53 protein-coding genes (2 of these 53 only partly in view) are annotated in these 56,540 nt (G+C 62.6%); 9 read left to right on the plus strand and 44 right to left on the minus strand.

Translation table 11 applies throughout. The annotated features are described in order from the left end of the window. Positions 1–380, plus strand: the 3' end of a protein-coding gene (locus tag AC1DWQ_RS13330; RefSeq protein ID WP_477670066.1) for an ABC transporter substrate-binding protein. 733 nt of this gene lie to the left of the window's left edge; only the last 380 of its 1,113 coding nucleotides appear in the window; its start codon lies off the left edge, out of view; it ends in the stop codon at positions 378–380. A gap of 347 nt (positions 381–727) precedes the next feature. Here the strand turns inward: AC1DWQ_RS13330 and AC1DWQ_RS13335 are convergent, their stop codons facing one another. The 13 genes from AC1DWQ_RS13335 to AC1DWQ_RS13395 all read right to left on the minus strand — a co-directional run bounded on the left by AC1DWQ_RS13335 (position 728) and on the right by AC1DWQ_RS13395 (position 14,025). Further along, positions 728–1,192: a hypothetical protein gene (locus AC1DWQ_RS13335; protein WP_477648213.1), complete on the minus strand. Its 465-nt coding sequence runs from the start codon at positions 1,190–1,192 to the stop codon at positions 728–730. Positions 1,193–1,384: 192 nt separating this feature from the next. Beyond that, positions 1,385–1,603 (minus strand): hypothetical protein, encoded by a 219-nt coding sequence (locus AC1DWQ_RS13340; protein ID WP_477670067.1) that lies wholly within the window; start codon positions 1,601–1,603, stop codon positions 1,385–1,387. 61 nt (positions 1,604–1,664) lie between these two features. Next, a complete protein-coding gene (locus AC1DWQ_RS13345; RefSeq protein WP_477670068.1) occupies positions 1,665–3,323 on the minus strand; it encodes an MFS transporter in 1,659 nt (552 codons plus the stop codon). A 192-nt stretch (positions 3,324–3,515) separates the two neighbouring features. Then, positions 3,516–4,166: a 2-hydroxychromene-2-carboxylate isomerase gene (locus tag AC1DWQ_RS13350; RefSeq protein WP_477670215.1), complete on the minus strand. Its 651-nt coding sequence runs from the start codon at positions 4,164–4,166 to the stop codon at positions 3,516–3,518. 47 nt (positions 4,167–4,213) lie between these two features. After that, positions 4,214–4,966 (minus strand): YbaK/EbsC family protein, encoded by a 753-nt coding sequence (locus tag AC1DWQ_RS13355; protein WP_477670069.1) that lies wholly within the window; start codon positions 4,964–4,966, stop codon positions 4,214–4,216. Position 4,967: 1 nt separating this feature from the next. Next, a complete protein-coding gene (locus AC1DWQ_RS13360) occupies positions 4,968–5,888 on the minus strand; it encodes a hydroxymethylglutaryl-CoA lyase (RefSeq protein WP_477670070.1) in 921 nt (306 codons plus the stop codon). 26 nt (positions 5,889–5,914) lie between these two features. Next, positions 5,915–6,373 carry a DUF3592 domain-containing protein gene (locus AC1DWQ_RS13365; protein ID WP_477670071.1) on the minus strand — a complete coding sequence of 153 codons (459 nt, stop codon included), beginning with the start codon at positions 6,371–6,373 and terminating at the stop codon, positions 5,915–5,917. Positions 6,374–6,418: 45 nt separating this feature from the next. After that, positions 6,419–7,348, minus strand: a complete 930-nt coding sequence (locus tag AC1DWQ_RS13370; RefSeq protein ID WP_477670072.1) for a 2-hydroxyacid dehydrogenase — start codon at positions 7,346–7,348, stop codon at positions 6,419–6,421. A 36-nt stretch (positions 7,349–7,384) separates the two neighbouring features. Continuing rightward, a complete protein-coding gene (locus tag AC1DWQ_RS13375; RefSeq protein WP_477670073.1) occupies positions 7,385–9,376 on the minus strand; it encodes an acetyl/propionyl/methylcrotonyl-CoA carboxylase subunit alpha in 1,992 nt (663 codons plus the stop codon). After that, positions 9,369–10,037, minus strand: a complete 669-nt coding sequence (locus AC1DWQ_RS13380; RefSeq protein ID WP_477670074.1) for a DUF4126 domain-containing protein — start codon at positions 10,035–10,037, stop codon at positions 9,369–9,371. The genes AC1DWQ_RS13375 and AC1DWQ_RS13380 overlap by 8 nt, the downstream gene beginning before the upstream one ends. Continuing rightward, positions 10,037–10,816, minus strand: coding sequence for an enoyl-CoA hydratase/isomerase family protein (locus tag AC1DWQ_RS13385; protein WP_477670075.1), 780 nt, complete (start codon positions 10,814–10,816; stop codon positions 10,037–10,039). Before AC1DWQ_RS13385 ends, AC1DWQ_RS13380 begins: the two co-directional genes overlap by 1 nt. After that, positions 10,813–12,285, minus strand: coding sequence for a M48 family metalloprotease (locus AC1DWQ_RS13390; protein WP_477670076.1), 1,473 nt, complete (start codon positions 12,283–12,285; stop codon positions 10,813–10,815). The genes AC1DWQ_RS13385 and AC1DWQ_RS13390 overlap by 4 nt, the downstream gene beginning before the upstream one ends. Positions 12,286–12,402: 117 nt before the next feature. Further along, positions 12,403–14,025 carry a carboxyl transferase domain-containing protein gene (locus AC1DWQ_RS13395; protein ID WP_477670077.1) on the minus strand — a complete coding sequence of 541 codons (1,623 nt, stop codon included), beginning with the start codon at positions 14,023–14,025 and terminating at the stop codon, positions 12,403–12,405. A gap of 190 nt (positions 14,026–14,215) precedes the next feature. Here AC1DWQ_RS13395 and AC1DWQ_RS13400 point away from each other — a divergent pair, with 190 nt between their 5' ends. Continuing rightward, a complete protein-coding gene (locus AC1DWQ_RS13400) occupies positions 14,216–15,253 on the plus strand; it encodes an AraC family transcriptional regulator (RefSeq protein ID WP_477670078.1) in 1,038 nt (345 codons plus the stop codon). A gap of 1,401 nt (positions 15,254–16,654) precedes the next feature. Further along, positions 16,655–17,632, plus strand: a complete 978-nt coding sequence (locus tag AC1DWQ_RS13405; RefSeq protein ID WP_477670079.1) for a Bug family tripartite tricarboxylate transporter substrate binding protein — start codon at positions 16,655–16,657, stop codon at positions 17,630–17,632. A 57-nt stretch (positions 17,633–17,689) separates the two neighbouring features. On the opposite strand, the gene AC1DWQ_RS13410 is transcribed toward AC1DWQ_RS13405, so the two are convergent. Genes AC1DWQ_RS13410 through AC1DWQ_RS13420 form a run of 3 tightly spaced genes read right to left on the minus strand, consistent with a single transcriptional unit; the run spans position 17,690 to position 20,305 of the window. Continuing rightward, complete coding sequence (locus tag AC1DWQ_RS13410) at positions 17,690–18,637, minus strand: hydroxyacid dehydrogenase (RefSeq protein ID WP_477670216.1); 948 nt, start codon at positions 18,635–18,637, stop codon at positions 17,690–17,692. Between the two features lie 17 nt (positions 18,638–18,654). After that, entirely contained in the window at positions 18,655–19,335 is a 681-nt protein-coding gene (locus AC1DWQ_RS13415; RefSeq protein ID WP_477670080.1) for an RraA family protein, read from the minus strand. Position 19,336: 1 nt separating this feature from the next. Next, positions 19,337–20,305, minus strand: a complete 969-nt coding sequence (locus AC1DWQ_RS13420; protein WP_477670081.1) for a Bug family tripartite tricarboxylate transporter substrate binding protein — start codon at positions 20,303–20,305, stop codon at positions 19,337–19,339. 108 nt (positions 20,306–20,413) lie between these two features. Between AC1DWQ_RS13420 and AC1DWQ_RS13425 the strand changes: the two genes are divergently transcribed. Together AC1DWQ_RS13425 and AC1DWQ_RS13430 are read left to right on the plus strand one after the other, a co-directional pair. Beyond that, complete coding sequence (locus AC1DWQ_RS13425) at positions 20,414–21,169, plus strand: IclR family transcriptional regulator (protein ID WP_477670082.1); 756 nt, start codon at positions 20,414–20,416, stop codon at positions 21,167–21,169. A gap of 68 nt (positions 21,170–21,237) precedes the next feature. Beyond that, a complete protein-coding gene (locus tag AC1DWQ_RS13430) occupies positions 21,238–21,588 on the plus strand; it encodes a hypothetical protein (RefSeq protein ID WP_477670083.1) in 351 nt (116 codons plus the stop codon). 170 nt (positions 21,589–21,758) lie between these two features. On the opposite strand, the gene AC1DWQ_RS13435 is transcribed toward AC1DWQ_RS13430, so the two are convergent. The 3 genes from AC1DWQ_RS13435 to AC1DWQ_RS13445 all read right to left on the minus strand — a co-directional run bounded on the left by AC1DWQ_RS13435 (position 21,759) and on the right by AC1DWQ_RS13445 (position 24,522). Then, on the minus strand, positions 21,759–22,058 hold the full coding sequence (locus AC1DWQ_RS13435; protein ID WP_477670084.1) for a hypothetical protein: 300 nt from the start codon (positions 22,056–22,058) through the stop codon (positions 21,759–21,761). Between the two features lie 48 nt (positions 22,059–22,106). After that, positions 22,107–23,264 carry a formyltransferase family protein gene (locus AC1DWQ_RS13440; RefSeq protein ID WP_477670085.1) on the minus strand — a complete coding sequence of 386 codons (1,158 nt, stop codon included), beginning with the start codon at positions 23,262–23,264 and terminating at the stop codon, positions 22,107–22,109. 97 nt (positions 23,265–23,361) lie between these two features. Then, on the minus strand, positions 23,362–24,522 hold the full coding sequence (locus AC1DWQ_RS13445; RefSeq protein WP_477670086.1) for an aminotransferase class V-fold PLP-dependent enzyme: 1,161 nt from the start codon (positions 24,520–24,522) through the stop codon (positions 23,362–23,364). Positions 24,523–24,843: 321 nt separating this feature from the next. Here AC1DWQ_RS13445 and AC1DWQ_RS13450 point away from each other — a divergent pair, with 321 nt between their 5' ends. From AC1DWQ_RS13450 to AC1DWQ_RS13460, 3 genes are all read left to right on the plus strand, one after another. After that, the gene (locus AC1DWQ_RS13450) at positions 24,844–26,358 is read left to right on the plus strand and encodes a sensor histidine kinase (protein ID WP_477670087.1); all 1,515 of its coding nucleotides are present in this window, start codon (positions 24,844–24,846) and stop codon (positions 26,356–26,358) included. Next, positions 26,355–27,041: a response regulator gene (locus tag AC1DWQ_RS13455; RefSeq protein WP_457282848.1), complete on the plus strand. Its 687-nt coding sequence runs from the start codon at positions 26,355–26,357 to the stop codon at positions 27,039–27,041. Before AC1DWQ_RS13450 ends, AC1DWQ_RS13455 begins: the two co-directional genes overlap by 4 nt. Positions 27,042–27,135: 94 nt before the next feature. Further along, entirely contained in the window at positions 27,136–29,079 is a 1,944-nt protein-coding gene (locus AC1DWQ_RS13460) for a potassium transporter Kup (RefSeq protein WP_477670088.1), read from the plus strand. Positions 29,080–29,376: 297 nt separating this feature from the next. On the opposite strand, the gene AC1DWQ_RS13465 is transcribed toward AC1DWQ_RS13460, so the two are convergent. The 18 genes from AC1DWQ_RS13465 to AC1DWQ_RS13550 all read right to left on the minus strand — a co-directional run bounded on the left by AC1DWQ_RS13465 (position 29,377) and on the right by AC1DWQ_RS13550 (position 45,891). Continuing rightward, positions 29,377–29,754, minus strand: a complete 378-nt coding sequence (locus tag AC1DWQ_RS13465; RefSeq protein ID WP_457282846.1) for a YciI family protein — start codon at positions 29,752–29,754, stop codon at positions 29,377–29,379. 101 nt (positions 29,755–29,855) lie between these two features. Beyond that, positions 29,856–30,518: an HAD family hydrolase gene (locus tag AC1DWQ_RS13470; RefSeq protein WP_477670089.1), complete on the minus strand. Its 663-nt coding sequence runs from the start codon at positions 30,516–30,518 to the stop codon at positions 29,856–29,858. Then, positions 30,515–31,369, minus strand: a complete 855-nt coding sequence (locus AC1DWQ_RS13475; protein WP_477670090.1) for a metallophosphoesterase — start codon at positions 31,367–31,369, stop codon at positions 30,515–30,517. Before AC1DWQ_RS13475 ends, AC1DWQ_RS13470 begins: the two co-directional genes overlap by 4 nt. Positions 31,370–31,418: 49 nt before the next feature. Next, positions 31,419–31,715, minus strand: a complete 297-nt coding sequence (locus AC1DWQ_RS13480; protein ID WP_477670091.1) for a hypothetical protein — start codon at positions 31,713–31,715, stop codon at positions 31,419–31,421. Positions 31,716–31,801: 86 nt separating this feature from the next. Then, positions 31,802–33,583, minus strand: a complete 1,782-nt coding sequence (locus AC1DWQ_RS13485; RefSeq protein WP_477670092.1) for a 7TM diverse intracellular signaling domain-containing protein — start codon at positions 33,581–33,583, stop codon at positions 31,802–31,804. Between the two features lie 86 nt (positions 33,584–33,669). Continuing rightward, positions 33,670–34,086, minus strand: a complete 417-nt coding sequence (locus AC1DWQ_RS13490) for a YchJ family protein (RefSeq protein WP_477670093.1) — start codon at positions 34,084–34,086, stop codon at positions 33,670–33,672. Positions 34,087–34,096: 10 nt separating this feature from the next. Then, entirely contained in the window at positions 34,097–34,525 is a 429-nt protein-coding gene (locus tag AC1DWQ_RS13495) for a rhodanese-like domain-containing protein (protein WP_477670094.1), read from the minus strand. A gap of 166 nt (positions 34,526–34,691) precedes the next feature. Beyond that, positions 34,692–35,819: an acyl-CoA dehydrogenase family protein gene (locus AC1DWQ_RS13500; protein WP_477670095.1), complete on the minus strand. Its 1,128-nt coding sequence runs from the start codon at positions 35,817–35,819 to the stop codon at positions 34,692–34,694. Positions 35,820–35,845: 26 nt separating this feature from the next. Then, positions 35,846–36,529, minus strand: coding sequence for an SDR family oxidoreductase (locus AC1DWQ_RS13505; protein WP_477670096.1), 684 nt, complete (start codon positions 36,527–36,529; stop codon positions 35,846–35,848). A gap of 3 nt (positions 36,530–36,532) precedes the next feature. Then, positions 36,533–37,606 carry a DUF695 domain-containing protein gene (locus AC1DWQ_RS13510; protein ID WP_477670097.1) on the minus strand — a complete coding sequence of 358 codons (1,074 nt, stop codon included), beginning with the start codon at positions 37,604–37,606 and terminating at the stop codon, positions 36,533–36,535. Then, positions 37,603–38,784 (minus strand): acetyl-CoA C-acyltransferase, encoded by a 1,182-nt coding sequence (locus AC1DWQ_RS13515; protein WP_477670098.1) that lies wholly within the window; start codon positions 38,782–38,784, stop codon positions 37,603–37,605. The genes AC1DWQ_RS13510 and AC1DWQ_RS13515 overlap by 4 nt, the downstream gene beginning before the upstream one ends. 300 nt (positions 38,785–39,084) lie before the next feature. Beyond that, entirely contained in the window at positions 39,085–40,962 is a 1,878-nt protein-coding gene (gene aceK / locus AC1DWQ_RS13520; protein ID WP_477670099.1) for a bifunctional isocitrate dehydrogenase kinase/phosphatase, read from the minus strand. Positions 40,963–40,979: 17 nt separating this feature from the next. Next, entirely contained in the window at positions 40,980–41,672 is a 693-nt protein-coding gene (gene can, locus AC1DWQ_RS13525; protein WP_477666831.1) for a carbonate dehydratase, read from the minus strand. A 51-nt stretch (positions 41,673–41,723) separates the two neighbouring features. After that, complete coding sequence (locus AC1DWQ_RS13530) at positions 41,724–42,500, minus strand: hypothetical protein (RefSeq protein WP_477670100.1); 777 nt, start codon at positions 42,498–42,500, stop codon at positions 41,724–41,726. Positions 42,501–42,547: 47 nt separating this feature from the next. Then, positions 42,548–43,729, minus strand: a complete 1,182-nt coding sequence (locus AC1DWQ_RS13535) for an isovaleryl-CoA dehydrogenase (RefSeq protein ID WP_477670101.1) — start codon at positions 43,727–43,729, stop codon at positions 42,548–42,550. Between the two features lie 34 nt (positions 43,730–43,763). Then, complete coding sequence (locus AC1DWQ_RS13540) at positions 43,764–44,207, minus strand: PaaI family thioesterase (protein ID WP_477670102.1); 444 nt, start codon at positions 44,205–44,207, stop codon at positions 43,764–43,766. 59 nt (positions 44,208–44,266) lie between these two features. Continuing rightward, positions 44,267–45,460, minus strand: a complete 1,194-nt coding sequence (locus tag AC1DWQ_RS13545) for a serine hydrolase domain-containing protein (protein WP_477670103.1) — start codon at positions 45,458–45,460, stop codon at positions 44,267–44,269. 26 nt (positions 45,461–45,486) lie between these two features. After that, complete coding sequence (locus tag AC1DWQ_RS13550; RefSeq protein ID WP_457282826.1) at positions 45,487–45,891, minus strand: MerR family transcriptional regulator; 405 nt, start codon at positions 45,889–45,891, stop codon at positions 45,487–45,489. A gap of 104 nt (positions 45,892–45,995) precedes the next feature. Between AC1DWQ_RS13550 and AC1DWQ_RS13555 the strand changes: the two genes are divergently transcribed. Continuing rightward, on the plus strand, positions 45,996–47,093 hold the full coding sequence (locus AC1DWQ_RS13555) for an MBL fold metallo-hydrolase (RefSeq protein ID WP_477670104.1): 1,098 nt from the start codon (positions 45,996–45,998) through the stop codon (positions 47,091–47,093). A 218-nt stretch (positions 47,094–47,311) separates the two neighbouring features. On the opposite strand, the gene AC1DWQ_RS13560 is transcribed toward AC1DWQ_RS13555, so the two are convergent. From AC1DWQ_RS13560 to glyS, 7 genes are all read right to left on the minus strand, one after another. Next, positions 47,312–47,956, minus strand: a complete 645-nt coding sequence (locus tag AC1DWQ_RS13560; RefSeq protein WP_477649333.1) for a response regulator — start codon at positions 47,954–47,956, stop codon at positions 47,312–47,314. Positions 47,957–48,071: 115 nt separating this feature from the next. After that, positions 48,072–52,376: a PAS domain S-box protein gene (locus AC1DWQ_RS13565; protein WP_477670105.1), complete on the minus strand. Its 4,305-nt coding sequence runs from the start codon at positions 52,374–52,376 to the stop codon at positions 48,072–48,074. A gap of 61 nt (positions 52,377–52,437) precedes the next feature. Then, positions 52,438–52,878, minus strand: coding sequence for a response regulator (locus tag AC1DWQ_RS13570; RefSeq protein WP_348049366.1), 441 nt, complete (start codon positions 52,876–52,878; stop codon positions 52,438–52,440). Positions 52,879–53,028: 150 nt separating this feature from the next. Next, positions 53,029–54,057 carry a M48 family metallopeptidase gene (locus AC1DWQ_RS13575; RefSeq protein ID WP_477670106.1) on the minus strand — a complete coding sequence of 343 codons (1,029 nt, stop codon included), beginning with the start codon at positions 54,055–54,057 and terminating at the stop codon, positions 53,029–53,031. Between the two features lie 36 nt (positions 54,058–54,093). Next, positions 54,094–54,873, minus strand: a complete 780-nt coding sequence (locus tag AC1DWQ_RS13580) for a lysophospholipid acyltransferase family protein (RefSeq protein WP_477670107.1) — start codon at positions 54,871–54,873, stop codon at positions 54,094–54,096. A gap of 118 nt (positions 54,874–54,991) precedes the next feature. Further along, on the minus strand, positions 54,992–55,564 hold the full coding sequence (gene gmhB / locus AC1DWQ_RS13585; RefSeq protein ID WP_457282820.1) for a D-glycero-beta-D-manno-heptose 1,7-bisphosphate 7-phosphatase: 573 nt from the start codon (positions 55,562–55,564) through the stop codon (positions 54,992–54,994). A gap of 21 nt (positions 55,565–55,585) precedes the next feature. Beyond that, positions 55,586–56,540, minus strand: the final stretch of a protein-coding gene (gene glyS, locus AC1DWQ_RS13590; RefSeq protein ID WP_477670108.1) for a glycine--tRNA ligase subunit beta. 1,151 nt of this gene lie beyond the right edge of the window; 955 of the gene's 2,106 nt are visible here — the last part of the coding sequence; its start codon lies off the right edge, out of view; it ends in the stop codon at positions 55,586–55,588.

A 56,540-nucleotide genomic window follows, 5' to 3' on the forward strand; every position in this document is an offset into this window, starting at 1 on the left:
CGCTTTCGAATAATGCCTCGGGCGGCTTTGTGAAAAGCCTGGGCGACAACGCCCGTGGCGTGATCGTCACGCAGGTGTTTCCGTATGAGCGGTCCATCGCCTTCCCCATGGTGAAGGAAGCACAGGAGCTGGCCAAGGCCAAGGGGCAAGCCGACGTGAGCCCCGCGATGCTGGAAGGTTTTGCCGCTGCAAAGGTGTTGGTAGAGGGCTTGCGCCGGGCAGGCGCCAAACCCACGCGCGAGAAACTCCAGGCGGCCCTGGAGGGCATGCGCAAGATTGATATCGGCGGGCTGGAAGTGAGTTACAGCCCCGAAGACCATACCGGGCTGGATTTTGCCGATCTGTCCATCATCGGCACCGACGGAAAATTCAAGAGATAAATAGCACCCCCCTGCCGACGCTCACTTCGTGTAGCGTCACCTCCCCCCAGGGGGGACAGGCGCCTTGCGCCCGGCATAGCCGGATCGCGGCCCCTGCTTGAAAAGAGAATCCCCCCTGCCGACGCTCACTTCGTGTAGCGTCACCTCCCCCCAAGGGGACAGGCGCCTTGCGCCCGGCGTAGCCGGATCGCGGCCCCTGCTTGAAAAGAGAATCCCCCCTGCCGACGCTCACTTCGTGTAGCGTCACCTCCCCCCAGGGGGGACAGGCGCCTTGCGCCCGGCGTAGCCGGATCGCGGCCCCTGCTTGCGAATTCGCACGCCTGCGGCGCCAAGCCGTACGGGTTTGCTCAGCCGTAAAGCGCGCTTTCGAGTTCCTTGAACTTCTCGGGGCCTACAGCTTCCTTGATCTTGGGTGCCAGCTCCTTGAGCTTGTCGATGTCGCCTGCGGCTTCCACCGCCAGGTTCAGGCGGAAACCCCGAAGGCCCAGGGCAGCCGTCAGCCGCGTGGCGATGGGGTAAGCCCTTGAATAATGCTCCTGCGCATTCAGGGTAGGACTGCCATCCGCGTTTTGGGCCGACACCTCCGGAACCGGCTCATCAGGCGGCTGCACCGCCAGCGGCGCCAGCAGGCCCAGCGAAATCAGGTGGTTGATGTCTTCTGCGGTGACGCCGAACCCCGAGGTGGCCTTGACCACATCCTCCAGGCTGCGTTTGCCGTCAAACATGATGAAGGCAGAGCGCTGCCGGGGGGTCAATGCGACGGTTCGGTTCTGCACGGCGGTCTGGCCGGCTTCCGTCTTGGTGTAAATCATCGGCTGATCTCCAAATAAATGCGCGAGGGTGCCACCATGAGGTGCTTGATTTTCAGAGACGCTGTGATCGTTGTTTTTGTCTCTGTTAATTCAATTTAACTCATTTTCACCGGCAACGCACCTTTTCTGGGCATGATCGCGGCGACGTCCTGCACGCAAAAGCGCCACTCGCTGTCAGCCTGACCCCTTCACTCAACCATTCGTACGCGCTTCCAGAGCAGTGATAACAACAGGTGCAGCCAGCCGCGAAGCACCATGTTTTTCACCGCCCAGATCAATATCGCCGCCCTTGTTCAACAGAAATAATGCCAGCCCGGCAATCACGATAAAACCCACAACAATTTTCCACATCTTTCTTTCTCCCAAAAAAAAGCCCCCGGCAAATGGATGACGAGGGCCCGTAAAAAACATAAGGCTTTTCAGCCTGAAAAGGCCGGTGCGGGCTCCTGGCCCGCACCGGCGCAAATACCCATCAGTCGTTGGCGTAAATATCCACGTCCTTGGTTTCCTTGATGAACAAGGTGCCCACCACCAGCGTCATGCCGGCGATGATGATCGGGTACCAGAGGCCGTTGTACATATTGCCGGTCTGCGCCACGATGGCAAAAGCCGTGGTGGGCAGCAGGCCGCCGAACCAGCCGTTACCGATGTGGTACGGCAGGCTCATGGAGGTATAACGGATGCGGGTCGGGAACAACTCCACCAGCATGGCTGCGATCGGGCCGTACACCATGGTGACCAGAACCACCAGATAGAACAGGATGGCCGTGACCATGACCTTGTCGACCTTGGCTGGATCAGCCTTGCTCGGGTAGCCGGCAGCCTTCAGGTCGTCCGCGACCGCTTTCTTGAACTCGGCATCCTTCTTCTTGGCGTCGTCGGCGCTGAGGCCCTTGGCGGTGTAGCTGGAGATGGCGGTTTCGCCGATCTTGATGGTGGCCACGGTGCCGGCGGGTGCGACAACGTTGTCATAGCTCACCGAAGCGCCTGCCAGCACCTGCTTGGCGATGTCGCAGGAACTGGTGAATTTGACGGTGCCGGTCGGGTTGAACTGGAACGAGCACTCTTTCGGGTCGGCGGTCACAACCACCTTGTTCTTGGCTTGTGCCGCGGCCAGGTCAGGATTGGCGGCTTTGGTCAGCGCGGTGAACACCGGGAAGTAGGTGACCACAGCCAGCAGGCAGCCGGCCATGATGATGGGCTTGCGGCCGATCTTGTCGGACAGCGTCCCGAAAATCACGAAGAAAGGCGTACCCAGGATCAGCGAATAAGCCACCAGGATGTTGGCCGTGGGGCCGTCGACCTTGAGCGCCTGCGTCAGGAAGAACAGCGCGTAGAACTGGCCGGAATACCACACCACAGCCTGGCCGGCGGTCAGGCCGATCAGCGCCAGGATCACGATCTTCAGGTTTTTCCACTGGCCGAAAGATTCGGACAACGGTGCCTTGGAGGTTTTGCCCTCAGCCTTCATTTTCTGGAAGGCAGGGGATTCGTTCATCGACAACCGGATGTAGACCGACACGGCCAGCAGCAGGATGGACACGATGAACGGAATGCGCCAGCCCCAGTCGGCGAATGCGACTTCGCCCATGGCGGTACGCACACCCAGGATGACCAGCAGGCTCAGGAACAGGCCCAGCGTGGCTGTGGTCTGGATCCAGGAGGTGTAGGCGCCGCGCTTGCCCTGTGGCGAGTGCTCGGCCACATAGACAGCTGCACCGCCGTATTCACCGCCGAGCGCCAGGCCTTGCAGCATGCGCAGGGCAATCAGGATCACCGGAGCGGCGACACCGATGGATGCATAGTTGGGCAAGAGGCCGACGATGAAGGTCGACAAGCCCATGATCACGATGGTGACCAGGAAGGTGTACTTGCGGCCGATCATGTCGCCCAGGCGGCCGAACACCAGCGCGCCGAAGGGGCGCACGATGAAGCCGGCTGCAAAAGCGAGCAGCGCAAAGATGAAGGCAGAGCCTGCATCCAGTCCGCTGAAGAACTGCTTGGCAATGATGGCTGCCAATGAACCGTAGAGGTAGAAGTCGTACCACTCAAATACGGTGCCGAGCGAGGAGGCGAAAATCACCTTCTTCTGCTCGGCTGTCATCGGCCTGTTGTCGACGGCTGTTGCCATGATGTTGTCTCCAAAATAATGAGACTTCCGGTATGGAAGCTACCTTCATTATTTTGGTTGTGGCTGACCTAGCTCTGACGTGAAACTAACAGGAGCTTTCACGAAACTTATGCGTGGCTGACAAGTCAAGGGGAAACCCTTGAAGAACTTTTCAGCATGCGAAGCACCTCAGGGAAAACGCTTAAAACCTTCTTAGGTACCGCGTTTGATGCCCGTCGCAACCTTACACGCGGCATTCCAGCCATCACCCTCAAACCAGGGGCTGCCGAGCAGGTACTCGCGCAGCATCGGCAACGCATCCAGGCCCCAGAAAATTTTGCCGTCGACCTCAAACGCCGGCACACCAAAAACGCCTTTGGCAATCGCCGTTTCCGTATTGCTTTTAAGCTGCGCCTTCACGCCCTCGCCCTGCACATCGCGCGCCGGCGCAAGCTGCTTGAGCAGCGCTTCGTAACGGGCCGCATCGCCGGCTTCACCGCCTTCGCCCCAGACATGGCGAAAGATGGTTTCGCACGCATAGCGGTTAGGTGCACCGCCCTGCCCCTCGGGGCCGCAGGCCACAGCCAGGCGCAGCAAAGGCAAGGGGTTGAAGGGATGGCTGGCCGGCATCTTCATCGCGATACCCAGGCTGTGCGCCAGCCACAGCACCTGCCGGTAGGTCCAGTCGCGTTTGGGGACGATCTCCGCAGGGCCCAGCTGGCCATAGTGCTTGAGCATGCCCGCGAACAGCACCGGCGTGTACGCCACGCTGTAGCTCACACCCTTCAGCGCTTCTGGAAGGCGCTCAAAAGCCAAAAAGGCATAGGGCGAAATGACGTCGAAGTAGCATGTGATGTGCTTGATCGCGGGCGCATCACCGGCTGCCGGCTTCATCGTTGTGTTCTCGCCGGTCATGGCTGCACCGCAGCCATGCGCTGCCCTATGGATGTCCAGATATGGCGCTTTGCGGTGTCGTCGGCCCCGCTCCACTGCGCGATTTCATCGCGCGTGCGAAAGCAGCCTTCGCACAGGCCCGACGCCGCGTTCATGCGGCACACGGAAATGCAGGGCGACGGAACGTCCGGCTCATTATCGAGTGTGGCCGCGCGCAGAGAGACCAGTTCGATCGCGTGCTTCCTCGCCAGTTTGTCTTCGTCCACATTCACCGCAAAGTCTGCCACCGGCGCGCCCGTCAGCAGCTCAAGCTCCTGCGGCGACAGCTGGAACACCGCATGCGGATGGCCCGCGGCCGCCCACACGGTTTCAAAGCGGAACAGCGAGCGGTCAATCAGCGTCACGGAGGGCGTGGCATGCGCCAGCGGCGACACGCCGCCTATGGAGAACCCCGTGCGCGCCTTCACAAACTCCGCATCGGCCCGTGCCAGGCGCTTGCCATCGATACACACCATGGCCTCGACCTTTTTTTCATCAACCCGTTGGTCGCCGGACGTCACCACCAGCACGGCGGCATCGTCAGACTTTCGGCGAAAAATAATGCTCTTGGCAATCTGGCCCACCTGCACACCCAGTGCATCGGCTGCCTGCTGCGCGGTGCGCGCGGCATCGTCGAGCATGACGGGTGCATGCAGGTGGCCGCTGTCCAGCAGTACAGCGGCAACCCGCTGCACGCCCTCCGGTAACGCTTTCAGTTCAGCACCACACATGTCAATTCATTCGTTTGTTAAGAAGCGCGGTTGCCGCGCGGGAGTTCGGCTTGCGCCCGAGAAAATCGCTGATGAATTTTCCCGCATCAATGAGCTTGTCCAGGTCAATGCCCGTCTCAATGCCCATGCCATGCAGCATGTACACGACATCTTCGGTCGCCACATTGCCGGTAGCGCCCTTGGCAAACGGGCAGCCGCCCAGGCCGGCCGATGAGGTGTCGTATTGCCATACGCCCATCTGCAATGCCATGAGCGTATTGCCCAGCGCCTGGCCGTAGGTATCGTGAAAATGCCCGGAGACATCGTTGATGTCGAAATGTTTGAGCGTCGCCTCCATGGCACGCTGCACCTTGAGCGGCGTGCCCACACCAATCGTGTCAGCCACCCCCACATGCTGCACGCCTATGCCCTTCATCAGGCCGGCGAGCATGCTCACACGTTCAGGCGCAATTTCACCTTCATAGGGGCAGCCAACGGTGCAAGACATCGCGCCCCGCACATAAATTCCTTTTTCACGCGCAGCTTCCACCACGGGGCGAAAGCGCTCAATGCTTTCGGCGATCGAGCAGTTGATGTTCTTCTGGCTAAAGGCTTCGCTGGCCGCGCCGAACACCACGATCTCGTCGGGCCACAGTTCGCGCGGCGGCGCAATCGCGGCTTCAAAGCCTTTCATATTGGGCGTCAGCACCGAATAGCGCACACCCGGCTTGCGCTTGATGCCGGCCATCACCTCGGCGTTGTCGGCCATTTGCGGCACCCACTTGGGCGACACATAACTCGTGACTTCGATTTCAGTGAGGCCAGCGTCCTGCAGGCGGTGCACCAGCTCGATCTTTACGGCAGCAGGCACCTGGGCTTTTTCGTTCTGCAAGCCGTCGCGCGGGCCGACATCGACAATTTTGACTTTGGAGGGCAAGGACATGGTTTTTTCCGTATTCGATTTCAGGATCAGGCGGCCGCAAGTGCCGCGCCACGCGGGCGCAACCACAAAAGCAGCCAGCCGGCCAGCACACCCAGCGCACTGAACAACAAAAGAACCCCACCGATAAAGCCCTGCACCAGCACCGACTCCACAATCTGGGCCTGCACCGGATCTGCCACCGGATAACGCACCTTCACGGCCTCACCCACTTTATGGACGGCACCGCCCTGGCGCACCAAGGGGTCGGCCACACGCAGGGTACGGCCATCGTGTGCGGAAAATTCAACAATGCTTTTCTGGCCCGTGCTGAGCTTCAGGCGGGACGCTTCATGTCCCACCACCCGCCCGGCTACCGTACGGGTGTCGCTGCCAAGACCCAGGCTTGAGGCCAGCAGCCAGGCCGCTGCCAGGGCCGTCAGCCCGCTGGGCACCAGCAACAACCAGCCCAAAACACTGAGCAGGCGGTGGGGCGTGGACGATGGCATCACTGAAACTCCGGGGTCTGCGCTTCAACAGCTACTTCAACAACTTCAATAGCCACGCAGTGGATCAACAATACCAGCAACCCGCTCCCCGCGCTCGACGGCACGCACCTTGCCCGCAATCTGGGCAATGCTTTCCTCACGCAGCGTGCGGGCCGAGGTGTGCGGGGTTACCGTGACTTTCGGGTGTTTCCAGAAAGGGTGATCTCCCGGTAACGGTTCGGTATGAAACACATCCAGCGTGGCGCCCGCCAGGTGGCCGTTGTCGAGCAGCGTGATCAGGTCGCCATCGACCAGGTGGCTGCCGCGCGCCACGTTGATGACATAGCCGCCGGGCCGCAACTGCGACAGGGTGTCCAGGTTCATGATGCCCCGCGTTTCAGACGTCAGCGGCAGCAGGCACACCAGGATGCGGCTGGCCGCGAGAAAATCCTGAAAACCCTGCCCACCCGCATCGCCTGAAAAACACCGCACACCCTCAATCGTCTTGGGCGACCGGCTCCAGCCATTGACCGGAAAATCAAACTGCGCCAATGCACGTCCGACGCGCTCGCCCAGCACGCCCAGGCCCATCACGCCAATGGGGAAATCGGTGCGCAGGCGCGGCTTGCGGTACGACCACTTGCCTTCGGCAATATCGGCCTCATAGCCATCGAGCTCGCGAAAATGGCGAATGACCGCATGGCACACAAACTCGGCCATCTGCACGGACATGCCGGCATCGTCCAGCCGCACCACCGGTACGCCGGCGGGCAGCCGCAGCTTCATCAGCGCATCAACGCCGGCGCCAATATTGAAGATGCCTTTGAGCTTTGGCTGCTCGTCAAAGAACTGCTGGGGCGGCGCCCAGACCACCGCGTAGTCGGCCGGCGCCGCGCCAGTGGACCACAACTCCACCTGCGCATCGGGAAACTCGGCTTTCAGGCCGTCTACCCAGGGCTGGGGTTTGATATCGGAACAGCAAAAACTGATGCGCATGAAAAGAATCCCGTTTGAATCAAAGCAAAGTAAAAATCAAACGGCTATTTTCAACAATTCCGAGCCCTCGCTCACCTGGTCACCCGGCGCATACAGCAACTCCTGCACCACGCCATCGGCCGGCGCGGCAATGGTGTGCTCCATCTTCATGGCTTCCATCACCGCCAGTGGCTGGCCCTTGCTCACCTTGTCACCGGCCTTGACGGCAAACGACACCACCTTGCCAGGCATGGGCGCCGTGAGGCGGCCGCCTTCGGCCTGCGCTTCGCCCGCATGGGCCAGCAGGTCAATCGACAGGATTTGCGTGGCGCCTTTGGCGGTGAACACATGGTCCAGCTCGCCCTGGGCATACACGGCAGCCGTCATGCGCTGGCCGGCAAACTGCACGTCAATGCCCTGGGCGGTTTCGGCAAACACCAGCGGGCCCGATGCCTCGCCAATCGTGAGGCGCAGCGCACCGTCGTGCAGATAGGCAAGCGTTGCCTTGGCCGGTTCGTCGTGAAATTCAAACTCAAAGCGGCGTTCCATCACCCCATGCGAGCGCCAGCCATCGCGGCGGCTGAAAGGGTCTGCGCCTTCCATGGCCCGCTCATCCAGCAGGGCCTTGGCCACCGCCGCCGCACCCGCCATGGCCAGGCCCACCGGCTCCTGCTTGAAAAGCACGGCTTCTTCGCGCTGGATCAGCGCGGTGTCGAGGTTGGCTTTGGCAAACGAAGGGCTGCGCACCACATAGCGCAAGAACTGCACATTGGTGCTCAGGCCCACGATGCGGGTCTGCGCCAGAGCATCGTCCAGCCGGGCCAGCGCTTCTTCGCGCGTGGCGCCATGCACGATGAGCTTGGCCACCATGGAGTCGTAATAAGGCGAAATCGCGTCGCCTTCACGCACGCCGTCATCCACCCGGACCTGTCCTCTTTCAAATGCCGTGTGCGCCGGCTTCTTGTAGACGTGCAGCGTGCCGGTAGCGGGCAGAAAGTTGTTGTCAGGCGTTTCGGCGCAGATGCGCGCTTCGATGGCATGGCCGTGGATTCGCAGTTGATCTTGCGCCAGCGGCAGCTTTTCACCCGAGGCCACGCGCAGTTGCCACTCCACCAAATCCAGCCCGGTAATCGCTTCCGTCACCGGGTGCTCCACCTGCAGGCGCGTGTTCATTTCCATGAAGAAGAAGTTCATGCTGCCGTCGGCGCGCTGCTCCACAATGAACTCCACCGTGCCAGCGCCCACGTAATTCACGGCGCGCGCAGCAGCCACAGCCGCTTCACCCATCTGCTTGCGCATGGCTTCGGTCATGCCAGGGGCAGGCGCTTCTTCCAGCACCTTCTGGTGGCGGCGCTGCACCGAGCAGTCACGCTCAAACAGGTAAACGTAATTGCCGTGCGTGTCGCCAAACACCTGGATCTCTATGTGACGCGGGCGCTGGGCATACTTTTCCACCAGCACCGCGTCATCACCAAAGCTGTTGATGGCCTCGCGTTTGCACGATGCCAAAGCCGCGTCGAAGTCTTCCGTCTTGTCGACCGCACGCATGCCCTTGCCGCCACCGCCTGCGCTGGCCTTGATCAGCACCGGGTAGCCAATGCGGTCGGCCTCGCGCTTGAGCAGGGCCGGGTCCTGGTCGCTGCCGTGGTAGCCGGGCACCAGCGGCACGCCGGCTTTTTCCATCAATTGTTTGGACTCGGCCTTCAGGCCCATGGCCTTGATGGCCGACGCCGGTGGGCCAATGAAGACCAGCCCCGCGTCGGCACAGGCCTGGGCAAATTCCTCGTTCTCGCTCAGGAAACCATAGCCGGGGTGAATCGCCTCGGCGCCGGTGGCCCTGGCGGCTTCGATGATGCGTTCCCAGCGCAGATAGCTGTCTTTGGGCGCGCTGCCGCCGATATGCACTGCCTCGTCGCAAAAGCCAACATGTTTGGCGCCCGCATCGGCATCGGAATACACCGCAACGGACTGGATGGCCATGCGGCGTGCAGTAGCCGCTACGCGGCAGGCTATCTCCCCCCGGTTGGCAATAAGAATTTTTTTAAACATGGTCGTTCTTTGAGAAAGGAGACTTCAAGGTAAATGCGGAAGTGGTGCCCGGGTCGGGCCGCCCGCTGAAGATGCGGGCCACGCGGATAAACAGCTGACGCAGGAACCGCCAGCAAACGCGGATCAGCCAGATGCTGAGCGCCAGCACCAAAGCCAGCACCACCACAAAGATCAGCGGATGGGCAATCGCCAACCACAGGCCGGCCGGCACCAGCGAGTCTTCCACCAGCGAGGCACCGATGTTGCTGAAAGGCTCGGGCGAGGTGTTGATGGCTGCGCGCGTGGTGGCCTTGGCCGCAAAGCTGGTGGCAGCCAGTGTGCCGCCCAGCAACGCAGCCACCAGCGCGCCCAGGCCGTTGTCGGCGCCAAACACCGCCGCAGCAAGCGCCGCACCCGCGGGGATGCGAATCACGCCGTGCACCACATCCCACAGCGAATCAAGGCCGGGAATCTTGTCGGCAAAAAATTCAATGAACACCATGAAGCCGCTGACACCCAGCACCACCGGGTTGGCCAGCAGGAGCAGTCCCTGCGGAAGCTCTACCCAGCCCATAAACCCTGCCAGCCCGGTCAGCAGCACGACAAGGTACAGGCGCACGCCACTGGCCCAGCCCAACGCACCGGCCAGGGCAATCAGTTGTGCGGTGTCCAGGGCTTGCATCAAGTGATCCAGTTCGGTTTGCGTTTTTGCAGGAAGGATTGAACGCCCTCACGCCCTTCGGGGCTCACGCGCACATCGGCAATGCTTTCCACCGTCATCTGCACGAGCTCCGGCGTGATGGGCTGGCCAGCCACGTCCTGCACCAGCTGTTTGCACAGCTTCACGGCTTCGGGGCCTGAATTGACAAGTGCCTTCACAAGCTCGGCCACCTTGGCGTCCAGCGCATCGGCTGTCACCACTTCGTGAACAAAACCAATGCGCAAGGCCTCGGCCGCATCAAAACGTTCAGCCGTAAGGAAGTAGCGATGCGCCGCCCGCGCGCCCATCGCGCGAATCACATACGGGCTGATGGTGGCGGGTATCAGGCCCAGCTTCACCTCGCTGAGGCAATACCCTGCCGTGTCCACCGACACAGCCATGTCGCATGCCGCCACCAGGCCCACACCGCCGGCATACACGTCGCCCTGTATGCGGGCAATCACCGGCTTGGGGCATTCATAAACAGCCTGCAGCATGGTCGCCAGGCGGCCCGCGTCTTCCAGGTTCTGCGCATGGGTGTAGTCGGCCATGCTGCGCATCCAGTTCAGGTCTGCGCCTGCGCAAAAGGCCGGGCCGTTGGCCGCCAGCACAACGCAGCGCACTTCCTCGTGCATGCCCAGCTCGACAAAAGCCTGCGTCATCTCGGCGATGACCTCCTGGTTGAAGGCATTGCGCACGTCCGGGCGGTTCAGTGTGACGGTAACAAGCGGCCCGTTCAAAGTGATAGTGAGGTGGTTCATGGTTGTGTCCAGACGACCTTGTCATCCACCGCATACAGGCGGCAGGGATTGTTGAATTTCTGGCAATTTTGTACTGCTCTTTCCATCGCATCGGTACCGTATGCGCGTGCGATTGCCCCCTTGTCAGACAAGGCAACAGCCCTGGGAAAAGGCTTGGTTAACCATTCAAGGTACAAAGTTCGGCCCCGTGGGCTCACGCGGGGCAAAGCGTTCGCATCGGCCAGGTCCGCGAAGCTCGTGGAAGGTGGAACAGGCCCGGCATGCACAAGGGCAACGGGCGACGCACCAGCCGCCTCAGAAACGACGTTTTCTGCCGCGGGTTCAGTTTGGGGTGTTGGCTGCTTTTGCGCAGCAGCAGCACTCGCCGAAAAGACACTTGCCGGATCCGAATACACCTGTTTCGCGCGCCGGGTCACCTCCTGCTCCAGCAGTCTGTCCGCGGCGTGCGCAGGGTAGAAGGTCTTGTTCTTGTTCCAGACATCAACACTTCGCTGCAGTTTTTCTTCACGGTTTAGATCAATTCCACGCGTGCGCCTGTAGGTTGGCGCACCAAAAGAATCCTCATCCTGAACCAGCTTGCGGATGATGGCCGCGTACGCCGGTACATCAACACCAAACCCGGATGACAAGCGCATGGCGAGCCGGTCTGCCCTGACCAGGTCCGCAGACTTCGGCTCCCTCAGCCCGCTTTCCTGGTTCTCGCCAATGCTTGCCAGGCTGCCCACCAGGAGTTGCGCCAACATCTTGCTTTTTGTCCGGTCACGGCTGAGCTTCAAGGCAACATGCGCGACCTCATGGGCAAGCACCACCACCAACTCGTCCCTGGAAAGCCTGGCCAGCAGCGGCACCGTCACTATCACGCTGGCGCCATCTGAATCGGCATACCGGTAGGTCCCGTCGACCACAGTCAATGAGAGCTGGCAAACCGCGACCCGCCTCACCGCAATCTTTGCCGGCTCACCGTTGCGCTTGACTGAAAACTCAACCAGGGGAGTTGCCTCCGGATTTTTCTCCCGAACATGCGGCCCCACTGAATCCGGTTTCGGGGTTCCAAAGAAGCGAAGAAGCTGCCCCTGTTCAGCAAACTCAAATGGCTCGCGCGCCTTGAAGCCGACGTATCCCCAAGGGGTCTTGTCGATGTCCGTCAGAAAAATACTGGCGCCGGGCCCCATGTTGTAGTGCCTGGCAAGCTCCTCATACTCTGCCAATGATCTCTTGGGTAATTTGTCATTGGGTAAAGGAGGAATGGTCCTGGGAAATCCCCCCAAGCTCCACGTCCAATCGGCGTCCTCCTTTTGACAAAGGGGCTGCGCCGCATAGGCCAGCTGAAAAAGAAGCTGCTCAGCAGGCGCACTGACTTTTTTCACCTCCACCATCCGGGACGGTTGCGTCTCGGGCAACGCCGCACCTGCGTCTGAGGCGCCCCAACACATCAGGGCCACAAGCCATAACGGGTGATATTTCTGCATTTTGCTTTTTTTGAGTTGGGTTGCCGGCTATTGAATCACTGGATATGACGCGCAACAACATCACAATGCACGTTTTTTTTGCCCCAACCGCCCTTGATGGTTCCTATCGGCCGCCGATTACATCCGGAAGACGCCAAACTTCGTATCGGGGATGGGCTGGTTGAGCGTGGCCGAAAGCCCCAGCGCCAACACACGCCGCGTATCCGCCGGGTCAATCACGCCGTCGTCCCAGCCACGCGCGGTGGAGTAATACGGGTGCGACTGCTGGCCAAACTGGTCGAGCACCGGCTGCTTGAAGGTGGCCTCTTCTTCGGTGCTCCAGGTGCCGCCCTTGGCTTCAATCGCGTCGCGCTTCACGGTGGCGAGCACGCCGGCGGCCTGCTCGCCGCCCATCACGCAGATGCGCGCGTTCGGCCACATCCACAAAAAGCGTGGTGAATACGCCCGGCCGCACATGCCGTAGTTGCCGGCGCCGTAGCTGCCGCCAATGATCACGGTGAACTTGGGCACCTGGGCCGTGGCCACGGCCGTCACCATCTTGGCGCCGTGGCGGGCAATGCCTTCGGCTTCGTATTTGCGGCCGATCATGAAGCCGGTGATGTTCTGCAGAAACACCAGCGGCACCTTGCGCTGGCAGCACAGCTCGATAAAGTGCGCGCCCTTTTGGGCCGATTCACTGAACAAGATGCCGTTGTTGGCGATGATGCCCACGGGCATGCCTTCAATGTGCGCAAAGCCGCAGACCAGTGTGGGGCCAAAACGCGCCTTGAACTCATGAAATTCGCTGCCGTCGACGATGCGGGCAATCACCTCGCGCACGTCATACGGTTTTTTCGGGTCCACCGGAATCACGCCGTGCAGCTCTTGCGGGCTGTGCAGCGGCGGCACCGGCGTGCGCAGGGCCTGGTCGAAGCGCTTGGTCTTGTTGAGGCTGCCTACGGCCTGGCGGGCCAGGGCCAGCGCATGCGCGTCGTTCTGCGCCAGGTGGTCGGCCACACCCGAAAGGCGCGTGTGTACATCGCCACCACCCAGGTCTTCAGCGCTGACGATTTCACCAATGGCCGCCTTCACCAGCGGCGGGCCGCCCAAAAAGATGGTGCCCTGGTTCTTGACGATGATGGTCTCGTCGCTCATGGCCGGCACGTACGCGCCGCCGGCCGTACAGCTGCCCATGACCACGGCGATCTGCGCAATGCCCTGCGCGCTCATGTTGGCCTGGTTAAAGAAGATGCGGCCAAAGTGGTCGCGGTCAGGAAACACATCGTCTTGATTCGGCAGGTTGGCGCCGCCCGAATCGACCAGGTAGATGCAGGTGAGGTTGTTCTGCATCGCCACTTCCTGCGCGCGCAAATGTTTTTTCACCGTCATCGGGTAGTAGGTGCCGCCCTTCACCGTGGCGTCGTTGCACACGATCATGCAGTCCACCCCATTGACGCGGCCAATGCCGGTGATGACGCCGGCGCAGGGTGCGCTGTCGGTGCCGTCACGGTCGGGGTACATGTCTTTGGCAGCCAGGGGGCCGAGCTCCAGGAAAGGCGTGCCCGGGTCCAGCAGCATCTGCACGCGGTCACGCGGCAGCAACTTGCCGCGTGATACGTGCCGCGCCCGCGTGGCCTCACCGCCACCCAGGGCGGCCTTGGCGACTTGCGCGTTCAGGTCGTCTACCTGGGCCTGCATGGCGGTGGCATTGGCCTGAAAGTCGGCAGAGCGGACGTTGAGTTTTGTCTCCAGAGCGGGCATGGCAATTCCTGAAATACGGGTGAAAGGCGCTGAAACGGGACTGAAATGGGGCTGACCTGCGCCAGGCCGTCGGGTGCGTGAGCCCCACCTTAGCCAGATTAACGCTAAACAGCCAGCTTAGCGAAAACCCGCCCCACAGGCACAGCCAATGAGGTTGCAAATCCTGCCACCTTGGCGGAAAATTGTCACCATGCTCAGCAAAGCACCCGTCAAACCCGCCAGCCCACCCAAAGCAGCCACCCCCATGGCCTTTGCCAGAAGCATTGCCTCTGCCTACAAACGCTACAACCAAAGCCCGACAGAAGCCCTGAAACTGGCACAGATCACGCCAACCCAGCTCAAGCAAGTCAACGCCCACATCACCGCCCGCCAGATGGAGCAACTCTCAGGCGCCGCCATGCAGGAGCTGGACGACGAAGGCCTGGGCGCCTTCAGCCGCAAACTGCCTTGGGGCAGCTACGGCATGCTGGCCCGCGCCTCCATCAGCTCACCCAACCTGGGCGTCGCCCTTAAACGCTGGTGCCGCCACCACGCGCTGATTGCCGACGACATCACCCTGCGCGTCACCACCTCCGGCGACACCGCCGCCATCACGGTCGAAGAAAAAGCCCCTGGCAAGGTCGGTGAGTTTGCTTTGGTGCACGTGCTGCGCAACATCCACGGCCTGGCCTGCTGGTATGTGGATTCGCGCATTCCGCTGCAGGGCGCACGCTTTCCGTTTGCCGCGCCGCCGCATGTAGAGGCCTATGGGCTGATGTTCCCCGGGCCGCTGCAGTTCAATGCCGCGCAGGCCGAGATCCGGTTTGATGCACGCTACCTGGCCTTGCCTCTCCGTCGTGATGAAAAGGCCTTGCAGCAGATGCTGCAGCGTGCTTTGCCGTTGACGGTGTTGCAGTACCGGCGTGACCGGTTGTTGGTTGAGCAAGTGCGTCAGGCCTTGGCGAACCCGGGGGTGGCTTCGCACAACGCGGAGACTTTGGCGGCGGCGCTGAATATGTCTGCGCGCTCGTTACACCGGCAGCTTCAGGAGGAAGGGGCTTCGCTGCAGCAGCTCAAGGATGAGGTGCGGTTTGAGAAAGCGAAGGAGTTGTTGCTGCGAACCTCAAAACCGATCAAGCAGGTGGCAGAGGCTTCGGGCTTTCGGAATGAGAAGAGTTTTATTCGGGCGTTTCGGGATTGGGCAAACGTTTCGCCTGGAGAATTTCGAAACTCTTGCCATGAGACCTAGGTCCATTTTGGTGTTTTAAAACTTATCAAGCTGGAGTACGGCGAAGAGAACTCAATTCGCATAATGGATTGAGGCTTTTTCAGACGAAACTCGCCACATCGAAGGCAAAGTACGGTTAGATCTTTAACTAGCCCTGTCAAGTACGGCATCTGACACGCGAGGCTCTGTCACTCACCACCTCGACGTTGATCCTATTTCCCGTTCGGAGTTTCGGGAAGCTCACTAGACAACCTCATTGCTGAGCCTCAGAATCTGTCAAAGTGGAGGGCCTGGAGATGGCATTTATTCATGTGGTGGGAGCGCTCGGCGTGACTCTCGCCTTTGGCATCTTGGCCCTTGTACTTGGGACATGGGAGCAGGGGCTAGTTCAAAAGCGCCGCCTGCAGGATGCGTCCCTAGCGTTGGGCGTTCCGCTTTCATCTTTGGAGAATGATGAGGGTCTCATTCCGAGACTGCTTCAGTATTCCTCACAGCGGTACAGCAGTGAGCTACTGCGGAACAGATTCTCGGACCTGTGCGGACCGCTGCGTACTGTGTGGGGCTGGCTGGGTAACCTCGTGCAAGTGGGTATCGTGATAAGCGTTAGCTGGTCAATGTATGCCGAGGGCGCACAGAACGCAGTCTTCATGTGGTCCGTACTGGCTGTGGCAATCTTCTTCTGGGTCGCAAGCGTCGCATTCTCCTACTCATGCTTGTTGCTGACCGGCCGGTTTCCGGGTGAGGCCAAGATGACACGCAAATCAATTGCGGCGGTAATCGAACAGCGAACGGCACACCCAACGACCCACTCACCACCCGTGTGGGAGCCCTGATGGACGCCAAACTCAATGCCTTTTTGGAGGACAGTTCCGCGCATTGCATCGCGGCTAGAAACGAGGTCAGAAGATTATTCGCGGTCGGTGGCGGATGCCTCACTGCCGCTGTCTTAGCACCTCAGAGAAGCTGAAGTTCGGGATATGACTGAGGTATGGAGGTGCAACAGTTGCACGAGACTTTAAAGCAAACTGGTGTCACCGGAACGTGATGAAAATGCAGCGTTCAAAAGACTAACCAGCCATTGCAAATATCTAGCCTCATCTCGCTGCCTAGCTACCAAGCTCCTTCTGCAACGCCTCCACAGACAAGTAGCCGGCACCAGCAAATGCGCCTCGACCTTGAAAGTCTGTTTGCCTGAGACGCCGCTGCGCACGATGTCGGTATGAATGCTCTCAATGCTGATGCCGCGCTCGGCCAGCATCTTGGTCAGCCTGCAGACGAATGCCCACACGGTCTTCGCCCACCAGCTCCAGCTCTAACCCTGCTTGCAGGCATACAACTTGCATCCCCACGAGCCACGGCGGAGCAAGTTTTACGGAATGCGAACTGGCGACGCCCGGTACCCTCCAACTCTGAAAGCGACCTATGTCATTCACCCGCACCGCTTGCCTGGCGCTTTGCGCCGCGTCCGGCCTGGCGCTCGCCGCCTCCTCGTTCGCGCAAGAGCCCTACCCCAGCCACCCGGTCAAGGTCATCGTCGCGCTGCCGGCTGGCGGCAGTGTTGACATGGTGGCGCGCCAGGTCAGCCAGCAGCTGACCACTGACCTGGGTCAGCCCTTTGTGGTGGACAACCGGGCCGGCGGCTCGGGGCAGATTGGTGTGCCGGTGGTGGCCAAGGCGGCGCCTGACGGCTACACCATCATGGTGTCGCCGGCGTCTTTTCTGACGACGAACAAAAGCATCTTCAAAACCTTGCCCTACAACCCGGAAACCGACTTTGTGGCGGTGACCAAGCTGGTGAACCAGGCCATGGTGCTGGTGGTGAACGACAAGGCGAAGTATGGAACGCCGGCGAGCATTCTGGCGGCGGCCAAGGCCAACCCGGGCAAGCTGACGTATGCCTCTTCAGGTGACGGCAGCCCGCAGCACCTGGCGGGGCTGATGTTTGAAAGCCAGACCGGCGCGAAGCTGCTGCACGTTCCCTACAAGGGCGGTGCGCCGGCCATTACCGACCTGATTGGCGGCGTGGTGGACATGGCCTTTGCCCCGCTGCCGGAGGCGCTTCCGCACATCAAGTCGGGCAAGCTGCATGCGGTGGGTGTGCTGAGTGAGAAACGGGCCATCTCTGCGCCGGACATTCCCACACTGCGCGAAGGCGGTGTGAACAATGTGGTGCTGTCGGCCTGGATCGGCCTGCTGGTTCCCGCCAAAACGCCTCAGCCCGTGATCGACAAGCTCAGCAAATCCGCGAAGGCGTTTCTGAGAGGCGATGCCAAAACCAGACTGCTGGAAATCGGCATGGAGCCGGCACCCGATGAGGCCAAGCCCCTGGCCCAAGTGATTTCAGAAGAGATTCGCATCCACGCCGACCTGGTGAAAGCCGCCGGCCTGGTGCCGCAGTAAAAGCGAAAGACGCTGGCCGGGCTGGGGCGCATGCCCCAGGCAGCCGTCGATCGAAAGCTAAGCCAAAGCCTCGGCGGTCACACCTTCGATCACGCTTCGCGCGTTGCGCGCAGCCGCAACGCCCATGTTCACGTAGGCGTTGCTCGTGACACCGCCGATGTGGGGGCTCAGGATGAGACCCGGCTCGTTCTGGAAGGGGTGCCCTGGCGCCATGGGTTCCACGCTGAAGCTGTCCAGGCCCGCAGAATGGACTTGCCCGCTACGAAGGGCTTCGAGCAAAGCGGCTTCATCCACCAGCCCCCCGCGCGCCGTGTTGACGATGATCACACCCCTCTTGCACTTTGCCAGCGTGGTGCCATTCAGCAGGTTGCGGTTCTCGTCCGTCAGCGGGCAATGCAGCGAAATCACGTCGGCGTTTTGCCAAAGCGTTTCGAGCTCGACCCGTGTCATGAATTCCGGCAGCTCTTTGGCGTAAGGGTCAAAGCCCAAAACTTCCATGCCCACTGCACTCGCCATGCGTGCAAAGCGCAGGCCGATGGCGCCCAGGCCCACCAGCCCGACAGTCTTGCCATACAGCTCCACGCTTTTGTGGGTGGCCTTGTCCCAGTGGCCGGCGCGCATGCGTGCGTCCAACACCGGAATTGACTTGGCGCAGGCGAGCATCAATGCCAGGGCCTGCTCGGCGACGGCATTGGCGTTGGCGCCGGCCGCGGCACGAACTTCAACGCCCCGCGCGACGGCGGCCACCTTGTCAATGGTGTCGGTGCCGCTGCCGTGCTTGGAGATCACGCGCAGCGATGGTGCTGCCGCAATGGCGGCAGCACCCACCTTGCTGTAGCGCACGATGATGCCCACCGGGTCGTGTCGTTGGCAGAGGGCGACGATGTCTTCTTCTGTCGGCGTCTTGCCGGCGTAGATGACTTCGTAGCCCTGCAGAAGCGCCAGCGCTTCGGGTGCAAGGTCTGCGGCAGTGACCAGAATGACGGGTTTCACGGCGGCTTTCATGGCAGGTTGCCCGTTGCTCACAGCGACTCGCCTTCTTTCAATACCCCGGCGCTGCGCAGTGCTGACTCCAGCCATTTGGCCGCCGTGTCGCCTTTTTTGATCGCCGCTATCCGTGCGTTTTCGTCGGCCACCTTCTTCGCAGCGGCCGGCAGCAGGGATTCGATCTTCTCGCGTTCAACGACGACAACGCCGTCCGCGTCACCCATCACGAAGTCGCCCGCATGCACGGTGACACCGCCTGCTGTCACAGGGTGGCCGATGCGGCCCGGGCAGGTTTTGGTCGGGCCGTTCGGGTTGTACCCGGCCGCGAAGACAGGGAAATCCATTTCGTCGATTTCGAGGGTGTCACGGACTGCGCCGTCAATGACCACACCGACGATACCGAGCTGTTTGCAGGCGGTCATCATGATGGTGCCCATCAATGCCGCGGTGAGGTCACCCTTGCCGTCAATCACCAACACATCACCCGGCTGTGCCAACGACATGGCCGCGTGGATCATCAGATTGTCGCCAGGGCGAACTTCAACGGTGAAGGCCGTACCGGCAAATTTCATGCGGGGGCGCAATGCCTTGATGCGCCCGTGCATCGCACCCCGGCGGCCGGCGACGTCGGCCAGGATGGCGGGCTGGAATGCAGCGGCTTGGCGCACAACGGCGGCCGGCACGCGGTCAAATTTGCGGATGATGTCTTGTGTCATGTCAATCTACTTTCGCGCCGGATTCTTTAACAATCTTGCCCCAGCGGGTGATGTCTTCCCGGATCAGTTTGCTGAATTGCTCCGGCGTGCTCCCTTCCACGTCGGCGCCCTGGTCGCGCAGCTTCTTGCGCAGGTCGGCCGCCTGCAGCGCCTTGTTGATGTCGGCGTTGAGTTTGGCGACGACATCCTTTGGCAGGTTCGCAGGCCCGGCAATACCGAACCAGGTCACGGCCTCAAAGCCCTTGTAGCCGGACTCGGCAATGGTTGGCACCTGCGGCAGGTCTTCGGTACGTTTGGCCGACGTGACGGCGATGGCGCGCATTTTTCCGTTCTTGATGTGGCCAATGAGCGTGGGGATGGATGACACGTAGAGCTGCACCTGCCCGCCAATCAGGTCGGTGGCGCCCTGCGCCGCACCCTTGTACGGCACGTGCGTCAGCTTGACGTCTGCGGCCTTCTGGAAGGATTCGGTCGCGAGGTGCGCGACGGTGCCGTTGCCGGAGGTCGCGTAGTTCAGGGAGCCGGGTTTGGCCTTGGACGCCGCAACGATGTCGGCGAGCGTCTTGTACGGCGAATCCGCCGCGACGACGATGACCAGTGGCGCGCTCGCCACGAGGCTCACGGGCGTGAGGTCCTTCATGGGGTCATACGGAAGTTTGGCATACAGGCTCGTGTTGATGGCCAGGTTGCTGGTCTGGCCGAGCACCAACGTGTAGCCGTCTGCCGGCGACTTCGCCACGGCGTCTACACCGAGGTTGCCGCCCGAGCCCGGCTTGTTGTCAACGATGAAGGTGTAGCCCGGGCCCATGAGCTTGTTCGTGACTTCGCGGGCGATGATGTCGGTGCCGCCGCCGGCCGGGAATGGCACGACGAGGCGAATGGGTTTGGTGGGCCAGGCCTGCGCAAAGGCGCTGGTGGCCAGGGAACACGCGACGGCAGCGGCCAGCGCGTAACGGCGGGAAAGTTTCATGTATGTCTCCAAGGCTCCGCTTTAAACAATAGCTGCGGTATGGGTGTGACTGTAGGCGCGCGTTGCACGCCATACAATACCGTTTCATACAGTGAACCATGGTGCGGCATGCGAAACGATCCGATAAATGAGCCAGTTGAGACAGGCGGCGGCGTCATCGCGGTGACGCGGGCGCTCTCGTTGATGGAAGCTTTTGAGGTGGGCGAGTCAACGCTTTCGCTGGCGGAATTGAGCCGGCGCTCACACATGCACAAGACCACGGTGCTGCGCCTGGCGCGCACGCTGGCCTTGTCGCAATACATGGTGCAGGCCGACGACGGCCAGTGGCGGCTGGGGCCGGCCGCCGGCTGGCTGGGTGCGCGCTACCAGGCCGGGTTTGACGTCAATCGCATCGTCGAGCCCACGCTGCACGAGCTCGTTGAGGCAAGCGGCGAGAGCGCGTCGTTCTACGTGCGCGAAGGCGACATTCGCGCCTGCGTGGCGCGCGTCGAAGGGCCGCAATCGGTGCGGCACCACGTGCGCGTCGGGGAAAGGCTGCCCTTGAACAAGGGCGCGCCGGGGCGTGTGATCCTGGCCTTCAGCGGCGCAGCGGGAGAACCCTACGAGTCGATCCGTGAACAGGGGTACCAGATCTCGATGGGCGAACGCGAAGCCGAAGTGGCCAGTGTCGCGGCGCCGGTGTTCGGCCTTAACTGGCGATTGCTGGGGTCCATCTGCATCTCGGGCCCGAGTGCACGGCTGTCAAAAACCAAACTGATGAAGCACGCAAAGAGTGTCATCCGCGCGGCGAACCAGCTGTCGTATGCGCTCGCCGGAAGCAAGTCGGCCCACACGCCACGGGCGGTTTCGCGCTGGCATCCTTGAGAGTTGCGAAAGTTGCTTGCGAGACGCCTTGGGGTCGTCTGGAAAAAAAGAGGGTGCCTGGGGCGGATATGGCCCTGGAGGAGGCTTACATCAAGGCGCGGTTTTTCTCAATCGACCACTTCCTGCTCAACCAGACGCCTGATCTTCAACGCTTTCTCAAAGTGGTCCAGCCGGTGCGTTTGGATCCACCATTTTGCGGCCTCCATCAGGAGCTCCGGGTTGTCATTCTTGTTGGCAAAAAACGCGTAGAAAGACACGCCGACGTTTTCGCCTTTCTCTTTGATTTTGTTTTCGCAAACATCGATTATTTTCTGTTTCAAATGGGCACGCAATTGGCCTCCTCACGTCTTCGCCGACATCTTGAACGCCAAAGCAAGATAGTCATGAACATGCTGCTTGTCGTTGATGTCATGAACTGATGCCAATGCAGTCGCTGGTCAGGGTTTCAGGATTGGTAGTGTTGCTTGAACTCAGGGCTATTACAGCAAATCATGATTTTCGTTACTGCCAGCACTCGCAGCCACCACGCCGGACAAACCGAATCTCAGCTCACTTGCCAGAAATCTGCCGCTCCTCCAAGCGAAATCTCTTAAAGCTCGCGAGCGATCAACCAAGTACATAAGCCCACCACCAGAACCCCGGCAGCGATCAGTCCGGTCATCGTGGACATCCGGCGCTGGCGTTGACTGCATGGCAGGCAGTAATTGAAGGTTGCGCCTTTGTAGTGAGGCAGAGGCCATAGAAAGCCCGACCCGCCGCAGGCATAACACCGGCCCTGCGCATTCCTCCGCTTGCCCCGGCGGTCGCGCCACACCTGAATGATGAGCCCAACGATGGGCAGCACACCCAGGGCGCCGACAACCACCACCGCCACAACGATGTCAACCATTGCTATTCCGTACTCTTAGCTCACTTCGTGCCCGAGGGGCGTGTCGACTTACCCGACAGCAAGCTGCCGCTCCCCCAACGCAATATCCAGCATCATCTCGCTGGCCAGGGTACCCAGTTCCTTCTGCAACGCCTCTACCGACAAATTGGCCGGCACCAGCAAATGCGCCTCGACCTTGAAAGTCTGCTTGCCCGAGACACCGCTGCGCACGATGTCGGTGTGAATGCTCTCGATGCTGATGCCGCGCTCGGCGAGCATCTTGGTCAGGTTGCTGACGATGCCCAGGCGGTCTTCGCCTACCAGTTCGAGTTCAAACACGCGCAGGGCGGCGGGGGTGTTGGCGCCGTCACTCTTTGCTACGACCACTTGCAGGCCGCTGGACTGCAGGCCGCGCAGCGAGGTGGCGAGGTTGTCGGCGTTTTCGCGCGGGACTTCGAAGTGGACCATGCCGGCGAATTCACCGGCCAGGCGTGTCATGCGGCTGGCGGCCCAGTTGGCGCCGAAGCGTTGGGCTTTGTCGGCCAGGGAACTGACGATGCCTTGCCGGTCTGTGCCGACGATGGAGACAACCAACGAAGTGTTGGCGGATGAGACCTCTTCGGTCAGCACCACGGCCTTGCGCAGCATGGGGGCGCGGGTGGCGAAGGCTGGGTCTTGCACATCGGCGGGCAGGCTGCCTTGCAGGCGGGCGTGGTGCACGACTTTGCTGAGCAGCGCCAGGCCCATGGGCGCGAGGGCGCGCTCCCACAGTTCGCGGGCGGTTTCGCCTTTTTTGACAAAACACCAGTCTTGCGCGGCGATGGCGCCGGCGTCCCAGCCGTCGGCCAGGTGGTAAACGGAGCCGCCGGCAATCGGGTCGCCTTCCAGAATCGTCCATTCGACGGCCGCGATGCCGCGGTGGCGTGGCAACAGCGAGGGGTGGTAGCCGATGCCGCCCAGGCGCGAGCGTGCCAGTGCGTCGTCGCTCACGCGGGCATGCGTGTGCGCGGCGATGATGAGTTCGGTGCCTTCGGCAATCGCCTCGCCGGGGACGATCTTGGGGTTGGCCAGCACATGCACGGGGATGCCGGCGGCGCGCCCTGCAATCGCCAGCCGGTCGTCTTCAGCGGGGGCGACGATGCTGGTGAACTCAATGCCTTCTTCTTTGCGAAGCGCCTCAAACACCGAGGCTGCGAAAAAACGGGAACCGACCAAAGCGCATTTCATGGACACGTCTCTTTAGGAATGAATAGATAAAGGGATGGATTAAAACGGAAAGCGGACATAAAAAAGGGAGCCGAAGCTCCCGATGAGAAACAGCCGCTCAGGCCGCGACAGCCTGGCGCGCCTTCTCGGTCAGGCCGATCTGGTCGAGTGCGGCAGCGAGCTGGCCGACAGTGCGGTCAGACTGGTGCCATTTCTCGAGGCCAAACAGGCCGACGCGGAAAGTCTTGAAGTCGGCGCCCTCATCGCACTGCAGCGGCACGCCGGCAGCGGTTTGCAAACCTTGTGCAAGAAATTTTTTGCCGGACTGGATGTCAGGGTCTGTGGTGTAGCTGACGACCACGCCCGGGGCCTTGAAGCCTTCGGCGGCCACGCTGGGCAGGCCGCGGCTTTCAAACAGTTTGCGCACCTTGCTACCCAGGGCTTCCTGCTCGGCCTTCACTTTGGCAAAACCGTAGTCTTGCGTTTCTTTCATCGCGGCGCGCAGGCGCGTGAGGGCGTCTGTGGGCAGGGTGGCGTGGTAGGCATGGCCGCCGTTTTCATACGTTTCCATAATCTGCATCCACTTTTTCAGGTCGCAGGCAAAGCTGGAGCTGGCGGTGCCGTCTATCGCGGCGCGGGCGCGCTCGCTGAGCATGACCATGGCGCAGCAGGGTGAGCTGCTCCAGCCTTTTTGCGGGGCGGAGATGAGCAGGTCAACGCCGGTGGCCTTCATGTCGACCCACATGGCGCCGGAGGCAATGCAGTCGAGCACAAAGAGGCCGCCCACCGCATGCACCGCGGCGGCCACAGCCTGCAGGTAGCTGTCGGGCAGGATCATGCCGGAAGCGGTTTCGACGTGCGGGGCAAAAACGAGTGCGGGCTTTTCTTTGGCGATGGCGGCGACCACGTCGGCAATGGGTGCGGGCGCCCAGGGGGCTTGCGCGCCGGGGCCGGTTTGTTTGGCCTTGAGCACGGTGTGCGACGCGGGGATGTGGCCCATGTCAAAGATTTGCGTCCAGCGGTAGCTGAACCAGCCGTTGCGGATGACCATGACGTGCTTGCCTCCCGCGAACTGGCGGGCCACGGCTTCCATGCCGTAGGTGCCGCTGCCGGGCACCAGGGCCACGGCGTGCGCCTTGTACACGTCTTTGAGGATGCGCGAGATGTCGCTCATCACGCCCTGGAAGCTTTTTGACATGTGGTTGAGGGCGCGGTCGGTGTAGACCACCGAAAACTCGAGCAGTCCGTCAGGGTCAACGTTGGGGAGGAGTCCGGGCATGGTGTTGTCTCTCAAATCGTTATGAAAAGTCGGGCAGCCAGCTTAACAGGATGAGGCGATTTTGGCAGTGGGGTTATGTGTGGTCGCGGGGGGGCAACAAGGAGCGGGAAGGCTGTGCCGCAGGGGTCTATTCGCTATCAATTTCATAGCTGCTCGCGCAGATTCCTATTGGGCTGCAGGCACTTTTTATAGGTAAAAGTTGATACAAGTCAAGAATTCCGGGCATTTTGCGGCTCTGGGACATGCCCAGCCCCTCGCCACACCCCCCAAGCCTTCCTGATGCAATCCTGATGCGGCCGATGGTACGCTGGGCTTCTGATGATGAAAGCTGCTGAACCTACACCCGCCACCGGCACAAGTTTGCGCCACTGGGCCATCGTGGCCCTGCTGCTGGCAGCCGCCACCGGCGGCGGGCTGCTGCTCGACAGGCAAGTCACGATTGCCAGCCAGGCCATGCTGTATGTGCTGGTCGTGGTGGTGGTGTCTTACACCATGGGCTGGAAGGAATCTGTGGCCTCGGCGCTGGTGGCGGTGACGGCGCTGAACTACTTTTTTGTGCCGCCGCGTTTTACCTTTGAGGTGGAGAGCCGGGATCACCTGATTGCGATTTTCAGCATGCTGCTGGTGGCGCTGACCATCAGCCACCTGTCTGCGCGGCTGCGGCGCGAAACGGCCGCGGCGCAGCTGAACGAGCAGCGCGCGCGCCAGCTGCAAGGCCTGGCCACGCAGCTTTCCACCGCAGCAACGGCACACGACATTGCCACCCTGGGCCAGGCGGCGCTGGATGAAGCCTTTGAAGGCCCTTGCCTTTTGGGCACGCTGCAGGCAGGGGGCGAGCTGTCGAACGCGGCGGTGCTGGAGTCTTCGGTGCTGGACGGCATGAAGTGCTGCATGCGCGAAGCGGCCACGCTGGGGCCCGGCACCGGGCGCTGGCCGGGGCTGAACGCCTGGTACCTGCCGCTGGGCGACAAGGCGCAGATGCACGGCGCCGCGCGGGTAGAGCCCGCACCGGCACACGACACCGGCGGGCGCGAACATGCCGAGGCGCTGTGCGCGCTGCTGGGGCAGGCGCTGTGGCGGCTGCAGCTTAGCAACTCGATGCAGGCGGCACAGGGCGAAGCGCAACGCCAGCAGGTGCAAAGCACTTTTCTGGCGGCCATTTCGCATGACCTGCGCACGCCGCTGGCAACCGTGGTGGGCGCCGCTTCAGCGCTGCAAACGCAGGGCGACAAGCTGGCCCCAGCCGAGCAGGCGCGGCTGCTGGGCAGCATTGTGAGTGAGGCCTCTTATTTATCGACCGTGACGGAGAACACGCTGCAGCTGGTGCAGCTGTCCAACACCGCGCAGCCGCCGGCGCGGCAGTGGGAGTCTCCAGAAGAAATTGTCGGCACCGTGCTGGCGCGCGTGCGCAAGCGCGACCCCGAGCGCCGCATTACCTCCACCGTGCAGGCCGGGCTGCCGCTGATCAAGGCAGACCCGGTTCTGCTGGCGCAGCTGGTAGACAACCTGCTGGACAACGCGCTCAAGTACAGCACGGGTGCGATTGCGCTGTCGGTGGAGGCCCAGGGCAACACGCTGCGGCTGACCGTGAAAGACAGCGGTCCGCAGATTGCAAAAGACAAGTACGAGGCCATCTTTGCGCCCTATGCGCGCGGTGACCAGTCCGGCCCGCGCGGTGCGGGCCTGGGCCTGGCGCTGTGCCGCGCCATTGCAGAGGCGCACCAGGGCCGGCTCTTTTTATCGTCGCGCCGTGATGTTGGCGAATCGGGTGAAGGCAATGTCTTTACCCTGACGCTGCCGATTGAGGCCCAGCAACCCGCCGGGATGCAGCCATGAGCCTGCGCCTTCTGGTGGTGGAAGACGACCGCGACCTGCGCGAGCTGATGCGCGCGTCGCTGTCGGTGGAAGGCTTTGAGGTACAGACGGCCGTGTCGCTGAGCGAAGCCGCCGCGCTGGTGCGCAACGACCCGCCCGACGTGATTGTGCTGGACCTGGGCCTGCCCGACGGTGATGGCGCTGAGCTGGTGCAGGAAGTGCGGCGCAAGCATTCGCTGCCCATCCTCGTGGTGTCGGCCCGCCACCAGGAGGCGCAAAAAATCAAGCTGCTGGACGCGGGCGCCGACGACTACCTGACCAAGCCCTTCAGCGTGAGCGAGCTGCTGGCGCGCATACGCGTGGCGCTGCGCCACCGCGGCACGGCCCTGGCCGCGGCCGTAACGGTGCATGAACTTGATGGTTTGCGTGTGGACCTGACGCTGCACACCGCGCAGCTGCACGGCGAGACCCTGCACCTGACGCCCACCGAGTTCAAGCTGCTGGCGCGGCTGGTTCGCAGTGCGGGCCGCGTGGTGACGCACCGGCAGCTGCTGGCCGACGTGTGGGGGCCCGAATACACCGAGCACGTGCATTACCTGCGGCTGTACATGGCGCAGCTGCGCGCCAAGATTGAGCAGGAACCGGCCGAGCCCCGGCATTTACTGACCGAAACCGGCGTGGGTTACCGGCTGGCGGTGGACTGATACCGGCCTGAACGGCGATTTCCTTACGCGTACTTATGCGTTCCTGATGCCCGCCGGCCGACAGTGAAGCCTTGTTCACTGACGGATGGAATGTATGGGAAATGTCGCAACGACTGCGAATGCTGCTGCAGAGGGCCAGGCCACAGCCGCCAACAACACAACGCGAAAAAAAGGCCACCGCGAAGGCGTGGCGGCGCTGACGCTGGGCGCACTGGGTGTGGTGTACGGTGACATCGGCACCAGCCCGCTTTACACCATGAAGGAAATCTTCAGCCCCGCCACGGGCGTGCCACTGGATGCCCAGCACCTTATCGGCGCGGTGTCGGTGATCTTCTGGGGCCTGATGATGATCGTCACGCTCAAGTACATCCTGCTGATCTTGCGGGCCGACAACAATGGCGAAGGCGGCATCATGGCGCTGACCGCGCTGGCGGCCAAGGCGGCAGGCCACAACCCGAAGGCGCGCACCGCCCTGCTGCTGACGGGCGTGCTGGGCGCTTCGCTGTTTTACGGCGACAGCGTCATCACGCCGGCGATCTCGGTGCTCAGCGCGGTTGAAGGGCTGGAGGTGGTGACGCCCGCGCTCAAGCCCTATGTGCTGCCGGTCTGCATGGCGGTGCTGGTGGGGCTGTTTGCAGTGCAGCGTTATGGCACGGGCCTGGTCGGCAAGCTGTTTGGCCCGGTCATCGTGTTGTGGTTTGGTGTGCTGGCCTTTACCGGTGCGCTGGAGATTGCGCAGCAGCCCGGCATACTGGCCGCGCTGAACCCGCTGAACGCCATTCGCTTTTTAAGCGCACAGGGCTGGCACATGTTTGTGGCGGTGGGCGCCATCGTACTGGCCTTTACCGGCGCGGAGGCGCTGTACGCCGACATGGGCCACTTCGGCAAGCGACCCATCCAGTTTGCGTGGGGCGGCCTGGTGCTGCCGGCGCTGGCGATTAACTACATGGGCCAGGGCGCACTGCTGATGCGCGACCCGGCCGCGCTGGAAAACCCGTTTTATCGCATGTTTGCCGAAGCGTGGCTGATTCCCGCCGTGGTGCTGGCTACGCTGGCCACGGTGATTGCATCGCAGGCTGTTATTTCAGGCGCTTATTCGATGACGCGGCAGGCCATACAGCTGGGCCTGCTGCCGCGCATGAGCGTGCTGCACACCTCGGCGCGCGAGGCCGGTCAAATCTACATGCCGGGCGTGAACTGGCTGCTGCTGGCCGCCGTGCTGGCCACGGTGCTCGGCTTTGGCAGCTCGTCGGCCATGGCGGCAGCCTATGGCATTGCGGTGACGATCACCATGCTGATCACGACCTTGCTGACCTTCTTTGTCATACGCCAGGGCTGGCGCTACCCCTTGCCGCTGGCGATTGCCGCGACAGTGACTTTTGTGGCGGTTGACCTGCTGCTGGTGGTGTCGTGCATGCTGAAGTTCATGCAGGGCGGCTGGTTTCCGCTGGTGCTGGGTGTGGCGATCTTCACCGTGATGGCGACGTGGCGGCGCGGGCGTGAGCTGCTGGTAGAAAGCATCCGCCACGACGACCCGGAGCTGTTGCCCTTTGTGACGGCGCTGTCGGCCGACAGCGTGAACCGCGTGCAGCGCACCGCGGTGTATGCGGTAGCCAACCCCGACACGGTGCCGCAGGCGCTGATGCACAACCTCAAGCACAACCAGGTGCTGCATGAGCGCAACCTGATCCTGACAGTGGTGTTTCATGACGTGCCGTGGATACCGTTTGCCGAACGCGTGCAGGTGCAGCCGCTGGCGCCGGGCTTCTGGCGGGTGGAGGTGAACTACGGCTTCAAGAACACGCCCGACATTCCGAAAGCGCTGGAGCTGTGCAAGGCCCAGGGCCTGCCCATCAACCTGTTTGAGACCTCGTACTTTTTAAGCCGCGAAATCGTGGTGCCCACGCGCGGCTCGGGCATGGTGCACTGGCGCGAGGCGCTGTTCGCCCTGATGTCGCGCAACGCAGGCAGCGTGGCGGGGTTTTTCAAGCTGCCCAACAACTGCGTGATTGAGCTGGGAACGCGGGTGCAGATTTGAGCCGAGCGGGGTCGGCCGTCGCCCGCATGGCGCGTCGGTGGCCTGCGGGAGCGATGGATGGCACTATCAATTTAATAGCTGCTCGCGCCCGCCCTTATTGGGCTTCAGGTACTTTCGATGCCTGAAAATGCCTGTTTTTGGCACTTTTTTGTGCCCAAAAGGCACTCAGGCCAGTTTTCAGTTCACACGTAAACGCTATCAAAACAATAGCTGCTTGCGCCCGTTGTTATTGGGTTAGAGGCCTTTTTTGTGCCTGAAAACGGCCCAAAAAGGCCGGCCAGGCGCCAGCCAGCCGCCTCAGGCCTTGCCGTCGTACTGCTCAAAGAAATCGATGGGGTGCATGTCGATGCGCCAGCCGGCCTGCTCGCCCAGCGTGGCGGCAGGGTGCAGCGAGGCGGTTTTCACGGCTTCGTCCGGGTTGGCAGCGTCGATGATGAAAAAGCCGCCCACCAGCTCCTTGGCTTCGGTGAACGGGCCGTCGATCTTCTGCGTCTTGCTGCCGCGCGGCTGCAGGCGAATGGCGGGTTCGCCCAGCGAGGCGCTGACGCGCAGCTGGCCGGTGGCCTTGAGCTGGGCGTCCTTGGGCGGGCACTGGCTGACCAGGGCCTGCATGTCGGCGGGCGGCATGGCGGCGAATTCGGCGGGGTTGTAATAGGCGAGGCAAAGGTATTTCACGGTGTTTCCTTCAAAAAGTGGTTGCTGACACCTCTACGACGAATGGCTTCGACCGGAATCGACCGGAATCGACATCTTTTTGGCAAAAAAACTGCTGTGCTTCAGGCCAGCAGCGCGGGCAGGTCGGCCATGGCCGTGAACACATGCACCGCACCGGCGGCGCGCAGGGCTGCGGGCGCGTCGTGGCCCAGCTTGGGCGGGCTGTAGCCAAACACCGTGCAGCCGGCCGCCACGCCGGCCGTGACGCCGGTCACGGTGTCTTCCACCACGGCGCAGCGCTTGGGGTCTACCCCCAGCGCGGCGGCGGCGGCCAGGTACACATCGGGGAAGGGCTTGGAGCGCGGCAGCTCGTGCCCGCTGAAGATGTTGCCCTCAAAGAAAGGCATCAGCCCGCACTTTGCCAGCTGCAGCTCGACCTTGAAACGGTCGGCGCCGGACGCGCAGGCGATGCGGCCCTGGTAGGCCGTGTGGATCTGGCTGACGGCCTCCACCGCGCCATGCACGGCCAGCAGCGACTCGACCAGGGCTTCGTTGCGGCGGGCGCGAAACTCCAGCATCCACGCTTCGGTCAGCGGCTTGCCGGTGTGGGCTTCGATGGTGGCGGCTTCGTCCTTGACGGCCTTGCCGACAAACATGGCCATGCATTCAGCAGAGCCAAGCTTCCAGCCGAGCTCTTCGAGCATGTCGCGGAGCACGCCGTTGGTCAGCGGCTCGCTGTCGACCAGCACGCCATCACAGTCGAATAACACCGCCTCGAATTTCATGGTTCTCTTTCATGGCCCGCTTGCGGGCTTGTGCCACCCAGGGTGAACAGCACCCATTCAGGCCGCATATTAAAACGCACCGGCAGGATACTGACGCCGAGCCCGCTGGTGATGTACATGCGATTGTCTTCGTGCCCGACCCAGCCGTAGGCCCAGTCGCGCGGGCCGGCACCGGGCACCACGGGCGGGCCGTAGAAGGGAATGCTGACCTGGCCGCCGTGGGTGTGGGCGGCCACGATCAGGCCGCGCACCGGCGGCAAGTCAAACAGGCTGGCCGGCTCGTGCATGAAGACCAGCGCCTGCGCGCCCTTGGGCACCTTGCTCATTGCCTTGACCGGTCGGGAGTGGCCGGTGTAGTCGTCACCCACGCCCACCACCCAGACGGGCGTTGCGGATGCCCCAGGTGGAACGGGCAAGGACACAGCGTCGTTCTCGAGCACCGTGATGCCCGCGCGGGTGAATGCGGCGGTGAATTTTTCGCCGTCGTGCCACCAGTCGTGGTTGCCCATGACGGCGTAGACACCCAGCCGGGCTTTCAGCCCGCCCAGCACCTGGGCGATCTCGTCTTCGGGTGTGGCGGCGGTGTCGGGCTTGTAGTCGCGGTCGGCAATGAAGTCGCCGGGCAACAGCACCACGTCGGGTTGGGCGGCATTGATCTGCGCCACGATGTCACGCGCACGCTCCACCGTCATGACGCGCCACAGCGGGCGTTTGGTGAAGTGCCAGTCTGAAGCAATGGCCACTTTCAGGCCGGGCGGCCCTCTCCAGTCCGGAACGGTTTCACTGATCTCGCGGTGCGCGACCCAGCGCGGTTCGATGATGACGACCCATGTTCCCAGCAGCAAAATCACCAGAATCAGAACGCAGGCCCAACAAGACCTTTGCAGTTTTACCAGGCGCTCATAAACGGACATCAACACCCGCTTCGTTCACGGCCTCCATCACACCGGTGCTGTGCGGCGCCAGGCCATAGGCGCGCAGGTTTTTGCGCAGCTCGGTCGTGTCAACCTCGTTCCAGGCCAGGCCGCAATCCATGCAGGCATGTGAATGCTGGTTCTGCAAAAGCACCGGCTTGCCCACAAGGGAGCGCAGCAAGCCACGCAAGGGATAGAACCGCTCCGCTTCGAAATTGCCGCGTACCACCTTGCGGCTGCTGCAGCGCAGGCAATACATGCCGCGCACGGTTTGATTGAACATTGGTGCTCCCCGCCCAGTTAAGGCTACCGCTCACATGGTACCAACGGCCTGCCGTGCGAACGGGGCCGGAGCTTCTGGCGGGCGGTTCATTGCAACTGGCCAGGTGTGGAGCCGAAACGGCGCACGGGAATGGAATCGCCATCGGCTTCGGGCGGACTCAGGAAACGGATCGCGCGCTGGGCCTGGTCATCCTCCACCATCAGGCCCTGCAACGCTGCGTCGAGCGCCGCAAAGTCTCCGACCTCGCTGCGGCGGCTACCCACCGCCACGGTGAACCGCAGCGCCATGGAGGTGGGGTCGTCGGTATCACGCATCAGCCCCAGGGCCACCAGCCGGGACAGACGAGCCCTGAACGCTTCACCCGGCATCACGCCCTCCATCACGATGCCCAGCATGTTGCGGCCAAGCCGCCCCACAGTGTCGAAGTCGCGCGTGATGGTGCGTACCAGCCGCACGCTGCGGGCCAGCAGTTCTTCGGCCTCAACGATGTTCAGCCTGTCCGGGTCGGCCGGCTCCACAGAAACATAGATGATGGCCAGGTCACGCTTCAGCTCCGGCGCGGCGTTCCAGATGCGGGCCGCGCGGTCGCGAAAGGTTTTCCTGTTAAGGAAACCGGTGAGCGGATCGTGCTCTTTGGCCGCCTGCTCGCGCACTGTATCGGCGTGGCGCAGACGGCTCCAGGCGTTGATGCACAGCATCATGACCACCACCTCCACCAAGGCAGCGGCGACCGGAGTTTCGCCGGGCAGCCAGGGCGCGCTGATAAGCCCCGAGCTTTCGGCAAGGGCGAGGGCCACGCAAACAAGGTAGGGCAGGTACACCAGCAGCCAGTAACCGCCGAAGGCCACACCACGCCGCCAGGCACGCCAGGCGCAGGTGATGGTGAAGGCAAAAACGCTGAGTGTGATGGCGTGAAACATCGGCACCATGCGGTCGTACTGCTCAACGAAGGGGCTGGCCGTCATGTACACGAGGCACAGCGCAACCAGCGCGCGCGCCATGCGGTGAAAGTTCCGCCCCTGCAGCCCGCCGAAGATGGACCGGGTGAACTGGAGGTTGAAGGCCAGGGCGCCCATCACAGACAACACAATCGCGTGGCTGGCAAAGGTTGTGGCGTGGGGCCACAGGTAACGCTGGGCCGCGCCGGTGTAGCAAAGGGTGGCCATGACGGTAAACACAAGGTAGCCGGCATACCAGGCATAGGTGCGGTCGCGATAGGCCAGCGCCATCTGGGCGCAGAAGAGAGCCAGCGTGATGATCACCCCCAGCTGCAGGCCCACCCACAACATCTGCACCACATCTCGCCGGGACGCCTCTGCCGTACCTACCAGCACGGGACTCAGATTGACGGGCAAGCGGTGTACCACGCGGACAAAAATGTCCTGCGCGTCCGCGCCGGGCTGCGGCAACGGAAAACGCGGCCGCAGCGAATCGACAGGCCACCGCACATGCGCCACAAAGTCCCCGGCCACAGCCATGCGCCATGCACCGCCCGCATCGCGCTGAAAGAACTCATACCGATCCACGATCACGGTGGGAAATTCCAGCAGCCAATCGGTGCCATTCACCACACCCCCCGGCGCCAGCGTCATGCGCAGCCAAAGCGGCGAGGCCGCACTCACTGCATAACGCTTGCCGCTCACCAGGGGCTTGAAGAGCGCGGCATCCATGGCCGCAACCTGCGCAACGGTGGCGCTTGCGGGCAAGCCTTCGAGCACCTGCAGCGGGGCGGGGTAGGACGCCGGACTGCCGGCAGCGACGGGCGGGGAATTCAGCCCGAGCAGAAAGACCAGCCCCAACACACCGGTCCAGAGCAGCGGATTGCACTGCCGCCACGAAGCCGAACGGGTTGCGCGCTGTTCTTTCATGAAGTCCATTCTTTACCCGAGATGCTATTAATACAGGAGCAACGAGAACCCGTCAATTAAAGGCTTAAAGCACCTTTTATAGCTCATCACAGGTGGTCGCCGTCGACGTAGTACCAACGGCCTAACTCGCGAACAAAGCGGCTGCGTTCGTGCAGCCGCACGGCCGGGCTGCCGGGGGTTTTCTGGCGGGCGACGAATTCGACCTCGGCGTGGGTGTCATCGATCTGGCGATGGCTGCGCACTTCCAGGCCCAGCCATTTCACACCGGGATCGAATTCAATCGATGCCGGCCGATGGCTGGCATGCCAGGTAGCGAGCAGGTAGTCGGCACGCCCGGCCACAAAGGCGGTGTAGCGCGAACGCATGAGGGACTCGGCGTCGGGCGCGGGCACGGTGTCGAAGTGACCAAGGTAGCGGCCACAGCAATTTGCGAACAGCAACGGTTTTTTGGCCGGGCCTGTGCGGCCGCAGGGGCACGGCCGAGATGGCGATGGGTTCGGCATCACCCGGGCATCAGCCGCAGGAGTTGTTGTTTGCGCGGGCCTTGCGCTCTTCCAGCGTTTCGGTGGGCGCGCCCTGCTTCACCCATTCGGCATAACCACCATCGATATGGGCCACATTGCGCATGCCCATGTCCTGCAGGGTTTTGGTGGCCAGTGCGCTGCGCCAGCCGGCCCCGCAAAAGAGGATGAACTCCTTGCCCTCATCGGCAAACAGCGGCTTGTGGTACGGCGACTCGGGGTCAACCCAGAACTCGAGCATGCCGCGCGGTGCGTGGAAGCTGTCCACCACGGTGCCGGCTGTCAGCTCGCGCACATCGCGGATGTCGACGATCTGTACCCTGGGGTCGCTGAGTTTTGACCTGGCCTCTGCCACGGAATAGGTTTTGACCTGCGCCATGGCCTCGTCGACCAGTGCGCGGAATCCTTTGGTGATGGGCATGCTCTGTCTCCTGCTGTGGATCGGCAAGTTTACGGTTTGCTGCACGCAGTTGAACCAGACCCCTGACCAAAACCCAGCAGGGGCCGCGGAACCGGCTTTGCCGGGCCGCAGGCGCAGCGGCCCCCTCGGGGGGCAGGGAGCCACACGAAGTGCGCGACCGTGGGGGCTAAAGAGATCTTTGGATGATGATCTTTTGAACGTCGGAAGTGCCTTCGTAAATCTGGCACACCCGCACATCGCGGTAAATGCGTTCCACCGGAAAGTCACTGACATAGCCGTAGCCGCCCAGCGTCTGGATGGCAGCGCTGCAAACCTCTTCGGCCATTTCGCTGGCAAAAAGCTTGGCCATGGCGGCTTCTTTCAGGCAGGGCAGGCCGGCGTCGCGCAGGCTGGCAGCGTGCCAGATGAGCTGGCGGGCCGCTTCAATCTTCGTTGCGCAATCAGCCAGGCGAAAGCCTACTGCCTGGTGGTTAAAGATGGCGGTGCCAAAGCTCTGGCGCTCTTTGGCGTAGCTGAGGGCAAACTCGAACGCGCTGCGCGCCATGCCCACGCTTTGCGCGGCGATGCCGATGCGCCCGCCTTCGAGTGCGCCCAGCGCGATCTTGTAGCCTTCGCCCTCGTTGCCGATCAGGTTGTCGGCCGGGATGCGGCAGTTGTCAAAATTGATTTGTGCGGTGTCGCTGGAGTGTTGGCCCAGCTTGTCTTCGAGCCGCGCCACCACATAGCCGGGTGCGCTGGTGGGCACGATGAAGGCACTCATGCCTTTTTTTCCGGCGCCCTTATCGGTAACGGCGATGACGATGGCGGCATGGCCGTTCTTACCGCTGGTGATGAACTGCTTGACGCCATTGATCACATACTCGTCGCCGTCTTTGACGGCCGTGGTTCGCAGTGAAGAGGCATCGCTGCCAACATGCGGCTCGGTCAGGCAAAAGACGCCGAGCATTTCGCCCTGCGCGAGTTTTGTCAGCCACTGCTTTTTCTGCTGCACATTGCCGTAGCGCATGAGGATGGCATTGACCGGGCAGTTGGTGACGCTGATGGCGGTGCTGGTGCCGCCGTCGCCCGCCGCGATTTCTTCGAGCACCAGCGCCAGCGTGAGGTAGTCAAGGTTCGCGCCGCCGAATTCCTCGGGCACGCAGATGCCGTAGGCTCCCAGCGCGGCCAGGCCTTTGTGCGCCTCGATCGGGAAGTGGTGCTCCTTGTCCCAGCGCGCGGCGCGCGGCCAGAGTTCGGCCTGCGCAAAGTCGCGCACCGCGTCGCGGATCATCGTTTGGTCTTGGGTCAGGATCATCGAAATCTTTCAGTGGAGTGCAGGGCTCACCATGTGCTGAAACGCCGACCGTCGTAGTCGAGAAAAGCGCCCTTGTGCTCGGGCTTGAGCCCGGCCAGCGTGGCACGCATGGCCGTGACACTTTGAACCGTGGTGAGCGGTGCATCCCGGCCGCCCATGTCGGTTTGAACCCAGCCGGGCGACAGGGCCACCATGATGGCGCGCGGGTAGTCATGCTGGGCAGACGCCACGGCCATGTTCAGCGCAGCCTTGCTGACGCGGTAGGTCCAGCTGCTGCTGGACGGGACCTCGCCAATGCAACCCATGCCGCTGGTGATGAAGGCAAAGCGTCCCTTGCCGCCACCACCAAGCCGGGAGGCCTCGACCATGGGCGCGACTTGCGGAATGGCCTGCATGGCGCCCAGCACATTGGTGTGCAGGGTGTGGTCAAACGCCTCGCGCGTCGGCGGCGTCAGTGCATCGCCCTGCGGAAAGACGCCGGCCACGTAGAGGGCGATGTCGATCTCTTCGCCGTCCAGCAGCCAGGCCAGGCCGCTGATGCTGGCAGGCTGGGCCACGTCCAGCCGCAAGGCCTTGGCGCCCAGGGCCTTGAGGCGCTGCAGGCCTTCGTCGTTGCGTGCGGTGGCTATGACGTTGGCACCGTCCGCCAGGTACTGGCTGACGAATTCAAGGCCTATGCCGCGTGATGCGCCGATGACGAGGACTTTCATGGATTAGCCCGCGAAGTTGAAGTACTTCGACCATGACGGGTCGAACGCATTGCTCAGCTCAACGTCGGCGAACGATGCGCCGCGCAAGCTGGTGTCAATCACGCCGAGTGCGGCAGGCAGGTCGCCCACGTAATAGTTGGCCAGGCGCCGGCCGTTCCTGACCACGGTGTGGGACAGGATGCCGGCATGCTGAAGCTCCAGGCGGGTGGCGATCTGCTCCTGGACTTCGCGGGCACGCTCCAGTGCCGCATGGTCATCCACGGGCAGGCGCAGCTCGATCGCGTGGCCCAGGTCAGGCCGCGCTGCAATCGCATTGGCGCTCTGGTTGACCGCCACGATCGCCTTGTCACCCTCCTGGTCGTCTTCTTCGTCACCGTCCTCGTCGTTGCCAAAGACGACTGTCATGACAGACCACTGGTGTTCGCCGCTCGGGAACAAGCCTGTGTGCCCCAGTTCGTTCGTCCAGAACGCGTCGAGCACAGGGCCGAACTTGTCGAGCGTCGTGGAGCCGGCCACTTCGTCCGAGAACGCATCGACGAAATCCACAAAGCCCACCTTGACCGCGAAGTCGTACTCGCCCAGCACATGGTCGAGCATGATGAAGGTCATGTTGCGCGCATGGTCCTGCATGTCGCTGGGCAGTTCACGCGCAAACATGACTTCGATGCCCACCTGCCCTTCATCGGCGACGTGGCCGATCAGCACGTCGGAGGTGGCCAGTTCAAAGTTGTCCATCCGCATGGGGAAGTCGGGGCTTTCCGTGCGGGCGCGAAAGGCAGTGAGGCTGTAATGCTTCAGCGGCGGCGCGCGCTTGACGAAATCCAGCAGCAGCGGAAAGGTTTCGGTACTGCCGTGCGCGGTGGCGATCAGTTCGACCTGCTGGTCGCCGTCGTCAGCCGACATTTCCAGCGCCAGCCCTTCCAGGTACTCCTCGAGAACTTCATTGATGCTCTCGACCTGGTCGCGTACCGGCTGGCGGACAAGCTCCGCCTCGCCCTCCTGGAATTTCAGCCAGAACGCATCGATGCGCTGGGCGAGCTCAGCGGGTGAAAGCGTTTGTGGTGCTTCTTGCGTCATACCAGCTCGATCGCCATGGCCGTGCCTTCACCGCCGCCGATGCACAAGGTGGCAACGCCTTTCTTCAGGCCGCGGGCCTTGAGCGCGTGGATCAGCGTGACCAGGATGCGGGCGCCGGACGCGCCGATGGGGTGGCCCAGCGCGCAGGCGCCGCCGTTGACGTTGACGATGTCGTGGCTGATGCCGAGTTCTTTCATCGCGGCCATGGGCACCACGGCGAAAGCTTCATTGACTTCCCACAGGTCCACGTCTTTGGCGCTCCAGCCGATCTTCTTGAGCAGCTTGTTGACCGCGCCGACCGGGGCGGTGGTAAACCATTCAGGGTCTTGCGCAAACGTGGCGTGGCCGAGGATGCGCGCGATGGGCGTGGCGCCCAGTTCTTTGGCGGTGGATTCACGCGCCAGTACCAGGGCGGCGGCGCCGTCGTTGATGGACGAGCTGGAGGCGGCGGTGATGGTGCCGTCTTTCTTGAAGGCAGGCTTGAGTGTGGGAATCTTGTCGAGCTTGACCTTGCCCGGGCCTTCGTCGATAGAGATCACCGTTTCGCCGCTGCGGCCCTTGACGGTGATGGGCGTGATTTCGGCCTTGAAGGCACCGGATTCGGTGGCGGCCTTGGCGCGGTTCACGCTGGCGGTGGCAAAGGCGTCCTGCGCTTCGCGGGTGAACTTGTACTTGTCGGCGCACTGCTCGCCGAAGGTGCCCATGGCGCGGCCGGGTTCATAAGCGTCTTCCAGGCCGTCGAGCATCATGTGGTCATAAATGCGGTCGTGCCCGATGCGGATGCCGCTGCGGCCCTTGAGCAGCAGGTGGGGTGCGTTGGTCATGCTTTCCATGCCGCCGGAAACCATCACGTCGCGGCTGCCGGCGATGAGCTGGTCGTGCGCGAGCATGGTGGCTTCCATGCCGGAGCCGCACATTTTGGACAGCGTGACGGCGCCCACGCTGGCGGGCAGGCCGCCCTTGAAACCGGCCTGGCGTGCCGGCGCCTGGCCCTGGCCGGCCATCAGACAGTTGCCGAACAGCACTTCATCGACCTTTTCAGGCGCAATGCCGGAACGTTCGATGGCGGCCTTGATGGCGTAGCCGCCCAGGTCATGGGCCGACAGGCTGGCGAAGTCGCCCTGGAAGCCGCCCATGGGGGTGCGGGCTGCGCCGAGGATAACGATGGATTCAGACATGAGGAGGTCCTTTCAATTGATGAGAAAAATTCGGGAGGCATCTGTCAACAAGCCGCGACGGACGCAGGATAAGTAGCAAAGCCAAGGTGGAGCGCGCTCCCAGCCAGCCAGGGCCGCGGAACCGGCTTTGCCGGGCCGCAGGCGCAGCGCCACCGAGGGGCTGGAGCCCGCGGCTCCAAGCCTGCCTGCGCAGGCTTGGACGGGCGACAGAGGCGAAGCGTCTCGCGAGCCGCGGCCTGCAAGGCCTCGCGCATTACACGGAGCCGAAGGCGAAGTGAAAAGCGTGGGGGCCAACATCTTCTAGGGCGTCAGGCCGCTCAGGCCTGTGAGCACGGGCTCGGGCGGCAGTTGCATGAGGACTTCATCGTGGGGAGCACCGGGGCTGTGCAGCGCGACAAAGCGTTTCTCGCGCTCATAAGGAAATACGTCGTGCACGTGGCCGGCCTGGATGCGTGCCTGGTGGCTTTGCCAGAAATGGGCGTCGAGCAGGTCGCCGTGGTGCTTCATGAAGACTTCGCGCACCGCGTCATTGCCGAGCAGGAAGGGGCCGAAAGTTTCGGGGAACACGTCCTTGGGGCCGACGGTATACCAGACCTCGCCGCTCATCTCTTCTTCCTCGTTGCGCGCGGCGGGCACCTTGCGGAAGTTGCAGTCGGTGATGTATTCGATCTCGTCGTAGTCGTAGAACACGACCTTGCCGTGGCGCGTGATGCCAAAGTTCTTCCAGAGCATGTCGCCGGGGAAGATGTTGGCGGCCACCAGGTCCTTGATGGCGTTGCCGTATTCGACGACGGCACGCTCGATCTGGTCCTGGGCTGCCGGCTCTTTCACGCCGGCGTCAAAGGCTTCCTGCAAATAGATGTTGAGCGGGATCATGCGCCGCTCGATGTAGACATGCTTGATGATGACTTCGGTGGCACCGTCGCCGTCGCGGTCGCTGATCTCAAGCTGGCTGGGCGCGAACTTTTCGATCTCGGCGATCAGCTCGTCGCTGAAACGTTCGCGCGGAAAGGCCACTTCGCTGTATTCCTGCGTGTCGGCCATGCGGCCCACGCGATCATGCTGCTTGACCAGCAGGTACTTGCCCTTGATCTGCTCGCGCGTGGTGTCTTTTTGCGGCGGGTAGTAGTCCTTGATGACCTTGAACACGTAGGGGAACGAGGGCAAGTCGAACACCAGCATGACCATGCCCTTGATGCCGGGCGCAATGCGGAACTTGTCGGTGGAGTGCCGCAGGTGGTACAGAAAGTCGCGGTAGAAAAGCGTCTTGCCCTGCTTGGCCAGGCCCAGCGCGTTGTAGATTTCAGCGCGCGGCATGTGCGGCATCATGCTGCGCAAAAACTGCACGTAGGCTGACGGGATGCCCATGTCGACCATGAAGTAGGCGCGGGCAAAGCTGAACAGGATGAGCAAATCATCTTCACCAAACAGCGCGGCGTCGATGACCAGTTTACCGGCCTTGTTGTGCAGCACCGGCAGTGCAAACGGCACTTCGTTGAAGCCGTTGATGATCTTGCCCACAACGTACGCGCCCTTGTTGCGGAAAAACAGGCTGGTGAGTACCTGGATCTGGAAGTTGGCGCGCAGCTTGACGTCGGTGAGCCGCCCGCTGATGGCTTCAAGCACATAACCCGCGTCGCGCTCGAGGTTGTCAAACGGCAGGCGCAGGTCGAAGTCGCGCACCAGCTGCAGCAGCACCTCGCGCATGTTGTCGCGGGTGGGGTAGTAGGCGCGGTAGGTCGGCTGCGACACCAGCTCGTCGTTCTCGATGTATTCGGTGCTGACGGCGGGCCGCACGAAGATGAAGTCGTTCTGGAAGTAGCTGCGGTGCAGGATCTTGGTGGTGACCGAATTGAAAAACGTTTCGGCCAGCTCGGGCTGGTGGTGATTGACCAGCAGGCCGATGTAATGGAGCTTGACCTGCTGCCAGACGTCCATGGGCTGGTCGCCGGCCTTGAACTCGCGCTCCAGGCGCATGGACGCTTCGCGCACGCGCAGGTCGTAGAACTCGATGCGTTCGCGCTGCGCGCGCTGCTGGCCGTGCCAGTCTGCCGTTTCAAAGCGGTGCTTGGCGCGCGCGGACTCGGTTCGGAACAGTTGGTAGTGGCGGTTAAAGCCGTCCATCATCGCCTTGGCGATGTCGTAGGCAATGCTCGAGTCCAGGCGCTGGGGGAACATGGCTTGCTGTGCGCCGTTCAGACCAGCTGCTGCTGTTCACCGCCGCCGACGCGGGCGTTCCAGGTATCCCACACACGGTCGATGGCCTTGCCGTAGAACTTGTTGAGCTCGTCGGGCGCCGACACGCTCATCTGCAGGTCCTGCAGCAGACCGTCATGCACACCGAAGGCCCAGCCGTGCACGGTGACCTCCTGGCCGCGCGCCCAGGCATCAACCATCACGGTGCTGACGGAAACATTGACCACCTGCTCGATGACGTTGATATCGCAAAGGGCTTTGGCGCGCACCTCTTCGGGCAGGCTGTCAAGGAGCTGGCGGTGGCGGTGGCGCACATCCTGAATGTGGCGAAGCCAGTTGTCGGCCAGGCCGATGCGCGCGCCTTCCAGCGCGGCCTGCACGCCCGAGCAGCCGTAGTGCCCGACCACCATGATGTCCTTGACCTTGAGCCGCTCGACCGCGAACTGGATGGCCGAGAGTGCGTTGAGGTCAGAGTGCACGACGATGTTGGCGACGTTGCGGTGAACGAACACCTCGCCGGGCTCCAGGCCGGTGATCTGGTTGGCGGGCACCCGGCTGTCAGAGCAGCCTATCCACATATACCTGGGCGTCTGCTGCTTGACAAGGCTGGTGAAGAAGCCTGGGCGCTCGGCTTCCATCTGCGCGGCCCAGGCGCGGTTATGGGCGAAGAGGTCTTGGAGCGATGTGGTCATGGTCGTATTTTCACCTGCCCGCGGGGATGCCGTCCGGCAAGCGGCAGAAAGTCATGTTTCATCGATCGCTCTCGCCTTCAACAGCGCTTTTTCGCCCAGGCATTTATCGGTCAGGGTGGCGAGCTCTTTGTCGCTGAACGGGTTCGAGGGTGCGGGGTTCGGCCCGACTTTCACGATGGATGCGTCGACCAGCAAAGGTCCTTCCCCGGAAAAATCACAGACAAAACGGTATTTGCCGTCGGTGAGCGAGGCGGTCAGCATCTTCCGGGTCTGGTACAGCTTGCCACTCTGGTAGCACCACCTGTCCACTTCACCGTCACCCTGGACCAGTCCGGTCAGGCAGCGGTCTCCTTCGCGTTCATAGAATACGCCCTTGCCTCCCGCCAGGAGTGGGCGCAGGTTCTTGAAGTCAGGCGTTGGGCCGAGCGAATACATCAACTGCTGGGCGGGATAAGGATTTCCGGCGCCATGGGCGTATTCAAACAGCGTGAGGTTTCCCATGCTTGCCCACTTGAACTGCTCACATCCCGTGTGATGCGCCAGGCCCTTGGCGGTAAAACCCATGGGTTCGTCAAGGTCGATGCTGACGGTGGTGCCGTCCCGCAGGGTGAGGCCGACGGCGTAGGCCGCGAAACGGCCCTTCAGGGCGAGCATAGCTTCCTCGGAGACCTCCCCCACCCTTGAGGCATCCAGAAAGACGTTCACGGCCTTTCCCCGCAGAGATTCGGGGACGCCGCATTCGAACGTAGCGTCGGCTTGCGGCACTGCCGCGTAGGGCGGGGGCTCATCTTTTTCGCACGCACCGAGAAGCGCGGCAAGCACGAGCACAAGGAGCCATCTCGCCGTCTGATGTATCACTGGCATGGGTACCGGCCTTACATGGTCTCGGCGAACAATTCGCGTCCAATCAGCATGCGGCGGATTTCGCTGGTGCCGGCACCGATTTCATAGAGTTTGGCGTCGCGCCAGAGGCGGCCCAGCGGGTATTCGTTGATGTAGCCGTTGCCGCCGTAGATCTGCACACCCTCGCCGGCCATCCAGGTGGCTTTTTCGGCGCACCAGAGGATGACGGAGGCGCAGTCCTTGCGGACCTGGCGCACGTGGTCGGTGCCGAGCATGTCGAGGTTTTTGGCCACGGTGTAGGCAAACGAGCGGCCGGCCTGCAGCACGGTGTACATGTCGGCGACCTTGCCCTGGATGAGCTGGAACTCGCCGATGCTCTGGCCGAATTGCTTGCGGTCGTGGATGTAGGGCACGACGTTGTCCATGACGGACTGCATGATGCCCAGTGGCCCGCCGGTGAGCACGGCACGTTCGTAGTCGAGCCCGCTCATCAGCACTTTCGCCCCGCTGTTGAGGCCGCCGAGGATCTGGCTGGCCGGCACTTCGACGTTGTTGAAGACGAGCTCGCCAGTGTGGCTGCCGCGCATGCCGAGCTTGTCGAGCTTTTGCGCGACGGAAAAGCCCTTCATGCCTTTTTCAATCAGGAAGGCGGTCACGCCGCGCGCGCCAAGCTCGGGTTCGGTCTTGGCATAGACCACCAGGGTGTCGGCATCGGGGCCGTTGGTGATCCACATCTTGCTGCCGTTGAGCAGGTAGTAGCCGCCCTTGTCTTCGGCCTTGAGCTTCATGCTGATGACGTCGCTGCCGGCGCCGGGTTCGCTCATGGCCAGCGCACCCACGTGCTCGCCCGTGATGAGCTTGGGCAAATATTTTTTGCGCTGCTCATCGGTGCCGTTGCGCTTGATCTGGTTGACGCAGAGGTTGCTGTGCGCGCCGTACGACAAGCCCACCGAGGCGCTGGCGCGGCTGATTTCTTCCATGGCGATCATGTGGGCCAGGTAGCCCATGTTGGCGCCGCCGTATTCCTCACCCACGGTGATGCCGAGCACGCCGAGCGAGCCCATTTTTTTCCACAGGTCCATCGGGAACTGGTCGTTGCGGTCGATCTCGGCGGCGCGCGGGGCGATTTCGGCCTGCGCGAATTCGCGCACGGCGTCGCGCAGGGCGTCGATGTCTTCACCGAGCATGAAGTTGAGTCCGGGCATGTTGGTCATGGTGGGCTTTCTGAAGTCGTATGACGGGATTGGATTAGTAGGTCTTGGGCACGGGCACCAGCGTCTGCTGCATCAGCGCGCAGGCGCTTTCCTTGCCCGCTGCGCCGACGTGCGTGACTTCAGCGGTCGTGACGATGATGCGCTTGCCGGCCTTGACGACGCGGCCCAGGGCGCGCAGCTCGCCGTCCCTGAAACCGGCCATGAAGTTGATCTTGTATTCGACCGTGGTGACCTCGGAATCTTCCGCAGCCATGGTCAGCGCGGCGTAACCACCGGCGATATCGGCCAGCGCGCCCATGGCGCCGCCGTGGAAAGTGCCTTGTTGCTGCGTGACGTGCTCCGAATAGGGCAGGGCCACCTCGCACAGGCCGGGCTCCACGCGCAGCAGGCGCGCACCGAGGTGCTGCATCAGGCCCTGGCGCAGAAAGCTGGCTTCAATGCGGCGAAACAGTGTGGACGGTGCGGCGGTTGCATCCATGGAAGACCCTTTGAACGGATAAAAGGCGGCTCTTGTTTTAGTTGACGTTTACGTAAACGTCAATTATGCCTGCTGGCGGAAGCGCTGTCCAAGGGCGGTGAAAGCTTCGCGCGCGACCTGAGCGTCCGTGCGATCGCGTCCCGAAGGGGAAAGAGATGCGCATCGCCGGCAAATTGCGCTTCCCGTGAATTGCCCGTATGGACAATCACCATGCGGGCGACGGGATCGACAAAGATATTCTGGCCGCCGACACCCCAGAAAAAGGACCGGCCGCCGGCCGCCTGTGGAATCCAGACGTGCAACCCATAGAACGGGGCCCCCTTGGGCTGCGGCTTGTCCGGCCGTAGCATGACCATCTCGTCGATCCATGCGGCGGGCACGACCTGCCCGCCTGCCGCCTGCCCCCGGTTCAGCACCAGCGTCCCCAGCCGGCCGTAGTCGCGCAGGCGCGCGGCGAACTGGCCTTGAACACCCTCCTCGCCATGGAAATTCTTGATCCAGAAGCCGCTGCCCTCGGCCCCGAGGCGCGACCACATCCTGTCCTCCAGATATGCGGTGTTGCTCACGCCCGTACGTTCGCTCAGCATGAGGCCGAGCAACGCGCTCACCGCGCCGTTGTAGCTGAAGGTCTTGCCGGCGGGGGATCGATCCGTCCTCTCCTGCAGGTAGCGCCGCATGCTCTGGCGCGGCGAGACGGTGGGGTCGGTCGCGCGGTTGTCCGATATCGCGCCCGCCTCGTAGGCGGCATGAAGCTTGGCCGAGGTGGCCATCCGCAGCAGATCCTCCACCGTGTCGTCGGCAAATGCGCTGGCTCCGAAGCCGGGCAAGACCTGCCTGACGGTGGTGCCCAGCGCCAGCTTGCCTTCCGCGACTGCCACGCCGACCAGCAGCGACAGGATCGTCTTCGACATGGACGCCGAGAGCAGCGCGTCCTGGGTGCCGGTTCCCTGCAGGTATCGCTCATAGACGATCCGGTCCTCATGCAGGACGAGAAACCCCGTCGTGCAGAAACGGGTAAGGTACTCCTCGAGCGAATGGGCTTCGGGATCCCCGGCAACGCGATACGTCACGTTCTCCAATGGCAGGCCATGGCCGAACACCGCCGGCGCACCGGCCGCCCGCGCTTCATTGAACGGAAATCGCTGCTGGGGGTTGAGGAATGAACCGGTGCATCCCTGTTGGGCCGCCGCGAGGGCGGGCAGGCCCACCGCGAACAGGACCAGGGCCGCGCGGCGCAGGGAATCGATCGTCATGGGGCTAGTCGCAAAGCAGGTCACCGCTACGCCGCCTGCTTCGCTTTCTCAAGTTTCGCCAGCAGCGCCTTGGCCTCGCGCTCGTGCGTTTTCACCTCTTCGAGGTTGCCCTGCAGTTCGGTCATCTGCTCCTCCAGCTGTGCGCGGTGCTGCGCCAGGATGGCGAGGAACTTGCGCAGCTGCGGCCCGGTGTCGCGCGGGCTGTCGTACATGTCGATGATGTCCTTGGCCTCGGTCAGCGACAGGCCCAAACGCTTGGCGCGCAGGGTAAGCTTGAGCCGGGTACGGTCACGCGCGGTGTACACGCGGTTGCGTCCGCCCGCCCCTTCGCGCTGGGGCTGCAGCAAGCCCATGTCTTCGTAAAAACGCATGGCGCGCGTCGTCAGGTCAAACTCTTTTGCCAGGTCGCTGATGGTGTAGGTAGTGGCCATGATGTGGTCTTTGCAAACGCGGGCGACAGCGCGAAACAGGCGCGGTCCCTACAATGGTTGTGTATGACGTTTACGTAAACGTCAAATATACCGCGAATGATGACATGAACCTCCTTGAGCAGCAACTGGATTACCCCTTTGGAGACACCCTGCCCGAGTCGGGCATGGCCATGGAGGTGGCGCCGGACGTCAAGTGGATACGCATGGCCCTGCCCTTCGCGCTGAACCACATCAACCTGTGGCTGCTGCGCGACGAGATGGACGACCCGGACCGGGCGGGCGCGAAGATACAGGGCTGGACCATCGTGGACTGCTGCATCAGCCGGGAAGAGTCCAAAGCGCAGTGGGAGGCGATTTTTGCCACCCAGCTGGAAGGCATGCCGGTGCTGCGTGTCATCGTGACGCACATGCACCCCGACCATATCGGGCTGGCGCACTGGCTCTGCGAACGCTGGACCACGCCCAAACGGGTGTGCATGTTGTGGATCAGCGCCACCGACTATCTTTCGGCCCGCATCGGCTCACAAAGCACCACGGGTTTCGGCGGGGAAAGCGCCGCGCGCTTTTTTGCCGCGCACGGACTGGTGGATCCGGAATCCGTCGAGAAAATCCGCGGCCGGGCCAGCTACTACCCCGGCATGGTGCCGGCCGTGCCGGCCAGCTACGTCCGCATCATGGACGGCATGACGGTGCGAATCGGCGGGCGCGACTGGCGCTGCATCAGCGGCTACGGCCATGCACCCGAACACATCGCGCTGCACTGCGAAGCGCTGGACACCCTCATCAGCGGCGACATGGTGTTGCCGCGCATTTCAACCAATGTCAGCGTTTACGACATGGAGCCGGAATCGAACGCGCTCACGCTGTTTCTTGAGTCCATCGACAAATTCCTGCCGCTGCCTGAAGACACGTTGGTGCTGCCCTCCCACGGCAAACCCTTTCACGGGCTGCATACACGCATAGGCCAGCTGCACGACCACCACCGAGACCGCCTGGCCGAAGTGATGACGGCCTGCACCGCCGCGCCCTGTAGTGCCGCCGACATCCTGCCCATCATGTTCCCCCGCAAGCTGGACCTGCACCAGACCACCTTCGCCATGGGCGAAGCCGTGGCGCACTTGCACGCACTGTGGTTTGGAGAAAAGCTCACGCGGCGGCTGGACGCCGACGGGATTTACCGTTTCAGTAGCGTTAGTCCGTAAGCGGGGTCAAGACACGCGCTATGTTTTTAGTAGCTTCTCGCGCTCGCCAGGATTGGTCCGCAGCCCGACTAGGCACATAAGAATGCAATGGATGGCTGTGGGGCCCCTTCTTTACCAGCAGGGGCCGCGGGACTGGCTTTGCCAGACCGCAGGCGCAGCGCCCCCTCGGGGGGCAGCGCATTACACGAAGCCGAAGGCGAAGTGAAAAGCGTGGGGGCTCAAGCCCTCCACTTCCGGTTAGCCGTCACCAAAGCGGTGAGGTAGCCGTGCAGCCATTCAAAGTTGACAGGTTTTTTCAGCAGGTGGGCGTGCTGGGGCAAGCCTCCGCGTGCCGCAATGGCGTCGGGAGGCAAGCCGCTGATGACAACGATCTGCATGTCGGCCAGTTGCACGTTGCGTTTGAGTGTCTTGAGCATCTCAATGCCGTCCACGCCGGGCATGGACAGGTCCGTGATCAGCAGGTCGGGCCGCATGCTGGCGATATCCATCATGGCCTCCAGGGCAGATGGCATCCAGGTGCAGTCAACCGGCAGGTCCCAGTCTTCAAACTGGCAGCGGTACAGCTCGCGGGTGTCTTCGTCGTCTTCCACCATCAGCACCCGCAGGCGGCTTTTGGGGTCGGTGTCGACACGGGACAGCTGTGGGCTGTTTTTGGCCAGGTAGGCGTTGATGGACTGCAGCGCAATGCGGCGGTGCCCACCCAGCGTCTTCCACGCCTCGATTTCCCCTTTTTCAACCAGGGACTGCACCGTCGCAACGGAGAGCCCCAGAAGCTTGGCTGCATAGCTGGTGCCGCAGTAATCCTCGCTGGAGAAATCCGCAGCCGTGATCGCGGCCTCGAAGGACTTGGGTTCACGCGCCATGGCAGACCGAACGGGGATTGGAGTGTTTCATTTTGGGCATTTTAATCAATTCGACTCAATCGCTTCATAGAAAATGATAGTAAGCATCAACTAACACCAACGGGCACTGCCAGCGTCAGGGGGACAGCGGTGCGGTGGGCAGGGTGAAGAAGAACGTTGCCCCCTTGCCGGGCGCCGCCTCGGCCCACAACCTGCCGCCATGCCGCTTGATCACGCGGCTGACGGTGGCCAGCCCGATGCCCGTGCCCGGAAACTCCGCGACGGCATGCAGGCGCTGAAACGGCTTGAAGAGCTTGTCGGCATAGGCCATGTCGAAGCCGGCACCATTGTCCCTGACGAAAAACTCCGGCAGCCCCGCTGCATCAAGCTGGCAGCCTACGGTGATTTCGCTGAGGGGTTGCTGGGCACTGAACTTCCAGGCGTTGCCGATCAGGTTTTCCATCACCACCCGGACCAGCCGGCTGTCGCCGTGCGCCTTCAGCCCTTTTTCGATGTTCACCGCAACCTTGCGTTCGGGGTCGCGCACCCGCCATTCGTCCAGGATGATGCGGGCCAGCTCCGACAGGTCCACCACCTTGTTGTTCAGGGGCGTGCGCGACACCTGCGCCAGCGACAGCAGGTCTTCAATCAGTTGCCCCATCTGCGCCACGCCGGCCTGGATGCGTGCCAGGTAATGCGTCACCTTCTCGCCGGCATCGGCCCCCAGGTGTTTGCCCAGCAGGCGGCTAAAGCCGTCCACGGTGTTCAGCGGCGAGCGGAGGTCGTGCGACACGGAGTATGAAAATGCCTCGAGTTCCTGGTTGGACAGGCGCAGGGCGGCCTCAATGGCCTTGATCTCGGTGATGTCCGCGTCAATGCCCACCCAAAAGGCCACTTCACCGCGTTCGTCCAGCACGGGCGATGCGCGGTAGGACATGGTGTGCACGCCGTCCCTGGCCAGCACGCGGCGTATGCCCGAGTATTGCGACCGCGTCTCCCGGGCGACCTGCCAGCGGGCCCTGATATCGGGGAGGTCGTCCGGATGAATGGCCGTAAACCACTGCGTGCCGGTCCAGTCCTCCATCTTGCCGCCCGCCAGGTCAAACCAGGCTCGGTTGAAGTAGGTGGCCGCGCCGTCCGGGTCGCTGGTCCATACCACCTGGGGCGCCTGTTCGGCCAGCGCCCGGAAGAGCGCCTCTTGCCGCTCCAGCGCCAGTGTGCGCTCGGCGACTTTCTGCTCCAGTCCGGTGTTGAGCTGGCTGACCTCCTCGATCAGGCGAGAGTTCTGGATGGCGATGGACGCGAGCTGGGCCAGTTCGAGCGCCACATATTCGTCCTCCTGCGTGAACTCACCCTCGTATTTGTCGGACAGCTGGAGCAGCCCGATGTTTTTGCCGTCGCGGCCCGTCAGCGGCACGGCCAGCCAGCCGCGCATGGCTGGATGCTTGTCGGCGTAACTGCCGAAGCCGTGCCAGCGCGGATGCGCCTCCAGCTCGGCCTGGGTCATGCGCATGGACCGGTTGGTCTGGCAGACCAGGGCGTAAATGCCGGTGCCGTCGGGCGGCTCGATCATGTCCCGGTATTTCGCATATTTTTCGGAAAGCGACAGGGCGTTGATGGCCTGCCCCCAGTCGCTGTTCACGGTGAGGCTGACGATCGCCTGGTGCGCGCCTATCACCCCCCGGGCCTGCTCGGCCACCTCGTGCATGGTGCTTTCAAGCGTCTGATGCCAGGTGATGGCCTGGGCTGCGTCGGCGGCGCGCTGCAAGGTGTACAGGTGTTCCTGGACCTCATTTTCAACCTTGACCTGGGCCGAGATATCCAGCGCCAGGACAAAACGCGCCGGGCGGCCGGCATACCGCACCGAGGTTGAAAAAGGGCGGGCAGTGAAAAATGACCCGTCTTTGCGGCGATGCTCCCAGCGTTCCTTGACGATCAAAGGCGAGGCGGCGTGCTGGGTCCGGAGGTTTTGAGCTTCTGCTTCGCTGCGAATGTCGTAGATCGTCATCGACAGAAACTCTTCCATCGTATAGCCATAGCTCTTGACGGCGGCTTCGTTGACCATGAGGAAGCGATAGGTCTCGGCGTCAAAAACCCACATCGGGATTGGCGCCATTTCAAAGAGAGCCGAGTAGCGGTGCTCGCTTTCTACCAGTGCCTGCTCTGCCAGCTTGCGCTGGGTGATGTCGCGCTGCACCGCGACCCAGTGGGTGTAGTGGCCTTTGGTGTCGGTGATCGGAACAATGTCGAGCTCCAGCCAGACTTCCTCGCCGCTCTTGGTGTAGTTGATGAGCTCCGCGCGTACCGGCTGCCATTTTTCCAGTGCGGCCTTGATGCGGTCGAGCTCGTCCCGCTGCGTTTTGGGGCCCTGCATCAGGCGTGGTGTTTTTCCCAGCACCTCCTCACGCGTGTAACCCGTACGGCGCTCAAAAGCGTCGTTGACAAAGATGATGCGCGGGCCGGCGCCATCGATGGGTGCGGCCTCGGTGATGAGCACAATGTCGTTGAGCCGGGATACGGCGGTTTCCAGAAGGCGCAGGTGCGCCTGCGCTTCGTGCTGTTCCGTGATGTCCTGCAGCACGCCGACCAGGCTCACAACCTTGCCGTCCCGCTGCAAAGCCCGGCCCTGCGTGCGCACCCAGATGCGCCGGCCCTTTGCCGTGATGAGGGGCAGCTCCAGGTCCCATGGCGTTGCCTGCTTCAGGGCAGCCAGGGCGACCGAGCGGATGGTGCGCCGCGCTTCGGGTGCATAAAAGTCGAGCGCCTCCTCAACCCCCAGGCCGGCCGCCGGATCGAGTTCGTGGATGCGGTAAATTTCTTCAGACCAGTAAGGCGTCATGGTGTCGACAGCGACCTCCCATCCGCCGACTTTCCCCAGCGCGCCGGTGCGGTTCAGCAGCTCCGTGCTGCGGGCCACCACCAGTTCCGCGCGCTTGCGGTCGGTAATTTCCTGGATCACGCCGGAGCGGCGGCGCCCCGACGGGCCGCGGCCCGCGCCTTGCCCCTCCTGCCCGGTGTCCCCGGGCTGCGCTTCGTCAGCGCGGCCAAACAGGTGGACCCATCGAATCTCGCCAGCGGACGTGACGATGCGGAACTCCATGTCCAGCGGCTGGTTGGTCCGAACGGACAGATCGCGCCGTTCCTTGAAGGCCTGGCGGTCCCCGGGATGGACCAGCTGCATGAATCTGCCATGGTTCCTGTCGAAGGTCGCGCGGTCAACGCCGAGCACCTCGTAAACCTCATCGGACCACCAGCTTTCATCGGTGCCGGTGTCCAGCTGCCAGTAGCCGATGCGGCCCAGGCGCTGGGCGTCCCGCAGTTTCTGCTGGATGGCTTCGCTGTTTGCCAGTTCGGCCTCCAGGACACTCCGATGTTGCTCAAGCGACTCGGCCATGCGGTTAAAGCCCGTGGATATCCTCGCAAACTCCCCGAAATCGTCAGGCCGGCCTGGTGGTATCCGCACATCCAGCCGGCCGTTCTGGAGCTGCCGGATGGCCTCAAGGATGTTTCGGGTGGGCTCAACAATGGCACGCCCGCCGATGACCCAGGCGATGCCGCCGCCCACAAATGCCACCAGCAACAACACCACCAGTTCCAGCCACAGCTGTTCCCGGCTGGCGCCGACGACCAGTTCGCGGTCCAGGCTGACCGCCACAAAAAAAGCGGCGTGTACGTCGGGGCTGCTGGGCATGAAAGCCCACAGGCGGCGTTGCCCGGTGCCGTCCGGCCCATCGCTGGTTCCGTTACGCATCTGCTGCACGGCCGCCTTCAGCACGGGGCTTCTGGCCACCTGCCCGATTCGTATGGGAAGGTCGGGTTTGCCCGCCAGCAGCACGCCGCCGCGGTCGTGTATGCCCAGCGCGCCGCCGGGCGGCAGCTGGACGTCGATGGTGGATTTCGCCATCTCGGCCAGGTCAACCGACGCAAAAGCCACAATGTCAACGCGCCCGTCCTTGTCCAGCAGCGGCAACGCAAATGTGATGGAAGGCCGGCCCGTGGCACGCCCCACAATGTATTCACCCACCACAAAGCTGCGCTGCTCAACGGCATTGCGGAAATAGGCACGGTCGCCCAGGTAGCCGAGCCGCACGCCTTCCTGCCCGTTGCACAGCGCATAGCCGTCCGTTCCCACAATACCGAAATTGGCGTAAAGCGGAAACAGCTTGTTGAGCTCTACAAGGTAGCGGTTGCAGCGGTCGGCGTTGCCGTCCCGCAGGCCGGGCACATGAACAATCGCCGTCAGTATCTGCCGGGCCGATTCCGCCAGGCGCTGCTGGCTGGATGCGGCCAGCGATGCGGCGAATTGCAGGTCGGTTTGGGCGCGCTCGACGGCGGCGTCGGCGTTGTAGACGGCCTTGAAAATGGACAGGCCAAACATCGGCACTATCGCCACCAGCACGAGCATGACAAGGCGGGTCCGCAGCGTGATATGAAGCTTCATGGCATCAGCGCCGCAGGTACCGGCACCGGGTGTTTCTGGGCCACCGGTGCGTCACGGGATGTCAGCCGGCCGCGATGGATTCATTGACGCCCAGCCAGTAGGCCTGCAGGCGGTTGAGCTTTTCGGTCAGCCCCCCAAAATCGACAGGTTTACGGACAAACCCGTTGGCCCCGCTCTGGTAACACGCCACGATGTCGGACCGCTCGCTGGAAGATGTCAGCATGACGACCGGCACCAGCGCGGTCAGGGGATTGGCCCGCACGCTGCGCAGTACGTCCAGACCGGAGAGCTTGGGCAACTTCATGTCCAGCAGGATGAAAGCCGGCTGCCTTTGCGTGTCGCGCCCCGCATGGGCACCCTGGCCGAATAGAAAGTCCAGCGCCTGCACACCGTCCCGGGCGACGGCAATCTCGGCCGTGACGCCCTGCTCCTCCAGCGTCAGAACGGTCAGTTCCAGGTGGTCCGGGTTGTCTTCAACTACGAGTATGAGTTTGTCGTTCATGTGGACTTCAGGTGCGCGGAGTCAATCCCTGTCGTTTTCTGCTTTTTTTGGTGTTTTCTCATATTACCAAGTAAAGAAACGCCGCAGTACTGTGATTTGTACCCCCTTTGACGTCGCTCAACGGGGCATGCCAAACGCAGCAGCGCCGGCCTACCAGCGGGGAATTGCTTCGTCCTTGAGCTGGCCGCGCAGCTCGGCGTAGTCGGGCACCACCGCGCGCACGGTGTCCCAAAAACGCGGGCTGTGGTCCATGACACGCAAATGGCTCAATTCATGAACCACCACGTAGTCGATCACCGACTGCTTGAAATGGATCAAGCGCCAGTTCAGCCGGATGGAACCATCGGCGCTGGCGCTGCCCCAGCGGGTGCCGGCGCTGGAAAGGCTGAGCTTGCGCCACTGCACGCCCAGGTGCGGCGCGAAATGGTTGAGCCGCTCGGTAAAGATGCGCTTGGCCTGGCGCATCAGCCAGGCCTGCACGGCATCGCGGATCTGCTCGGGCGTGGCCTGCTGGGGCAGGCCCACGTGCAGCGTGAGCTGCGCCACGCCGGGCAAGGTGCCATTGGCCGCATCGCCGTCGCCCTGCAACAAGACTTCGGCGGCGGCGGGGCCGGTTTTGAGTTCGGCGCCGACGCCGCCGAAAGCGTGCCGCGGATCGATCACCACAATGACCTGGTCACCCAGGAAAGGCAGCGTAGTGCCGTCCTTCCAGTCAATGCGTGCGGACTCCAGGCGCTCATGGCGCGCGCGGGTTTCCTGCAGCTTGGCCAGGATCCAACCGGATTTTTCCAGCACGGCCTTGTCGATTTCATACAGCGGCACCCATTTGGGCGCACTGACCGTGAGGCCGTCGGCGCCGGCAGAAAAGCCGATGGTCTTGCGTTTGCTGCGGCGAAATTCGTAGGCCACCAGCACACCGCCCAGGACGGTCTCACGGCTGGCGCGGGGGTGGCGGAAAGTAGCCGGGGCCAGCGCCTGCTGGATGGTTTGTGCGGGAAGATGGGGGCCGACGAAATCTGCCACCGCTATATTTTCGATAGCTGGTTGCGCACTGTTATCGGTCGTCTCAGGCCTTTTTGGCTTGATTTTTCTGGCTTTGGAGCCGCTGGGAACGCCAGCAAGCGGCGCCGGCGCGGAATCAAACAGGTCGAGCGTGAACTGAAGAAGCCGTTGCATCATGGCAGTTTAGCTTGACAGCATGGGCAGGCTGGCCGCTCAGGTATTGGGCGCGACGGATGTGGCGGGCGCGGCGACCACTTCTCCGGCATAAGCCTCGGGGTCAAGGCGCCGCATTTCGGCTTCGATCCAGGTTTCCACCTCGCGCATCAACTCGTCGGGCTGCCGGCCCGCGCTGTCGATGGGCTTGCCGATGGAGATGTCAACGATGCCCGGGGTTTTGATGAAGGCCTTGCGCGGCCAGCATTTGGCCGAGGTCACGGCAATCGGGATCACGGGAGCGCCGGTTTCAATGGCCAGGCGCGTGCCGCCGGATTTGTAAGTACCCTTCTGGCCACGCGGGATGCGTGTGCCTTCGGGAAACATGATGACCCAGGTGCCCTGTGCCATCAGGCGCTTGCCCTGCACGACGACCTTGTTGAAAGCCTGTGAGCGCTGGCTGCGGTCGATGTGGATCATGTCCATGCGCGCCATCGCCCAGCCGAAGAACGGTACGTACAAGAGCTCCTTCTTGAAAACGTAGGCCAGGGGGTGTGGCATCAGCGTAGGCATGCACAGGGTCTCCCAGGTGCTCTGGTGCTTGAGCAGCAGAACAGCGGCGCTGGTCTGGCCCGTGGGCAGGTTTTCCATGCCGGTCACCCGGTTCTTGATGCCCAGGATGAAGGTGCCGCCGCTGACCGCCACGCGCAGCCAGCCCGCGCACATCCAGTACATGGTGTTGCTGCTGACAAAGAGGGAGGCAATCACCACAAAGGTCGCCCAGGGGATCACCGTGACGGCCATCCACAGCAGATGAAGAATTGATCGAATCAGGCGCATGTCAAGGTTTCCGGTATCTGGCAGGTTGTGGATGCTGGTGTACAGCAGTTTTCACGATGTTTTAAGGCTCTAACCCTTATCTGGTCAGCGCAGGTAGCTAGCATTTTTATAGCATCACCTACAGGGCCACTTGCAGGGGCCGGGCACTGCGTTCGAGGATGAAATCGGCAAATGCCGATAAATCGGTATGCAACTGCGTGCCTTCGGGCAAGCCTTCAGGCCGCCCGCCGCTGCGGTACCGTGCCGACTTGCCCGTCAGCACCAGGTGCGGTTCACACCCCGCAGCTGCGCCGGCCTGCAGGTCGCGCAGCGAATCCCCTGCGGTGGGCACGCCTTTGAGCGGCACGCCGAAACGCGCACCGATCTGCTCAAAAAGGCCAGGCAGCGGCTTGCGGCAGGTGCAGCTTTCCTCGGGGGCATGCGGGCAGTAAAACACCGCATCAATGCGCCCGCCGACCGCGGCCAGCAGCTTGTGCATCTTGGCGTGCATGGCGTTGAGCGCCGCCACGTCGAAGAGGCCGCGCCCCAGCCCCGACTGGTTGGACGCAATGACGACGTGCCAGCCGGCATGGTTCAGGCGCGCAATGGCCTCCAGCGAACCCGGCAGCGGCAACCACTCGTCCGGCGCCTTGACGAAGTCGTCGCTGTCGCTGTTGATGGTGCCGTCGCGGTCGAGGATGACGAGTTTCATGGTGTTTGCCTTGAAAAAAGTTCAGGTGGCTAGTTTGGAGAGGTCAGCCACCCGGTTCATCGATTGATGCAGGGTTGCGAGCAGCCCGAGCCGGTTGGCGCGCAGCGCCGGGTCTTCGGCGTTGACCATCACGCCGTCGAAGAATGCATCGACCGGCGCCTTCAGGGCGGCCAACGCCTGCAGCGAGGCCGCGTAGTCGCCAGCGGCGAAAGTGGCTTCGGCTTTGGGCCCCACGGTCTTCAATGCATCCGCGAGGGATTTCTCGGCGGCTTCCAGCAGCAGCTCAGGTTTGACGGCAGCTTCGACCGTGCCTTCAGCCTTCTTCAGGATGTTGCCGACGCGCTTGTTGGCCGCAGCGAGAGCCGGTGCTTCGGGCAGCGCGGCAAAGGCACGCACGGCCGCCAGGCGTTTGGCCACATCGCCCAGGCGCTGGGGTTTGAGGGCCAGCACGGCATCGACTTCTTGCGCGCTGTAGCCCTGCTCACGCAGGGAGCCGGCGAGGCGGTCGTAGATAAAGTCGACCAATGCCAAGGAGGCATCCTGAATCTTGTCACCGAACACCGGTTGCGCGCCCTGTACCAGTTCCAGCAGGCCCAAAGGCAGGTCTTTCTCGACCAGCATGCGGATCACGCCCAGCGCATGGCGGCGCAGCGCGAACGGGTCCTTGTCGCCGGTCGGCAGATTGCCGATGCCGAACATCCCAACCAGCGTTTCCAGCTTGTCGGCCAGCGCGACGATGACGCCAACAGTGTTGCGTGGCAGTTCGTCGCCGGCAAAGCGCGGCTTGTAGTGGTCTTCAATGGCGTCGGCCACATCGGTGTTGAGGCCGTCGTTGAGCGCGTAGTAACGGCCCATGGTGCCCTGCAGTTCGGGAAACTCTCCCACCATGTCGGTCACCAGGTCGGTCTTGGCCAGCTCGGCGGCGCGCTGCACATCGGCCACATTGGCGTTCAGGCGATTGGCGATCGCCTCGGCG

The organism is Polaromonas sp. P2_G11 (assembly GCF_056403595.1).

Excerpts from the sequence above, each read along its gene's own strand:
- AC1DWQ_RS13335 (WP_477648213.1), bottom strand. The coding sequence starts at position 1,192 with ATGATTTACACCAAGACGGAAGCCGGCCAGACCGCCGTGCAGAACCGA.
- AC1DWQ_RS13340 (WP_477670067.1), bottom strand. The coding sequence starts at position 1,603 with ATGTTTTTTACGGGCCCTCGTCATCCATTTGCCGGGGGCTTTTTTTTG.
- AC1DWQ_RS13345 (WP_477670068.1), bottom strand. The coding sequence starts at position 3,323 with ATGGCAACAGCCGTCGACAACAGGCCGATGACAGCCGAGCAGAAGAAG.
- AC1DWQ_RS13355 (WP_477670069.1), bottom strand. The coding sequence starts at position 4,966 with ATGTGTGGTGCTGAACTGAAAGCGTTACCGGAGGGCGTGCAGCGGGTT.
- AC1DWQ_RS13360 (WP_477670070.1), bottom strand. The coding sequence starts at position 5,888 with ATGTCCTTGCCCTCCAAAGTCAAAATTGTCGATGTCGGCCCGCGCGAC.
- AC1DWQ_RS13365 (WP_477670071.1), bottom strand. The coding sequence starts at position 6,373 with ATGCCATCGTCCACGCCCCACCGCCTGCTCAGTGTTTTGGGCTGGTTG.
- AC1DWQ_RS13370 (WP_477670072.1), bottom strand. The coding sequence starts at position 7,348 with ATGCGCATCAGTTTTTGCTGTTCCGATATCAAACCCCAGCCCTGGGTA.
- AC1DWQ_RS13375 (WP_477670073.1), bottom strand. The coding sequence starts at position 9,376 with ATGTTTAAAAAAATTCTTATTGCCAACCGGGGGGAGATAGCCTGCCGC.
- AC1DWQ_RS13380 (WP_477670074.1), bottom strand. The coding sequence starts at position 10,037 with ATGCAAGCCCTGGACACCGCACAACTGATTGCCCTGGCCGGTGCGTTG.
- AC1DWQ_RS13385 (WP_477670075.1), bottom strand. The coding sequence starts at position 10,816 with ATGAACCACCTCACTATCACTTTGAACGGGCCGCTTGTTACCGTCACA.
- AC1DWQ_RS13390 (WP_477670076.1), bottom strand. The coding sequence starts at position 12,285 with ATGCAGAAATATCACCCGTTATGGCTTGTGGCCCTGATGTGTTGGGGC.
- AC1DWQ_RS13395 (WP_477670077.1), bottom strand. The coding sequence starts at position 14,025 with ATGCCCGCTCTGGAGACAAAACTCAACGTCCGCTCTGCCGACTTTCAG.
- AC1DWQ_RS13400 (WP_477670078.1), top strand. The coding sequence starts at position 14,216 with ATGCTCAGCAAAGCACCCGTCAAACCCGCCAGCCCACCCAAAGCAGCC.
- AC1DWQ_RS13405 (WP_477670079.1), top strand. The coding sequence starts at position 16,655 with ATGTCATTCACCCGCACCGCTTGCCTGGCGCTTTGCGCCGCGTCCGGC.
- AC1DWQ_RS13410 (WP_477670216.1), bottom strand. The coding sequence starts at position 18,637 with ATGAAAGCCGCCGTGAAACCCGTCATTCTGGTCACTGCCGCAGACCTT.
- AC1DWQ_RS13415 (WP_477670080.1), bottom strand. The coding sequence starts at position 19,335 with ATGACACAAGACATCATCCGCAAATTTGACCGCGTGCCGGCCGCCGTT.
- AC1DWQ_RS13420 (WP_477670081.1), bottom strand. The coding sequence starts at position 20,305 with ATGAAACTTTCCCGCCGTTACGCGCTGGCCGCTGCCGTCGCGTGTTCC.
- AC1DWQ_RS13425 (WP_477670082.1), top strand. The coding sequence starts at position 20,414 with ATGCGAAACGATCCGATAAATGAGCCAGTTGAGACAGGCGGCGGCGTC.
- AC1DWQ_RS13430 (WP_477670083.1), top strand. The coding sequence starts at position 21,238 with ATGGCCCTGGAGGAGGCTTACATCAAGGCGCGGTTTTTCTCAATCGAC.
- AC1DWQ_RS13435 (WP_477670084.1), bottom strand. The coding sequence starts at position 22,058 with ATGGTTGACATCGTTGTGGCGGTGGTGGTTGTCGGCGCCCTGGGTGTG.
- AC1DWQ_RS13440 (WP_477670085.1), bottom strand. The coding sequence starts at position 23,264 with ATGAAATGCGCTTTGGTCGGTTCCCGTTTTTTCGCAGCCTCGGTGTTT.
- AC1DWQ_RS13445 (WP_477670086.1), bottom strand. The coding sequence starts at position 24,522 with ATGCCCGGACTCCTCCCCAACGTTGACCCTGACGGACTGCTCGAGTTT.
- AC1DWQ_RS13450 (WP_477670087.1), top strand. The coding sequence starts at position 24,844 with ATGAAAGCTGCTGAACCTACACCCGCCACCGGCACAAGTTTGCGCCAC.
- AC1DWQ_RS13455 (WP_457282848.1), top strand. The coding sequence starts at position 26,355 with ATGAGCCTGCGCCTTCTGGTGGTGGAAGACGACCGCGACCTGCGCGAG.
- AC1DWQ_RS13460 (WP_477670088.1), top strand. The coding sequence starts at position 27,136 with ATGGGAAATGTCGCAACGACTGCGAATGCTGCTGCAGAGGGCCAGGCC.
- AC1DWQ_RS13470 (WP_477670089.1), bottom strand. The coding sequence starts at position 30,518 with ATGAAATTCGAGGCGGTGTTATTCGACTGTGATGGCGTGCTGGTCGAC.
- AC1DWQ_RS13480 (WP_477670091.1), bottom strand. The coding sequence starts at position 31,715 with ATGTTCAATCAAACCGTGCGCGGCATGTATTGCCTGCGCTGCAGCAGC.
- AC1DWQ_RS13485 (WP_477670092.1), bottom strand. The coding sequence starts at position 33,583 with ATGAAAGAACAGCGCGCAACCCGTTCGGCTTCGTGGCGGCAGTGCAAT.
- AC1DWQ_RS13490 (WP_477670093.1), bottom strand. The coding sequence starts at position 34,086 with ATGCCGAACCCATCGCCATCTCGGCCGTGCCCCTGCGGCCGCACAGGC.
- AC1DWQ_RS13495 (WP_477670094.1), bottom strand. The coding sequence starts at position 34,525 with ATGCCCATCACCAAAGGATTCCGCGCACTGGTCGACGAGGCCATGGCG.
- AC1DWQ_RS13500 (WP_477670095.1), bottom strand. The coding sequence starts at position 35,819 with ATGATCCTGACCCAAGACCAAACGATGATCCGCGACGCGGTGCGCGAC.
- AC1DWQ_RS13505 (WP_477670096.1), bottom strand. The coding sequence starts at position 36,529 with ATGAAAGTCCTCGTCATCGGCGCATCACGCGGCATAGGCCTTGAATTC.
- AC1DWQ_RS13510 (WP_477670097.1), bottom strand. The coding sequence starts at position 37,606 with ATGACGCAAGAAGCACCACAAACGCTTTCACCCGCTGAGCTCGCCCAG.
- AC1DWQ_RS13515 (WP_477670098.1), bottom strand. The coding sequence starts at position 38,784 with ATGTCTGAATCCATCGTTATCCTCGGCGCAGCCCGCACCCCCATGGGC.
- aceK (WP_477670099.1), bottom strand. The coding sequence starts at position 40,962 with ATGTTCCCCCAGCGCCTGGACTCGAGCATTGCCTACGACATCGCCAAG.
- can (WP_477666831.1), bottom strand. The coding sequence starts at position 41,672 with ATGACCACATCGCTCCAAGACCTCTTCGCCCATAACCGCGCCTGGGCC.
- AC1DWQ_RS13535 (WP_477670101.1), bottom strand. The coding sequence starts at position 43,729 with ATGACCAACATGCCCGGACTCAACTTCATGCTCGGTGAAGACATCGAC.
- AC1DWQ_RS13540 (WP_477670102.1), bottom strand. The coding sequence starts at position 44,207 with ATGGATGCAACCGCCGCACCGTCCACACTGTTTCGCCGCATTGAAGCC.
- AC1DWQ_RS13545 (WP_477670103.1), bottom strand. The coding sequence starts at position 45,460 with ATGACGATCGATTCCCTGCGCCGCGCGGCCCTGGTCCTGTTCGCGGTG.
- AC1DWQ_RS13550 (WP_457282826.1), bottom strand. The coding sequence starts at position 45,891 with ATGGCCACTACCTACACCATCAGCGACCTGGCAAAAGAGTTTGACCTG.
- AC1DWQ_RS13555 (WP_477670104.1), top strand. The coding sequence starts at position 45,996 with ATGAACCTCCTTGAGCAGCAACTGGATTACCCCTTTGGAGACACCCTG.
- AC1DWQ_RS13560 (WP_477649333.1), bottom strand. The coding sequence starts at position 47,956 with ATGGCGCGTGAACCCAAGTCCTTCGAGGCCGCGATCACGGCTGCGGAT.
- AC1DWQ_RS13565 (WP_477670105.1), bottom strand. The coding sequence starts at position 52,376 with ATGAAGCTTCATATCACGCTGCGGACCCGCCTTGTCATGCTCGTGCTG.
- AC1DWQ_RS13570 (WP_348049366.1), bottom strand. The coding sequence starts at position 52,878 with ATGAACGACAAACTCATACTCGTAGTTGAAGACAACCCGGACCACCTG.
- AC1DWQ_RS13575 (WP_477670106.1), bottom strand. The coding sequence starts at position 54,057 with ATGATGCAACGGCTTCTTCAGTTCACGCTCGACCTGTTTGATTCCGCG.
- AC1DWQ_RS13580 (WP_477670107.1), bottom strand. The coding sequence starts at position 54,873 with ATGCGCCTGATTCGATCAATTCTTCATCTGCTGTGGATGGCCGTCACG.
- gmhB (WP_457282820.1), bottom strand. The coding sequence starts at position 55,564 with ATGAAACTCGTCATCCTCGACCGCGACGGCACCATCAACAGCGACAGC.